The 56,732-nt window shown below is 59.8% G+C and carries 54 protein-coding genes, 2 tRNA genes and 1 pseudogene (2 of these 57 running past the window's edge); 38 read left to right on the top strand and 19 right to left on the bottom strand.

Annotation, left to right across the window (positions count from 1 at the left end; translation table 11 throughout):
- The 7 genes from bufB to ACR3XE_RS12115 all read left to right on the top strand — a co-directional run.
- Positions 1 to 623, top strand: the 3' portion of a protein-coding gene (gene bufB / locus ACR3XE_RS12145; protein WP_486185769.1) for an MNIO family bufferin maturase. Its footprint begins 256 nt before the window's first position; the window shows 623 of its 879 coding nt (coding positions 257-879); its start codon lies off the left edge, out of view; the stop codon is at positions 621 to 623.
- On the top strand, positions 616 to 1,329 hold the full coding sequence (locus ACR3XE_RS12140) for an HvfC/BufC family peptide modification chaperone (protein WP_473699936.1): 714 nt from the start codon (positions 616 to 618) through the stop codon (positions 1,327 to 1,329). Before bufB ends, ACR3XE_RS12140 begins: the two co-directional genes overlap by 8 nt.
- The gene (locus ACR3XE_RS12135; RefSeq protein ID WP_473699937.1) at positions 1,326 to 1,784 is read left to right on the top strand and encodes a DoxX family protein; all 459 of its coding nucleotides are present in this window, start codon (positions 1,326 to 1,328) and stop codon (positions 1,782 to 1,784) included. The genes ACR3XE_RS12140 and ACR3XE_RS12135 overlap by 4 nt, the downstream gene beginning before the upstream one ends.
- On the top strand, positions 1,781 to 2,302 hold the full coding sequence (locus ACR3XE_RS12130; RefSeq protein ID WP_486185768.1) for a sigma-70 family RNA polymerase sigma factor: 522 nt from the start codon (positions 1,781 to 1,783) through the stop codon (positions 2,300 to 2,302). Before ACR3XE_RS12135 ends, ACR3XE_RS12130 begins: the two co-directional genes overlap by 4 nt.
- A 1-nt stretch (position 2,303) precedes the next feature.
- Positions 2,304 to 2,951, top strand: a complete 648-nt coding sequence (locus ACR3XE_RS12125) for an NrsF family protein (protein WP_473699939.1) — start codon at positions 2,304 to 2,306, stop codon at positions 2,949 to 2,951.
- A 75-nt stretch (positions 2,952 to 3,026) separates the two neighbouring features.
- Positions 3,027 to 3,761, top strand: a complete 735-nt coding sequence (locus ACR3XE_RS12120) for a head GIN domain-containing protein (RefSeq protein WP_473699940.1) — start codon at positions 3,027 to 3,029, stop codon at positions 3,759 to 3,761.
- A gap of 48 nt (positions 3,762 to 3,809) precedes the next feature.
- Positions 3,810 to 4,514: a head GIN domain-containing protein gene (locus tag ACR3XE_RS12115; RefSeq protein WP_473699941.1), complete on the top strand. Its 705-nt coding sequence runs from the start codon at positions 3,810 to 3,812 to the stop codon at positions 4,512 to 4,514.
- Positions 4,515 to 4,554: 40 nt separating this feature from the next.
- On the opposite strand, the gene ACR3XE_RS12110 is transcribed toward ACR3XE_RS12115, so the two are convergent.
- Positions 4,555 to 5,346, bottom strand: a complete 792-nt coding sequence (locus ACR3XE_RS12110) for an SDR family oxidoreductase (RefSeq protein WP_473699942.1) — start codon at positions 5,344 to 5,346, stop codon at positions 4,555 to 4,557.
- Between the two features lie 212 nt (positions 5,347 to 5,558).
- Between ACR3XE_RS12110 and ACR3XE_RS12105 the strand changes: the two genes are divergently transcribed.
- From ACR3XE_RS12105 to ACR3XE_RS12070, 8 genes are all read left to right on the top strand, one after another.
- Entirely contained in the window at positions 5,559 to 5,969 is a 411-nt protein-coding gene (locus tag ACR3XE_RS12105; protein ID WP_473699943.1) for a hypothetical protein, read from the top strand.
- 28 nt (positions 5,970 to 5,997) lie between these two features.
- Positions 5,998 to 7,020, top strand: a complete 1,023-nt coding sequence (locus ACR3XE_RS12100; protein WP_486185767.1) for an energy transducer TonB — start codon at positions 5,998 to 6,000, stop codon at positions 7,018 to 7,020.
- Positions 7,021 to 7,116: 96 nt separating this feature from the next.
- A complete protein-coding gene (locus ACR3XE_RS12095; protein WP_473699945.1) occupies positions 7,117 to 7,383 on the top strand; it encodes a hypothetical protein in 267 nt (88 codons plus the stop codon).
- A gap of 104 nt (positions 7,384 to 7,487) precedes the next feature.
- On the top strand, positions 7,488 to 10,229 hold the full coding sequence (gene secA, locus ACR3XE_RS12090) for a preprotein translocase subunit SecA (protein ID WP_473699946.1): 2,742 nt from the start codon (positions 7,488 to 7,490) through the stop codon (positions 10,227 to 10,229).
- Between the two features lie 190 nt (positions 10,230 to 10,419).
- Positions 10,420 to 11,817, top strand: coding sequence for a circularly permuted type 2 ATP-grasp protein (locus tag ACR3XE_RS12085; protein ID WP_473699947.1), 1,398 nt, complete (start codon positions 10,420 to 10,422; stop codon positions 11,815 to 11,817).
- Positions 11,817 to 12,758, top strand: a complete 942-nt coding sequence (locus ACR3XE_RS12080; RefSeq protein WP_473699948.1) for an alpha-E domain-containing protein — start codon at positions 11,817 to 11,819, stop codon at positions 12,756 to 12,758. Before ACR3XE_RS12085 ends, ACR3XE_RS12080 begins: the two co-directional genes overlap by 1 nt.
- Positions 12,755 to 13,561, top strand: coding sequence for a transglutaminase family protein (locus tag ACR3XE_RS12075; RefSeq protein WP_473699949.1), 807 nt, complete (start codon positions 12,755 to 12,757; stop codon positions 13,559 to 13,561). The genes ACR3XE_RS12080 and ACR3XE_RS12075 overlap by 4 nt, the downstream gene beginning before the upstream one ends.
- Positions 13,562 to 13,596: 35 nt before the next feature.
- Entirely contained in the window at positions 13,597 to 14,328 is a 732-nt protein-coding gene (locus ACR3XE_RS12070) for a proteasome-type protease (RefSeq protein ID WP_473699950.1), read from the top strand.
- A gap of 83 nt (positions 14,329 to 14,411) precedes the next feature.
- On the opposite strand, the gene acs is transcribed toward ACR3XE_RS12070, so the two are convergent.
- Entirely contained in the window at positions 14,412 to 16,379 is a 1,968-nt protein-coding gene (acs, locus tag ACR3XE_RS12065) for an acetate--CoA ligase (RefSeq protein ID WP_473699951.1), read from the bottom strand.
- Positions 16,380 to 16,488: 109 nt separating this feature from the next.
- Between acs and amaB the strand changes: the two genes are divergently transcribed.
- Positions 16,489 to 18,009: an L-piperidine-6-carboxylate dehydrogenase gene (gene amaB / locus ACR3XE_RS12060; RefSeq protein WP_473699952.1), complete on the top strand. Its 1,521-nt coding sequence runs from the start codon at positions 16,489 to 16,491 to the stop codon at positions 18,007 to 18,009.
- On the opposite strand, the gene ACR3XE_RS12055 is transcribed toward amaB, so the two are convergent.
- Both ACR3XE_RS12055 and ACR3XE_RS12050 read right to left on the bottom strand, forming a co-directional pair.
- Positions 18,006 to 19,511 (bottom strand): acetyl-CoA acetyltransferase, encoded by a 1,506-nt coding sequence (locus ACR3XE_RS12055; RefSeq protein ID WP_473699953.1) that lies wholly within the window; start codon positions 19,509 to 19,511, stop codon positions 18,006 to 18,008. The two genes, amaB and ACR3XE_RS12055, sit on opposite strands and share 4 nt — an antisense overlap.
- Before the next feature lie 3 nt (positions 19,512 to 19,514).
- Positions 19,515 to 20,318 (bottom strand): crotonase/enoyl-CoA hydratase family protein, encoded by an 804-nt coding sequence (locus tag ACR3XE_RS12050; protein WP_473699954.1) that lies wholly within the window; start codon positions 20,316 to 20,318, stop codon positions 19,515 to 19,517.
- Positions 20,319 to 20,493: 175 nt separating this feature from the next.
- On the opposite strand from ACR3XE_RS12050, the gene ACR3XE_RS12045 reads away from it, so the two are divergent.
- Entirely contained in the window at positions 20,494 to 21,357 is an 864-nt protein-coding gene (locus ACR3XE_RS12045) for an acyl-CoA dehydrogenase family protein (protein WP_473699955.1), read from the top strand.
- Entirely contained in the window at positions 21,354 to 21,614 is a 261-nt protein-coding gene (locus tag ACR3XE_RS12040) for an acyl-CoA dehydrogenase family protein (protein WP_473699956.1), read from the top strand. Before ACR3XE_RS12045 ends, ACR3XE_RS12040 begins: the two co-directional genes overlap by 4 nt.
- A 16-nt stretch (positions 21,615 to 21,630) precedes the next feature.
- Here ACR3XE_RS12040 and fsa read toward each other — a convergent pair whose 3' ends face one another.
- Positions 21,631 to 22,284 carry a fructose-6-phosphate aldolase gene (gene fsa / locus ACR3XE_RS12035; RefSeq protein WP_473699957.1) on the bottom strand — a complete coding sequence of 218 codons (654 nt, stop codon included), beginning with the start codon at positions 22,282 to 22,284 and terminating at the stop codon, positions 21,631 to 21,633.
- Positions 22,285 to 22,436: 152 nt separating this feature from the next.
- Here fsa and radA point away from each other — a divergent pair, with 152 nt between their 5' ends.
- Genes radA through ACR3XE_RS12015 form a run of 4 tightly spaced genes read left to right on the top strand, consistent with a single transcriptional unit; the run spans position 22,437 to position 26,644 of the window.
- Positions 22,437 to 23,801, top strand: coding sequence for a DNA repair protein RadA (gene radA / locus ACR3XE_RS12030; RefSeq protein WP_473699958.1), 1,365 nt, complete (start codon positions 22,437 to 22,439; stop codon positions 23,799 to 23,801).
- A gap of 10 nt (positions 23,802 to 23,811) precedes the next feature.
- Complete coding sequence (locus tag ACR3XE_RS12025) at positions 23,812 to 24,372, top strand: CvpA family protein (protein ID WP_473699959.1); 561 nt, start codon at positions 23,812 to 23,814, stop codon at positions 24,370 to 24,372.
- Entirely contained in the window at positions 24,369 to 24,803 is a 435-nt protein-coding gene (locus ACR3XE_RS12020; protein WP_473699960.1) for an iron-sulfur cluster assembly scaffold protein, read from the top strand. The genes ACR3XE_RS12025 and ACR3XE_RS12020 overlap by 4 nt, the downstream gene beginning before the upstream one ends.
- On the top strand, positions 24,800 to 26,644 hold the full coding sequence (locus ACR3XE_RS12015; protein ID WP_486185766.1) for a cation:proton antiporter domain-containing protein: 1,845 nt from the start codon (positions 24,800 to 24,802) through the stop codon (positions 26,642 to 26,644). Before ACR3XE_RS12020 ends, ACR3XE_RS12015 begins: the two co-directional genes overlap by 4 nt.
- 20 nt (positions 26,645 to 26,664) lie before the next feature.
- Here ACR3XE_RS12015 and aroB read toward each other — a convergent pair whose 3' ends face one another.
- Both aroB and ACR3XE_RS12005 read right to left on the bottom strand, forming a co-directional pair.
- Positions 26,665 to 27,759, bottom strand: coding sequence for a 3-dehydroquinate synthase (aroB, locus tag ACR3XE_RS12010; RefSeq protein ID WP_486185765.1), 1,095 nt, complete (start codon positions 27,757 to 27,759; stop codon positions 26,665 to 26,667).
- The gene (locus tag ACR3XE_RS12005; protein ID WP_473699961.1) at positions 27,747 to 28,310 is read right to left on the bottom strand and encodes a shikimate kinase; all 564 of its coding nucleotides are present in this window, start codon (positions 28,308 to 28,310) and stop codon (positions 27,747 to 27,749) included. The genes aroB and ACR3XE_RS12005 overlap by 13 nt, the downstream gene beginning before the upstream one ends.
- Positions 28,311 to 28,407: 97 nt before the next feature.
- On the opposite strand from ACR3XE_RS12005, the gene ACR3XE_RS12000 reads away from it, so the two are divergent.
- The 5 genes from ACR3XE_RS12000 to ACR3XE_RS11980 all read left to right on the top strand — a co-directional run bounded on the left by ACR3XE_RS12000 (position 28,408) and on the right by ACR3XE_RS11980 (position 33,944).
- A complete protein-coding gene (locus ACR3XE_RS12000) occupies positions 28,408 to 28,557 on the top strand; it encodes a hypothetical protein (RefSeq protein ID WP_473699962.1) in 150 nt (49 codons plus the stop codon).
- Positions 28,554 to 30,356, top strand: a complete 1,803-nt coding sequence (locus ACR3XE_RS11995) for a hypothetical protein (RefSeq protein ID WP_486185764.1) — start codon at positions 28,554 to 28,556, stop codon at positions 30,354 to 30,356. Before ACR3XE_RS12000 ends, ACR3XE_RS11995 begins: the two co-directional genes overlap by 4 nt.
- 14 nt (positions 30,357 to 30,370) lie before the next feature.
- Positions 30,371 to 31,309 (top strand): tyrosine recombinase, encoded by a 939-nt coding sequence (locus ACR3XE_RS11990; RefSeq protein ID WP_473699965.1) that lies wholly within the window; start codon positions 30,371 to 30,373, stop codon positions 31,307 to 31,309.
- An 11-nt stretch (positions 31,310 to 31,320) separates the two neighbouring features.
- Positions 31,321 to 32,268: an acetyl-CoA carboxylase carboxyltransferase subunit alpha gene (locus tag ACR3XE_RS11985; RefSeq protein ID WP_473699966.1), complete on the top strand. Its 948-nt coding sequence runs from the start codon at positions 31,321 to 31,323 to the stop codon at positions 32,266 to 32,268.
- Positions 32,269 to 32,435: 167 nt separating this feature from the next.
- The gene (locus tag ACR3XE_RS11980; protein WP_473699967.1) at positions 32,436 to 33,944 is read left to right on the top strand and encodes a M48 family metalloprotease; all 1,509 of its coding nucleotides are present in this window, start codon (positions 32,436 to 32,438) and stop codon (positions 33,942 to 33,944) included.
- Positions 33,945 to 34,048: 104 nt separating this feature from the next.
- Here ACR3XE_RS11980 and ACR3XE_RS11975 read toward each other — a convergent pair whose 3' ends face one another.
- Positions 34,049 to 34,207 (bottom strand): Flp family type IVb pilin, encoded by a 159-nt coding sequence (locus tag ACR3XE_RS11975; RefSeq protein WP_473699968.1) that lies wholly within the window; start codon positions 34,205 to 34,207, stop codon positions 34,049 to 34,051.
- 368 nt (positions 34,208 to 34,575) lie between these two features.
- Between ACR3XE_RS11975 and ACR3XE_RS11970 the strand changes: the two genes are divergently transcribed.
- Entirely contained in the window at positions 34,576 to 35,004 is a 429-nt protein-coding gene (locus ACR3XE_RS11970; RefSeq protein ID WP_473699969.1) for a (deoxy)nucleoside triphosphate pyrophosphohydrolase, read from the top strand.
- Here the strand turns inward: ACR3XE_RS11970 and ACR3XE_RS11965 are convergent.
- The gene (locus ACR3XE_RS11965; RefSeq protein WP_473699970.1) at positions 35,001 to 35,873 is read right to left on the bottom strand and encodes a methyltransferase domain-containing protein; all 873 of its coding nucleotides are present in this window, start codon (positions 35,871 to 35,873) and stop codon (positions 35,001 to 35,003) included. The genes ACR3XE_RS11970 and ACR3XE_RS11965 overlap by 4 nt on opposite strands.
- Before the next feature lie 9 nt (positions 35,874 to 35,882).
- Between ACR3XE_RS11965 and ACR3XE_RS11960 the strand changes: the two genes are divergently transcribed.
- From ACR3XE_RS11960 to ACR3XE_RS11945, 4 genes are all read left to right on the top strand, one after another.
- On the top strand, positions 35,883 to 36,785 hold the full coding sequence (locus tag ACR3XE_RS11960; RefSeq protein WP_473699971.1) for a double zinc ribbon domain-containing protein: 903 nt from the start codon (positions 35,883 to 35,885) through the stop codon (positions 36,783 to 36,785).
- Between the two features lie 3 nt (positions 36,786 to 36,788).
- Positions 36,789 to 37,049 carry a glutaredoxin 3 gene (gene grxC, locus ACR3XE_RS11955; protein WP_473699972.1) on the top strand — a complete coding sequence of 87 codons (261 nt, stop codon included), beginning with the start codon at positions 36,789 to 36,791 and terminating at the stop codon, positions 37,047 to 37,049.
- 2 nt (positions 37,050 to 37,051) lie between these two features.
- Positions 37,052 to 37,549, top strand: a complete 498-nt coding sequence (locus tag ACR3XE_RS11950) for a DUF1178 family protein (protein WP_473699973.1) — start codon at positions 37,052 to 37,054, stop codon at positions 37,547 to 37,549.
- 48 nt (positions 37,550 to 37,597) lie between these two features.
- Positions 37,598 to 37,674: transfer RNA gene (locus ACR3XE_RS11945), tRNA-Arg, on the top strand.
- 140 nt (positions 37,675 to 37,814) lie between these two features.
- Here ACR3XE_RS11945 and ACR3XE_RS11940 read toward each other — a convergent pair.
- The 8 genes from ACR3XE_RS11940 to ACR3XE_RS11905 all read right to left on the bottom strand — a co-directional run bounded on the left by ACR3XE_RS11940 (position 37,815) and on the right by ACR3XE_RS11905 (position 47,350).
- Complete coding sequence (locus ACR3XE_RS11940; protein WP_473699974.1) at positions 37,815 to 38,417, bottom strand: CDP-alcohol phosphatidyltransferase family protein; 603 nt, start codon at positions 38,415 to 38,417, stop codon at positions 37,815 to 37,817.
- A 3-nt stretch (positions 38,418 to 38,420) separates the two neighbouring features.
- The gene (locus ACR3XE_RS11935) at positions 38,421 to 39,677 is read right to left on the bottom strand and encodes a NupC/NupG family nucleoside CNT transporter (protein WP_473700296.1); all 1,257 of its coding nucleotides are present in this window, start codon (positions 39,675 to 39,677) and stop codon (positions 38,421 to 38,423) included.
- Positions 39,678 to 39,697: 20 nt separating this feature from the next.
- Positions 39,698 to 42,739, bottom strand: a complete 3,042-nt coding sequence (locus ACR3XE_RS11930) for a TonB-dependent receptor domain-containing protein (protein ID WP_473699975.1) — start codon at positions 42,737 to 42,739, stop codon at positions 39,698 to 39,700.
- Between the two features lie 200 nt (positions 42,740 to 42,939).
- Positions 42,940 to 45,090, bottom strand: a complete 2,151-nt coding sequence (locus tag ACR3XE_RS11925) for an FAD-dependent oxidoreductase (protein WP_473699976.1) — start codon at positions 45,088 to 45,090, stop codon at positions 42,940 to 42,942.
- 114 nt (positions 45,091 to 45,204) lie between these two features.
- Positions 45,205 to 45,465: a nitrate/nitrite transporter NrtS gene (gene nrtS, locus ACR3XE_RS11920; protein WP_473699977.1), complete on the bottom strand. Its 261-nt coding sequence runs from the start codon at positions 45,463 to 45,465 to the stop codon at positions 45,205 to 45,207.
- A gap of 147 nt (positions 45,466 to 45,612) precedes the next feature.
- Positions 45,613 to 46,251 carry a glutathione S-transferase gene (locus ACR3XE_RS11915; RefSeq protein WP_473699978.1) on the bottom strand — a complete coding sequence of 213 codons (639 nt, stop codon included), beginning with the start codon at positions 46,249 to 46,251 and terminating at the stop codon, positions 45,613 to 45,615.
- On the bottom strand, positions 46,248 to 46,628 hold the full coding sequence (locus ACR3XE_RS11910; RefSeq protein WP_473699979.1) for a ribonuclease HI: 381 nt from the start codon (positions 46,626 to 46,628) through the stop codon (positions 46,248 to 46,250). The genes ACR3XE_RS11915 and ACR3XE_RS11910 overlap by 4 nt, the downstream gene beginning before the upstream one ends.
- Positions 46,629 to 46,720: 92 nt before the next feature.
- On the bottom strand, positions 46,721 to 47,350 hold the full coding sequence (locus tag ACR3XE_RS11905; protein WP_473699980.1) for an isochorismatase family protein: 630 nt from the start codon (positions 47,348 to 47,350) through the stop codon (positions 46,721 to 46,723).
- Between the two features lie 241 nt (positions 47,351 to 47,591).
- Between ACR3XE_RS11905 and ACR3XE_RS11900 the strand changes: the two genes are divergently transcribed.
- Positions 47,592 to 47,966: a hypothetical protein gene (locus ACR3XE_RS11900; RefSeq protein ID WP_473699981.1), complete on the top strand. Its 375-nt coding sequence runs from the start codon at positions 47,592 to 47,594 to the stop codon at positions 47,964 to 47,966.
- A gap of 660 nt (positions 47,967 to 48,626) precedes the next feature.
- Here the strand turns inward: ACR3XE_RS11900 and ACR3XE_RS11895 are convergent.
- Positions 48,627 to 49,800: pseudogene (locus tag ACR3XE_RS11895) on the bottom strand (IS3 family transposase).
- A 36-nt stretch (positions 49,801 to 49,836) separates the two neighbouring features.
- Between ACR3XE_RS11895 and ACR3XE_RS11890 the strand changes: the two are divergent.
- Positions 49,837 to 50,271 (top strand): hypothetical protein, encoded by a 435-nt coding sequence (locus ACR3XE_RS11890; protein WP_473699982.1) that lies wholly within the window; start codon positions 49,837 to 49,839, stop codon positions 50,269 to 50,271.
- A gap of 341 nt (positions 50,272 to 50,612) precedes the next feature.
- Here ACR3XE_RS11890 and ACR3XE_RS11885 read toward each other — a convergent pair.
- A tRNA-Leu gene (locus ACR3XE_RS11885) sits at positions 50,613 to 50,699 on the bottom strand.
- Positions 50,700 to 51,009: 310 nt separating this feature from the next.
- On the opposite strand from ACR3XE_RS11885, the gene ACR3XE_RS11880 reads away from it, so the two are divergent.
- The 4 genes from ACR3XE_RS11880 to gspD all read left to right on the top strand — a co-directional run.
- Positions 51,010 to 52,593, top strand: a complete 1,584-nt coding sequence (locus ACR3XE_RS11880; protein WP_486185763.1) for a hypothetical protein — start codon at positions 51,010 to 51,012, stop codon at positions 52,591 to 52,593.
- 83 nt (positions 52,594 to 52,676) lie between these two features.
- Positions 52,677 to 55,355, top strand: coding sequence for a TonB-dependent receptor domain-containing protein (locus ACR3XE_RS11875; RefSeq protein WP_473699983.1), 2,679 nt, complete (start codon positions 52,677 to 52,679; stop codon positions 55,353 to 55,355).
- A 151-nt stretch (positions 55,356 to 55,506) separates the two neighbouring features.
- The gene (locus tag ACR3XE_RS11870; protein ID WP_473699984.1) at positions 55,507 to 56,388 is read left to right on the top strand and encodes a type II secretion system protein N; all 882 of its coding nucleotides are present in this window, start codon (positions 55,507 to 55,509) and stop codon (positions 56,386 to 56,388) included.
- 5 nt (positions 56,389 to 56,393) lie between these two features.
- Positions 56,394 to 56,732, top strand: the 5' portion of a protein-coding gene (gene gspD, locus ACR3XE_RS11865; RefSeq protein WP_473699985.1) for a type II secretion system secretin GspD. It continues 1,845 nt past the right edge of the window; the window shows 339 of its 2,184 coding nt (coding positions 1-339); it begins with the start codon at positions 56,394 to 56,396; its stop codon lies off the right edge, out of view.

The following is a 56,732-nucleotide window of genomic DNA, read 5'->3' as shown; positions in this document are numbered from 1 at the left end:
CCGCGCTATCTACGCTCCATGATCGCTATCAACCGGCAATGGTGTCCGACCATCTGAGTTGGAGTAACAGCGCCGACGATAAATTCCCCGATTTGCTCCCTATTCCCTATTCGCATGTCGCGCTCGACCATTTTGCTGTTCAGCTGGATCGGGTCCAATCGCGACTGGGCCGCCAAATTCTCGTCGAAAATCCGTCACGCTATCTGGCCTATGCCCATGCGGACTGGTCCGAGGTGGATTTTCTGCACGAGCTATGTCGGCGCAGCGGCTGCGGTCTGCTGCTCGACATCAATAACATCGAAGTGTCGGCTCATAATCTGGGCGGTGATGCCGAAGCGTGGCTGGATGGTTTTGATCCGACGCTGGTCGGTGAAGTCCATGTCGCGGGCCATGCGCGCAAGGCCGATGATGACGGGATAGAGATGGCCATCGACGATCATGGGTCGCCGGTGCGGCCAAGCTGCTGGTCCTTGCTGGCGCGTTTTCTGGATCGGGCCGGGCCAAAGCCGGTTCTCGTCGAGTGGGACACCGATATTCCAACTTTTGACATACTCGCCGCCGAAGTGGCGACGGCAGATGCGCTGATCGCCCGGGTGGTCGATGGAGTGCGCCTCGATGCTTGAGCAGGAACAGGAAGCCATCGCCGCCACTTTGCTACACGGCCCCGATCATTTGCCGCCACAGTTGTTTGCGGGCGATGGCGCCGCGCTGCTGCGCGGGATGAAGGTCCACGCCAACACCATATCACACGCGCGGCTGATCGCGCTTGAAGACACATTTCCGCGCACGCGCAACTTCATCGGTGAGGCGCAGTTCAACCAATTGTCGCGCGATTTTCTGGATGCAGGCGGAGCGCAGGGGCGCGCGCACGCGCAAATCGGCGAGGGGTTTCCGGCCTATCTTGCGGATTTGACCGATGATGTTGCAGCCGATGTGGCGGTGGTCGAGTGGGCATGGCTCAAAAGCTATCATGCCGCCGATAGCGCGGTTTTGACGCTCGCCGACCTTGCGGACATGGACGAGGCGACATTGCTTGCCTTGCAGGTGGAGAGCCATCCGGCGGCCATGGTCGTGCAACTGAGCTCCGAGGCGGCTGCGGCTATCGATCCGGCCTTTTCGCGCAATTGTCGCGCCCTGCTGATCACGCGACCCGAAGCCGATGTTCGCATCACTCCCGCCACCCCTGTGGAGACTGATGCGATGGCGTTGGCAAAAAAGTCGACATCCCTCGGTAACCTCATCGCCCTGATCGCCGAACAGCATGAAGAAGGAGCCGCCGCAATCGGGTCCTTCATTGCAACAGGCGCATTGCGGAGGGCAGAGTCTTGAAGAAAATTGTCACATTATATGATCAAGCTGTACGGTTGGTTTCGGGCAAAACTCCCGAAGGACTGGCGCTTTTGCTGACCCGTCTGGCTCTCGCTGGCGTTTTCTGGCGTTCGGGCCAGACCAAGGTCGAGGACGGAACATGGTTTCAGATCAAGGATTTTACCTATGATTTGTTCGCCAATGAATTTTCAGGACTGCCGCTTGATCCGCAAATTGCGGTGCCGGTGACGAATTTTGCCGAACATATTTTCCCGTTGCTGTTGCTGTTCGGACTTGCGACCCGCTTTTCCGCAGGCGCGCTGTTGGTAATGACAATGGTTATCCAGATTTTCGTTTTCCCTGACGCCTGGTGGCCCGTGCATAGCCTGTGGGTTGCGATGGCCGCGATTTTGATTGTGCGTGGCGGCGGACTCTTCTCGGTCGATACGATTATCGCCAAAGTCCGCGCCAAATGAGCATCGACGAATTCTCGCTCTCTCAGTTGATGATGGCGTCACAGGGCGGGGATCGCGATGCATATCGTGCCTTGCTGGGTGACAGCCGCAAATGGCTGGAACGCTATTTCGCGCGCCGCATCGCCCCGCACAGTGTCGATGATCTGGTGCAGGACACATTGGTGTCGCTGCACCGCAAACTGGCGACATGGGACAAGAGCCGCGCCTTTTTGCCGTGGCTTGCGGCCATTGCGCGCTATCGCTGGATCGACATGCTGCGAAAACAGCGTGACGAGGCCGAATTGCAGGACGGTGATGCCTCGGTCGAGGCCGAGGATGAAGCCGTCCATGCGCGGTTGAGTCTTGATCGCATGTTGAACCATCTGCCGCGCGGACAAGCGCAGGCGATTACGCTGGTCAAAATTGAAGGTGCGTCGATCGCCGAAGCCTCGCGCATCTGCGGGCAGAGCGAATCGCTGGTTAAAGTGAATATTCATCGCGGACTGAAAAAGCTCGCGCAATTGGTTGAAAGTGACTGAAATGCGTAACGTTTCCCTCGACAATCTGATCGACGGTTTGGCCGACGAATTGCAACCCGTGAAACCGCGCCGGACCGGTCGCGGGTCGATCTGGGTCGGTCTCGGTTGGCTGGCAGGTGCCGTGGCGCTGATTTCAACATTGGGAATGCGTGCCGATCTGGCGAGTGGCCATGTGCACGCCGTGTCGCTTCTGACCTTCTGGCTGATTGCCGGGGTCGCAATCGCCGCGACATGGAGTGCGGTCCGTATGGGTATGCCCGGGGTCGGGCGTGACTATGGCGGCTGGCGTTGGGCCGGAGTGGTGGCGCTGGCACTGCCTTTGTCCGCCATCGGACTGGCCATGGGTGACAGCCATGTCGCGATGGAAGCGGCTGCCATGGATGCCGGCACACTCTGCCTGACCCAGGGCGTGGGGTCGGGGCTGGGCGTCGGAGCGGCGCTGTTCTTGTGGCTACGTGGCGGAGCGCCGACGTCGGCGACGCACGCGGGGCTGGTCATCGGTATTGCCGCCGGGGCCGCTGGCGCGACGATTGTTGCGTTGCATTGTCCGGTGGACAATATCATCCATATCACGCTGTGGCACGGGCTGTCGGTCGTGGTGTCGGGGATTGTCGGCCGGTTGCTGTTGCCCCCGCTTTTGCGCTGGTAAGGCCCCCGATCAACTTCTCGCTGGACAGAGTCTCTTCGCTGTATTATAGTAATAATACACAAGGGAGTTTGTACGATGCGAAAATTGACATGGGCCATGCTGCCTCTCGCTGCGGTCGCTTTGGCCGGATGTAATGTTGACGGTTTTGAATCGTCTGACAAAAAATCCGATGCAGGGCCTTCGGCAAGCAAAAATTATGCGCTTGAAGGCTTTTCCGGCGTTTCGCTGGCGACAGGCGATGATGTGACCATTCGCCGCGGCGATGTTTTTTCGGTTTCGGCAACCGGTCCGCAAAATTACCTCGATACTCTGGAAATTGATGTCGACGGTACGATGCTGAAAATTCATGCCAAACGTGGCAGCTGGAATTTCGGCCGCCACGAACCCGCGAAGATTTCGGTGACGATGCCGCTTTTGAGTGCGGTCAGACTTTCCGGGTCGGGCGATATTGATGCCGACATGGCCGAAGGCGACGATGTGAAGGCTTCGCTCAGCGGATCGGGAGATCTGAAAATCAGCACGGTAAAGGCCAAGAATCTGGAGCTTAATATCGCGGGGTCGGGTCAGTTGAATGTGACTGGCGGCGATGCGGCGACGGGTGATTATAGCATAGCCGGATCCGGCGACATTGATGCCGAAGGCGTGAAGGTCGGCGATCTGGATGTCTCGGTGACCGGATCGGGTGACGTCGATGCCCATGCCAGCGGCAAAGCCTCTCTCCGCGTCATGGGGTCGGGCGATGTTTCGGTGCGGGGCGGAGCAACATGCACGTCGCGCAAAATGGGATCGGGCGACGTCACCTGTAGTTAACAAGCTGATGCTATAGCGCGGTCTGATGTAATGGATTAGGACCGCGCCATGAAACTGTTTACCCGATCTGTTCCGTTGTTGCTGGCGGTCCTGCTGACCAGCAGTCCTGCCGCCGCAAACGAGAAAAGCTATGGTCTGACCAGCTTTGACCGGATCATGGTGCAGGCGGACTATATCGTCGAAGTGACGACCCGTTCGCCGGTCAGCGCGGTGGCGATTGGCTCTGCCGAAGCGCTGGATCGCGTCGTGGTCGATTCCGACAATGGAACGCTGACGATCCGAAGCCAGCAATTTGCCGGGGATGACAGGCGCGAAAAACCGCTCGGTCCGGTGACGATCCGTGTCAACGCCACCCTGCTCAGCGAAGCGGCTGTGGCGGGTGCTGGCTCGCTGTCAATCGACCGTATGCGGGGCGCCAAGGTGGCGCTTGGCCTGCATGGGCCGGGGCGGTTGACCGTGGGTGACATTAGCGCCGACCGGTTGAGCGTTGCGATGATCGGCAATGGCACAATGACGCTGGGCGGCACCGCAAAACGCGGACAGATGATCCTGTCGGGCGCGGGCAGCCTCGATGCAGGGAAGCTGGTGGTGTCCGACCTCACGACCGATAGCGAGGGATCGGGCGACCATGTTTTCAATGCGACGAAAACGGCGGCTGTGACCACGCGCGGACTGGGCAAAACGGTGGTGCTGGGCAAGCCGAGTTGCACTGTGCGCAATGTCGGTAGCGGCTCGGTGATCTGCGGCCGCTAAAGCCTGGCGGCTCTCCGGCTATCGGGTTGAACGGGCAGAGTCAGCCCAAGCCATCAATCTTTTTGGACTGGCGCACGATCATACCGGGGAACCAGCGCGCCATGCGGGCCAGTCGCTTGGCCATTTTGCCGACGGTGACATGCACTTTGTCGCCATGCACGGCCTCCCACGCTGCTTCGGCGACGCGTTCGACAGGCACGATTTCAAAACCGCTGGCGGCCAATCGGTTGCGCGCGGGTTCGTTGCTGTCGGCGCTGACCTGATCGAGCAGAGGCGTGTCGATAAAGCCGGGCATGAGCGAGCGCACCTTGATGCCATATTTGGCAAATTCGATCTCCAACCCCTCGGTCAGCCCGCGCACCGCGAATTTGGTAGCGGAGTAAATCGCAAGGCCCGCGACGCCATAAAAGCCAGACGCCGATCCGGTGTTGAGGATCGTCGACGCCGGCGTCGCACGGAGCATCGGCAGCGCGGCATAAATGCCGTTGACGACACCGCCGAAGTTGATTGCGATCAGCCGGTCGGCTTCGGCAGGTGACATGTCGGCAAATTGTCCGCCGGTGCCGATGCCGGCATTGTTGAACAGCACATCGAGCCGCCCGCCGCTCTTTTCGGCGAAAGCGTCAAGCGCGCCCTTCCACTGGTCGCGGTCGCGCACGTCCATGACATGGGTTGAGCTTTGTCCAGCGGGGAGCAGGGCCGCGCTTTCGTCGAGCCCCTGTTTGTTGACATCGGCGAGCCCGACAAACCAGCCTTGGCCGGCGAAATGACGGGCCACCGCGCGGCCGATACCCGATCCGCCGCCGGTGATGAAAATTGCTTTGGCCGTCATGTCCTGCTCCCTATATTTGCTTTGTCGCGAGATCAGGCGAAGTTGACGTAAACGTCAAGCATCAATCAACACTTGGCAAGTCGGGGGGCGGCTGGTTAGGACGGGGCATGACATTATTGCGCCCCCTGATCCTCCTCAGTTCCTTGTGTTTTTCCATTGCTTTGGCCCCTTTGGCCCGGGCCGATGTGGTTATCAGTTTTTATAGCCACGATATGGGCGAACAATTTCCGCATGGCTTTGTGACAATGAAAGGCACGATCAACGCGACCGGCCAAACCGTCAACCATGCCTATGGCTTTACGGCCAAATCGGTCTCTCCAGCCATATTGTTCGGGTCAGTCAAAGGCCATGTGAAGGAGCCCGAGCCCAGCTATATTGCCAAGAGTGACCGGCAATTCTCCGTAACCGTCAAAGATGCGGTCTATGCCCGCGTGATGGCGAAGGTGGTTTTCTGGCGCGACCGCCCGCAACCAAGCTATAATCTCGGCAAACGCAACTGCGTTCATTTCATCATGGACATGGCCGAGGCGGTGGGGCTGAAGGTCAATCACAAGAGCAAATATTTCAAAAAGCCCAAGAGCTTTTTGCACGAAGTTGAAGGGCTTAATCCGGGTTTGAAATAGGGGTGGGGTGATGCTGTTACTTGGACCGATGTTGTTGCTGACGCTGGCTGCGCCTACCGAGACGCCGCTCGCAACGGAAAAAACGGATCTTTCTGAACCGATGATGCCCGCCGGTAACCCGGGCAGTTGGGCAACGAATGACGATTATCCGGCAACGGCGATGCGCGATGAAAGGGAAGGGACTTCCGGATTTCTATTGACGATCGATGCCAATGGTTTGCCAAGTGATTGCAAAATCACGTCGAGCAGCGGCTCTGTTGACCTGGACGAAGCCACCTGTCATCTGCTGCTAGCCCGCGCCCGCTTTACGCCGGGCCGCGACAAAGCCGGACGCCCGACTGGCGGAACCTATTCAAACCGCATCCGCTGGCAAATTCCCGAATCTACGGAGAGCGAAGGCTTTCAGTTGGGAAGTATGGATGGCGTATTTCCGCGTCCACCCCTTCCGACCAGCGAAACAATGGCACTCAGCCAGAAAGACAATTATCCTGCGACCGCCTTGACGCATGGCGATGAAGGCATGGTCGGCATGTCCTTGACCATCTCCGATACAGGCTCGGTGTCGGACTGCTCGATTGTCGTAAGTAGCGATTCAGAAGCTCTTGATCAGGCCAGTTGTGACCTGATGCGAAGCAAGGCGACGTTCAAGCCTGCATTGGATAGCAAGGGCGTGGAGACGGCAGGGACAATCGCTGTTAATTTCAACTGGGTATTGCCGGAAGCGCCTCTCGATGGCGACGAAGCCAAGCTGGCCGATGCGCTCGACGACTTACCTGCGCGTCGTCCGGAATTTCCCATGAAAGAGCCAGGGAAAACCGTTCTGTCGCTAACGGTTACGGCAGATGGCACCATCGCCGACTGTCAATTCGATGGCGAGGGCGCCTTTGTTCCGCCGGACAAGACGATGGGGCCATGTATGATGTTCGGTAAAGAAGCCCGTTTCGCGCCCTTTCTTGACAAGAACGGCAAGCCCGAAGCACGACATTTTATCCTGCGCACGGACCTCAGCGTCGATCCTATCGACACCAAAGCTCCGGTCGGGGGAAACTAGTCCTTAACCCTGCCCCTAGACGGAAGCGACCATCCTCCCTATGTGCATTGGTGTGGAGCGGCATGGGGTCGCGCCCGTTGGATCATTGAGCGCGATTTGAGATTTTTCCTCACTTTGCTGGCCTTATTGACCGGTTTCGCTGGCGCTGATCGCGCTGTGGCGGCACCGGCCACCCCGGTTGCGCTCGGTTCGGTCATGGTTATGGCCGAAGCGGCGGCGCAAGCTGGCGATGCCGACAAGGCGAAACATCCCGCCCAAACCACGCCATCACGGCGTGCGAGCGCGCCGTGCCGCAAGCCGATGACCTCCTCGGCTCCGATCCTGCCCGGCATCCTGACCCGCAGCGACCGCGCCCTCGAATAGATTTATCGCGGGCTTCACCGCCTGCCGAACTTCAGTCTTGGCCGCCCCTGCGTGGCCCTGCGGCGCTTTGCCGCACCCCTAATGAAAATCACAGGAATTCTGCCATGTTTGCTGGCCTTGCTAAAACTATATTCGGTTCGTCTAACGACCGCTATGTCACCTCGATCCGCAAGATCGTCGAAAAGATCAACGCATTCGAACCGGCTATCGAGGCGCTCGATGATGCGGCGCTAAAGGCCCAGACGCCGAAATTTAGGGAGCGGTTGGCGGGCGGCGAAACGCTCGACGATCTTTTGCCCGAAGCCTTTGCTACCGTGCGCGAAGCGGCCAAGCGCACGCTCGGCCAGCGCCATTATGATGTGCAGATGGTCGGCGGCATTGTCCTGCATCGCGGCGAGATTGCCGAGATGGCAACGGGCGAAGGTAAGACGCTGGTGGCGACGCTGCCCGTCTATCTCAATGCGCTGGAAAGCAAGGGCGTCCATGTTGTCACCGTCAACGACTATCTGGCGGCGCGCGACTGCGAATGGATGGGTGAGGTCTATCGCTTTCTGGGCCTGACGACCGGCGTGATCGTCCCCAACCTCAGCGAGACAGAGCGGCGCGCGGCCTATGATGCCGATATCACCTATGCGACCAACAACGAGTTGGGGTTTGATTATCTGCGCGACAATATGAAATTTGATCGCGAACAGATGGTCCAGCGCGCCTTTAATTTTGGCGTCGTCGATGAGGTTGATTCCATCCTGATCGACGAAGCCCGCACGCCGCTGATCATTTCGGGGCCGACCGACGACAAGTCGGAAATGTATGTCCGCGTTAATGAGGTGGTGCTGAAGCTCGTCGAAGAAGATTATGAAAAGGATGAGAAAACCAAATCGATCAACCTGACCGAAGAAGGCACCGAGCATGTCGAGCGTCTGCTCGAAGACGCCGGGCTGCTTCAGGGCAGCAATCTTTACGATATCGAAAACACGCAGGTCGTCCATCACGTCAATCAGGCGTTGAAGGCAATCATCATGTTCCGCATCGATACCGATTATATCGTCAAGGACGACAAGGTCGTGATCATCGATGAGTTCACCGGACGCATGATGGACGGTCGGCGCTGGTCCGACGGCCTGCATCAGGCGGTCGAGGCCAAGGAAGGCGTGAAGATCGAGCCGGAGAACCAGACACTGGCATCGATCACCTTTCAGAATTATTTCCGCATGTATCCCAAATTGTCGGGGATGACCGGCACCGCCGCGACCGAGGCCGCGGAATTTTTCGAAATCTATAAAATGAATGTCGTCTCGATCCCGACCAACCGGCCGATTGCCCGGCTGGACGAGGAAGACGAGTTTTACAAGAATATCACCGATAAATTTGGCGCCATCGCCCGCACGATCCGCGAGGCCAGCGAAAAAGGTCAGCCGGTTCTGGTCGGTACCGTGTCGATTGAAAAGTCCGAATTGCTATCGTCCTTTCTTGAGAAAGAGGGCGTCGCACACAGCGTTCTCAACGCGCGCTTCCATGAAAGCGAGGCGCATATCGTCGCGCAGGCGGGCCGCCCCGGTGCGGTGACCATTGCGACCAATATGGCGGGTCGCGGCACCGACATCAAATTGGGTGGCAACGAAGAATTCCGGTTTGAAGAAGAGTTGAAAGACCTTCCCGAAGGTCCAGAACGCGACGCGGCCGAAGCGCGTATTCGTGAAGAAGTGCTGGCCGAACGCGAAGCGGTGAAGGCCGCCGGCGGGCTGTTCGTGCTCGCCACCGAACGCCACGAAAGCCGCCGTATCGATAATCAGTTGCGCGGTCGTTCGGGACGTCAGGGCGATCCGGGGCGGAGCAAATTCTACCTCTGCCTTGACGATGACCTGCTGCGTATCTTTGGCCCCGAGACGCTGTTTTCCAAGATGATGAACAAGAATCTGGAGGATGGTGAGGCCATCGGGTCAAAATGGCTGTCGAAAGCAATCGAGACCGCGCAGAAGAAGGTCGAAGCGCGCAACTATGACATCCGCAAACAGGTCGTCGAATATGATGATGTGATGAACGACCAACGCAAGGTCATCTATGAACAGCGCGGTGACATTATCGACAGCGAAACCGTCGACGATGTGATGACCGATATGCGCGCCGAAACCGTCAACGCGATCATCGCCGATTGCTGCCCGCCGGGCAGCTATCCCGAACAATGGGATATCGAAGGGATGAAGGCGCGTGTCGACGATGTGCTGGACCTCAATCCGCCGATCGACGACTGGGTCGAAGAAGATGCCGTCGACCCCGAGATGTTCGAGCAGCGGATTCAGGATCTGGCCGATGCGACCGCAGCCAAAAAGGCCGCCGAGGTTGATGTGGAGACTTGGCACAGCATCGAAAAATCGGTGCTGCTCCAGACGCTCGACCATCAATGGAAAGAGCATTTGTCGACGCTCGATGCGCTGCGTCAGGTCGTGTTCCTGCGCGCCTATGCCCAGAAACAGCCGATCAATGAATATAAGACGGAGGCTTTTGCCCTGTTCGAGCGCATGTTGACGACGATCCGCGAAAATGTGACGCGGACCATCGCGCGGATCGAGCTTCGGATGGAAGAGCCCGAGCCGATGCCGCTGCCCGACCTGCCCGATTTCCTGACCACCCACATCGACCCCTTTACCGGCGAGGATAATAGCGCCGATATTGATGCTGGGTCGCTGGGCGTCATTGCGAACACCTTGCCGCCGATGCAGCGTGCCAAAGCAGGTGAGGGCGAAGCCGCGGGCGAGAATCCCTATGCCGATCGGGATATCAGCCGCAACGCGACCTGCCCGTGCGGGTCGGGACGCAAATATAAGCATTGCCACGGCGTGCTGTAGCCAAGCGGTCGCAAGGGCCACGCCTTGCGTTCACGCGGGCGCTGGCCTAGCATTGCATCATAAAGGATTTGCCGACCATGTAGTCGGCAGGACTTCGCGCAGAAAGGAATGGCGGGAGTCATGCGATGCCGCATGGCCGTGAGACTGACTTGGCCTCGGAAAGGGTAGCGATATATCCAACTTCGACGAAATGTTGACCGACCAAGGGGCCGTGCGCACTCCCTATAGCGACTATTGCCAGTGGTTTGACGGCGAGCAGGCCGGGCGCATCCAGCGCAAATCCGAACAGGCTGAAGCCTTTTTCCGCACCACCGGTATTACCTTTAATGTTTATGGCGCCGATGGCGGCGACGAGCGGCTGATCCCCTTTGACGTCGTCCCGCGGATTATTTCAGCGGCCGAATGGCGGCGGCTGTCGCGCGGCATCGAACAGCGGGTGCGTGCGCTCAACGCCTTCATTTATGATATTTACCACCGGCAAGAGATATTGCGCGCCGGTCGTGTGCCGGTCGAACTCATCGCGCGCAACGAAGCTTTTCTGCCGCAGATGATCGGGCTCGACCCGCCGGGCGGCATCTATACCCACATCAGCGGGACCGACATCGTCCGCACAGGCCCCGACGAATTTTATGTGCTCGAGGATAATGCGCGGACCCCGTCGGGCGTGTCCTATATGCTCGAAAATCGCGAGACGATGCTGCAGATGTTTCCCGAGCTTTTCTCGCGCATCGCGGTGCGTGAGGTGAGTGACTATCCGATCAACCTGCTACGCTCTTTGAGCGCTTGCGCGCCGCCCGCTTGTAGTCGCCATCCGCGCGTGGCGGTGCTGACCCCGGGCATTCACAACAGCGCCTATTTTGAACATAGCTTTCTTGCCGACCAAATGGGCGGCGAACTGGTCGAAGGCCATGATCTGCGCGTTGTCAATGGCCGCATCGCGATGCGCACCACACAGGGTTATGAACCGATCGACGTCCTGTATCGCCGTGTCGATGATGACTTCCTCGACCCGTTGAACTTTCGACCGGATTCGGTGCTGGGGGTGCCTGGTATTTGGGACGTGTACCGTGCAGGCGGGATTACCATTGCCAATGCGCCGGGGACCGGCATCGCAGACGACAAGGCGCTGTACAGCTATATGCCCGACATCATCCAGTTTTACACCGGCGAGGCAGCGTTGTTGCCCAATGTGCCGACCTGGCGTTGCTCAGAGCCTGACCATTTGAAGGAGGTTCTTGACCGTCTTCCCGAACTGGTCGTCAAGGAAGTGCATGGTTCTGGCGGCTATGGCATGTTGGTCGGACCGACATCGAGCAAGCGCGAGATCGAGGCTTTCCGCGCCAAGTTGGAGGCCAATCCGGGCAATTATATCGCCCAGCCGACGCTGGCGCTGTCGAGTGTGCCGATTTTCACCAAAAAGGGCCTCGCCCCGCGCCATGTCGACTTGCGGCCCTTTGTCCTGATGTCGCCGGACGGCGTCACCATCACGCCTGGCGGCCTGACGCGGGTCGCGATGACCAAGGGGTCGCTGGTGGTGAACAGCAGTCAGGGAGGCGGCACCAAAGATACCTGGGTGCTGGAAGACTGATGCTGGGAAAAACCGCCGGTGGCCTGTTCTGGATGGCGCGTTATCTGGAACGCAGCGAAAATCATGCGCGACTGATCGAAGCCGGGTTCCGTATCGCGCTGACACGATCAAAGACGGCTGAGTCCGAGTGGAATTCGGTACTGAAAGCGGCGGGGTCGGATGTCGCCTATCAGGCGCATTATGACCATTATAAAGCGGCGAGCGTGATCGATTTTCTGCTCCGCGACATGAGCAATCCGTCGAGCATCTTGTCCAACGTCAAACTGGCACGCGACAATGCGCGAACCGTGCGCACCGCACTGACCCGCGAAGTGTGGGAGACCGTCAACAGCAGCTGGATGACCTTGTCGGCGCTCCTCAAACAACCGGTCAGCGATTCGGACTTGCCCGACGTGTTGAGCACAATCCGTCGTCAAAGTGCGCAAATGCGCGGTGCGTTGACAGGCACAATGTTGCGCAACGATGGCTATAATTTCGCGCGGATTGGCACATTCCTTGAACGGAGCGACAACACCGCGCGCATCCTCGACGTCAAATATTTCCTGCTGTTACCCTCGGTTGCGCATATCGGCTCGACGATCGACAATGTGCAGTGGGAAACGATATTGCGATCAGTGTCGGCGCATCGGGCCTATCGCTGGCTTTATGGCACCGAAATCAGTGCGATCAAGATCGCCGAGTTCCTGATCCTTGAGCGTCAATTGCCACGCAGCCTCTCCTTTTGTTGTGGCAAGATGCAGGAAAATTTGGACCATATTCAACGCGGATATGGCGAAGAAAGTGAATCGGGACGACAGGCGCAGCAGATTTGCCAGAAAAGGCTGTCAGGCAATATCTCTGAAATTTTTGAGACTGGTCTGCACGAATTTCTAACCGATTTCCTTGCCGCCAATACCGCGCTCGCGCGCCAGATAGAAACGGATTACCGGTTCCTCGAATGACTATGCACCTCTCTGTCGATCACCTCACCCGTTATCAGTATGACGTGCCGCTAAACTATGCACTGCAACAGTTGCGCGCGACGCCAAAGAGCCGTCCGGGGCAACAGGTTCTCAACTGGACGGTCAGCGTCGAGGGGGGCACGAAGCAGCTTCATTATGTTGATCACCACAGCAATGACGTCGATCTGATTTCGGTTGATCCGGGCTCGCAGGATCTGGTCATTCGCAGTCAGGGCGAGGTTGAAGTGACCAGCCAGGACGGGATTGTCGGCCCGCATCGCGGTGCCATGCCTTTATGGATGTTCCTGCGACCGACCGAGCTCACCGAGGTGGGCGCGCAAGTGCAGGCGCTGGTCAATCAATTGGAAACCGACGACGACAACCAGCTGGCACGCGCCCATGCCCTGTCGGCACTGATAACCGAGAAATTGCCCTATCGCATTGGCGTAACAGGCGCTGAAACGACCGCCGAAGAAGCGCTGGGAGCGACGGGCGGCGTGTGTCAGGACCATGCGCATATTTTTATTGCGGCGATGCGACTCTTGGGTCATCCGGCGCGCTATGTTTCGGGTTATCTGATGATGAATGACCGCGAACAGCAGGATGCGACCCACGCCTGGGCCGAAGTGCATTTCGACCATATCGGCTGGGTCGGGTTCGACGTATCGAACGGCTATTCGCCCGACGAACGCTATATTCGCGTGGCGACGGGTCTAGATTATCACGACGCCGCACCGGTGCGCGGGATGCGATATGGTGCAGCGCAAGAAAATTTGGTTGTTCAATTGCAGGTCCAGCAATAAGCGGGACGTGGATATTTTGGGGGACCGGATTTTTCATGACATATTGTGTGGGCATGCGCCTGAACAAAGGACTGGTGTTTATGTCGGATTCGCGCACCAACGCGGGCGTCGACGACATTGCACAGGTCAAGAAAATGCGCAGCTGGACGGTGCCGGGCGAGCGCGTCATCACATTGATGTCGGCGGGGAATCTGGCAACAACACAGGCGGTTACAAGCCTGCTTGATGAGCGAACCAAGGCTCCGGCCGATCGCGATCCCTCGATCCTCGAGGCGCCATCGATGTTTCAGGTCGCGACCATCATTGGCGAAGTGTTGCGCGATATTGTCAAAAAATATCAGCCATCGGGTCCGGTGGCAGAATCGCTGTTCAGCGCCACATTGATCGTCGGCGGACAGATCAAAGGCTCCGAACCGCGGCTGTTTCTGGTCTATCCCGAAGGCAATTTCATCGAATCGGGTGAGGACAATCCCTTTTTCCAGATTGGCGAGACCAAATATGGGCGGCCGATCATTGTCCGGTCCTATGACCCCGCCATGTCGTTCGAGGATGCGGTCAAGCTGCTCTGCGTGTCATTTGATTCAACGATCCGCGCAAATGCCGGCGTCGATCTACCGATCGACCTCAAAATCCATGAGCGCGGAAATTTCGATACGGTGCTGGAACGACGGTTCGAACGCGGCGATGCCTATTTCCAGAGCGTGGCCGACGGTTGGGCCGAGGCGTTGGGGAATGCGCTTGCCGAATTGCCCGACTTTCAACTTTAGTCTGGCTCCCCCTTGGGGGGGCGTTGCGGACTGATGCGGCGATGCTGTGACCCGCCACAAGGGGGAAGGGTCGTTCGTTACTTTTAACGGTTCATCCGTCCTTCGACCAAGCCATCGACGAGGCTGGGGTCGGCCAGCGTCGATGTGTCACCCAGCGAGCCAAACTCATTTTCGGCGATTTTGCGCAAGATGCGGCGCATGATCTTGCCGCTGCGCGTTTTGGGTAGCGCGGGGGTGAAGTGGATATGGTCGGGGCTGGCGATCGGCCCGATTTCGGTGCGAATTTGCTGGCGCAGCTCGGTGGCGAGCGCATCGCTCGGTTCGATACCGGCGTTCAATGTGACATAGCAATAAATGCCCTGACCCTTGATATCGTGGGGGAAGCCGACGACGGCGGCCTCGGCCACCAAATCGTGTAGCACCAGTGCGCTTTCGACCTCGGCGGTGCCCATGCGGTGGCCAGAGACGTTGATGACATCGTCAACGCGGCCTGTAATCCGCCAATAGCCCTCATCATCGCGGCGGCAGCCGTCGCCAGTGAAATATTTGCCCTTATAGGTGGAGAAATAGGTTTGGGCGAAGCGGTCATGGTCGCCGTAAAGCGTCCGGGCTTGCCCCGGCCAGCTGTGGGTGAGGCACAAATTGCCCTCTGCTGCGCCACCGCTTTGTTCATCGACGAGCACCTCGCCTTCGCCGTCAACCAGTTGCGGACGAACGCCGAAGAAGGGTCGGCCGGCGCTTCCCGGCTGCATCGGGTGCGCTCCGGGCAGGGTGGTGATCATGATGCCGCCGGTTTCGGTCTGCCACCAAGTGTCGATGACAGGCAGACGACCCTTGCCCACCAGATCGTGATACCAGCGCCATGCTTCTGGATTAATCGGTTCGCCGACGCTGCCGATCAGGCGCAGCGAGCCAAGGTCGTGCCGCGTCACATAATCATCGCCTTCGCGCATCAGGGCGCGGATCGCGGTCGGTGCGGTGTAGAAAATATTGACCTTATATTTGTCGATGACACGCCAGAAACGGTCGTGATTGGGGAAGTTCGGGATGCCTTCGAACATCAGGCTGGTCGCGCCATTCATCAACGGACCATAAACGACATAGCTGTGTCCGGTGACCCAGCCGATGTCGGCGCTGCACCAGAAAACCTCTCCGGCGCGATAGTCGAAGCCATAATAGAAGGTGGCGGCGGTCCATACTGCATAGCCGCCGGTGGTGTGGAGAACGCCCTTGGGTTTGCCGGTCGATCCCGAGGTGTAGAGGATGAACAGCGGATCCTCGGCACCCATCGGCTCGCACGGGCAGTCCGACCCGACATCTGCCGACATGGCATCATACCAATGGTCGCGCCCTTCGGTCATTTCGACATCGCCGCCGGTATGCGAGATGACGAGCACCGCCTTGACCGACACTTTCTGAAGCGCTGTATCGACATTGGCTTTGAGCGGGATAGTCTTGCCGCCGCGCAAGCCTTCATCGGCGCAGATGACCCAGTCGCTGGCGCAATCCTCGATACGCCCTGCAATAGCCTCAGGCGAAAATCCGCCAAAGATGACGCTGTGGACAGCTCCGATGCGCGCGCAGGCCAGCATCGCGATCGCGCCTTCGGGAACCATCGGCATATAGATGGTGACGCGGTCTCCCTTTTGGACGCCCATTTTCTTGAGCGTATTGGCCATGCGGATGACGTCTGCGAGCAGTGAGGCGTAGCTGATGGTGCGCGACGGTGCATCGGGGCTGTCGGGTTCAAAGATGATAGCGGTCCGCTCGCCATGACCCGCGGCGACGTGCCGGTCGAGCGCATTGTGGCACAAGTTCAGCTGGCCATCCTCATACCATTTGATCGATACCGGATCGAACGACCAGTTGGCGATGCGGGTCGGCGGCGTGATCCAGTCGATGCGTTTCGCCTGCTCGGCCCAAAAGGCATCGGGGTCTGTGATGCTTTCGGCATAGAGCCGGTCATAGTCGGCGGCGGTGCAATGCGTGTCCGCCGCCGCCACAGGAACCGGAACAAAGGGTTCGGAAGGGTGGGCAGCTGGGTCAGACACGGGAGGTTCTCCTGATTGCGGTTTGTCTTTTGATTGTGGTGCGATAATCGCCCGACAGCAAGGTGCAAAGACCGGTGTGACCGGTGTGACCGGTGTGAAAGGAATTTACATGGCCGATTTGGGCAAAGAACTGGCGCAATTGCTCGATTCACTGGGGGTGAAGCGGAGCGACTGGACCGGTGGCGACAGGGTGTCGAACAGCCCGATAAGCGGCGAAGAGATTGCGCGCACACACAATAGCGATGCTGCCGCTATCAACCAATGCCTGTCCCGCGCGCAGGCGGCGTTTGCCGAATGGCGGCAGGTTCCCGGACCCCAACGCGGCGAGCTGGTGCGGCTATGGGGCGAGGAATTGCGCGCTGCCAAGGATGATCTGGCGCGGCTGGTGACAATAGAGGCCGGTAAAATCCCGTCCGAAGGCGCGGGCGAAGTGCAGGAAATGATCGACATTTGCGACTTTGCCGTCGGGTTGTCGCGTCAGCTTTACGGACTGACGATTGCGACCGAACGGCCGGGGCACCGGATGATGGAAAGCTGGCACCCGCTGGGCGTCATCGGGGTGATTTCGGCGTTCAACTTTCCGGTGGCGGTGTGGGCGTGGAATGCCGCACTGGCGCTGGTATGCGGCAATGCGGTGGTGTGGAAACCATCGGAAAAGACGCCGCTGACGGCAATCGCTGTGCAAGCGGTGTTTGCGCGTGCGGTGGCGCGGTTTGGCGCCGCGCCCGCCGGATTGTCGCAGACGCTGATCGGGGACCGCGCGGTCGGCGAGGCGCTGGTCGATGATACCCGTGTGGCGCTGGTTTCGGCGACCGGATCGACGCGCATGGGTCGCGCCGTGGCGCCGCGACTGGCATCACGCTTTGCCCGCGCGATATTGGAACTGGGCGGCAATAATGGTGCGATTGTCTGCCCGTCCGCCGATCAGGATCTGGCGTTGCGCGCTGTCGCCTTTGGCGCGATGGGAACGGCGGGACAACGGTGCACCTCGACGCGCCGTCTGTTCGTTCATAGCGACATTTACGACGCCTTTGTGCCGCGCCTGAAGGCGGCCTTTGCCAGCGTGTCGGTGGGCAACCCGTTGACCAGTGACGCTCTGGTCGGGCCGTTGATCGACGGTGCGGCGTTCGATGCGATGCAGGCTGCGCTGAAGGTGGCCGCGATGGAAGGCGGGCATGTGCAGGGCGGCGAGCGGGTGACGGGCGACGGCATTGGTGAGGGGGCCTATTATGTGCGCCCGGCGCTGGTCGAAATGCCGACGCAAGTGGGGCCGGTGTTGCAGGAGACGTTTGCGCCGATTCTCTATGTCATGCGCTACACCGATTTCGACGCCGCCATTGCAGAGCATAATGCGGTTGCTGCGGGTCTGTCGTCGGCGATCTTTACCCGCGACCTGCGCGAGGCGGAGCGCTTTCTGGCCGTCAATGGATCCGACTGCGGGATCAGCAACGTCAATATCGGCACATCGGGGGCTGAAATCGGCGGAGCGTTTGGCGGTGAAAAGGAAACCGGCGGCGGGCGCGAGTCAGGCTCCGATGCATGGAAAGCCTATATGCGCCGCGCGACCAATACGATCAATTATTCGGATGCCCTGCCGCTGGCACAGGGGGTGTCGTTCGAGATTGGTTAGGGCGCCCGCCAGCCATAGCCTTCATCCAGCACCACAATCTGTCCCGCTGTGCCCACAGGTTCTACCGCGCCGTCGGTCAGGAAGGCGACCATCACGGCATCGCCCACATCGACATGCGCTAGCGTTCGGGCGCCATCGGGGGTCTGTGCGACAATGACCCCGCCTTTGGGCGCGCCATCGCGGGCATAGAAGATGGTATAGGTTTCGATTGTCGCGGGACCGCTATAATCCTGCACCAGATCCGGCACGGAATCGCGCAGCGCGTCGGCTTCGGCCTGATAGTCGAAATCTTGCGGAAAACTGGCGGCGGCAATTGGCTCGCTCCCCAGGACGATGCAATGATTGTCGGTGGCATAGCCGCCATTCGCGAACAAAAAACCAAAGCGTCCGGAAAAACGCAGCCGGTCGACCATAGAGACGACGGCATGGCTCATATAATTGGCGATCGGTCCGCCGCCAAAGGTTAGCCCGCCAAAGACGGTCGCGGGCTTGTCGACCGGCCAGCCCAGCGTGCGCCGCGCCATTTTTGGAACGCAGGGGAAGCAGCTGTATAGCTCGACCAGATCAAGGTCATCGACTGTCAGGGCGTTGAGGTTCAGCGTTTGTTGGATGCTGGTGTCCATGCTGACGCTGCGGTCAAAGCGGTCGCGGGCGAGGATGCTCGCGGGTTCCTTGGCCGCCGCGCCCATGCCGACATAGATCATCCGCGATTCGGCCACTCCGCGCCGCCGCGCCTCGGCCAGACTGGCGATAATGAAGCCCGCGCCCTGATTGACCGAGCTGTTGGCGACCATCAGCTTGTTATAGGGAAAGGCAATGGCGCGGTTGCGCGGGGAGACCGTCAATATGTCCTTGGGGCTACTGGGACGTCGTATCCACGCCCCGTCATTGGCGGCGGCGACTTCGGAAAATTGCGTCCAGATGGCGGCGCTTTCATCCTGCGCCTCGGTCAGGCTCTGCCCATAGGCGGCGCGACCGGCATTTTCGTATAGCGGATAAATGTCGACCGGCGCCGATAGGCCATGTTGCTTTGCATAGCTGGGGTCGCGGCGCTGTGACACGGCGCGCACTGCGTTATAGCTCTTGTCTTCGCCTGACGCTTGGCGCGCGGCGCGGCCCGCCGCCGTGCGCAGCGCTTCGCCGCCGACCACGGCTGCGAGGCTTATCTCGCCCGCGCCGATGCGGTTCGCAGCTTCGTTGAGCAGGCGGATCGGGGTGTCGCCATGCGGTGCTTCGGACTGGTAATTGACCGATGGACTGGCCCCGATGGCGGCGGCGAGCGGCGCGCATAAATTGCCGAGCGCGCGAAAACTGATCTGGTCGACGATGGCGAGGCTGTCGAGTTCGGTCAGGAGTGGCGTGCCGACGTCGGCCTCTGCAATGAACAGTGCCTCGACCATCAACCCCAGCGAATTGAGGCCTTTGTCCGGATCGTCGGGGCGATCGTTCAACTGTCCGACGCCGATGATAACGGGGACGCGTTCGGGATCTGTCATCGCCATGACTCAGCGTGCCTTCCACACCGGGCTGCGCTTTTCGGCGAAGGCGCGCGGGCCTTCGCGCGCGTCCTCCGATTGCATCAACTGGGTGCGTTCGCGGGTGTTTGCGGCCCAGAAAGTCGCATCGCTGGCGATGGTGCCATCCTCTATCCCCAGTGCCACACGTTTGGATGTCTGCACCGACAGCGGCGCATTGGCCGCGATTTTTTCGGCCAGCGCAAAGGCGGTGTCGAGCAACTGGTCGAGCGGAACCACTGCATTGACTAGTCCCATCTCCGCCGCGCGCTGGGCTGTAAACATTTCGCCGGTCAGCATATATTCCATCGCCAGTTTGCGCGGCAATTGCTGGACAAGACGGAACGCACCGCCTGCTGCGGCGAACAGGCCGACCTTAACCTCTGGCAGGCCAAAGCGGGCGTGATCGGCGGCGACGATCAGGTCGCTCATCAAAGCAATCTCGCATCCTCCGCCCAGGGCAAAGCCGTTGACCGCCGCGATAATCGGTTTTGAAATCGGATGTTGGACCATCCCGCCAAAGCCCCATGCCTGTTGCGTCTTATCGGCGGGCGCGAGCAATTCGCCACGCGACAGCGCCACCAGATCAGCCCCCGCGCAAAAGCTTTTGTCACCCGCACCGGTGATAATCACCACGCGAATTTCGGGGTCGCTCTCGGCCTCCTCCAGCGCGGTGCCCAGCCCCACATGCAGCGCGGCATTGACCGCATTGCGCGCTTCGGGCCGGTTCAGCGTGACGAGCAGGATATGCCCGCGTCGTTCGGTCAGCACGGCGGGCGCGGCGGTTTCGGACATGCATATTCTCCTGAAGACGACCCGCTATTTGCGGTCACACTATCACCGCATCCGCTATCGAACGAAGTTGACGTCCACGTCAACCGGCTTAGGTGAGGAAGGGAAAAGGGGAACGCCCATGGCGAACCAGCATATGCCGCCGCAGCGGACCATTGATGCCGATTAAGAAGTTGCCTTGCTCGACGCGATCCAGAAATGGGTCGACAAAGAAGTGCGCCCGGTCGTCCAAAAATATGACCATGACGATGTCTGGCCCGAAGAGATCGTCCATCAGATGGCCGAGATGGGGTTGTTCGGTGCGACCATTGGTCAGGATTATGGCGGGCTGGGGCTGCCGGCGGTCACTTATGCCAAGATTGTCGCGCTGATTTCTTCGCACTGGGTGGCGATTACCGGCATTCTCAATTCGCACCTGATTATGGCGAGCGCGGTCGAGCGATTTGGCACGGCGGCACAGCGCGACCATTGGCTGCCGCAATTCGCCAACGGCGCCATTCGCGGCGGGCTGGCGCTGACCGAGCCCAATGCCGGAACCGATTTGCAGGCGATCCGCACCACCGCCGCGCGTGACGGTGACGATTATGTCATCAATGGCACCAAAACCTGGATTTCGAACGGTTTGAACGGCAGTTGCTTTGCACTGCTGGTCAAAACCGATGCCAAAGCCGATCCGCGTTATACGGGCATGAGCCTCATGATCGCGCCCAAGGGCGAGGGGTTTACCACCGGCAAGAAGTTCAAGAAACTGGGCTATAATGCCATCGACACAGCCGAGCTGATTTTCGACAATTATCGAATTCCCGCCGACCATCTGATCGGTGAGGTCGAAGGGCAGGGGTTCTTTCAGGCGACCGGCGGGCTGGAACTTGGGCGGATCAATGTTGCGGCGCGCGGGGTTGGAGTCGCCGAGGGCGCGCTGAGGCTGGCGACCGAATATGCGCAAGTGCGCGAAACCATGGGCAAGCCGATTGCCGAGCATCAGGCGATCCAACTGAAGATCGGCGACATGGTGACACGCGCGCGCGCCGCGGGCTTTTGACCTTTGATGCCGCCGCTGCCTATGATCGCGGCGACCGCTGCGATCTGGAAGCCGGAATGGCCAAATATTTCGCATCAGAAGCAGCGGTGAGCAACAGCCAAGAAGCGATGCGGATTTTTGGCGGTTATGGCTATTCGAAGGAATATGACGTCGAACGGCTATACCGCGACGCCATTTTCCTGTGCATCGCCGAAGGCACCAACGAGATGCAACGGATCATCATTTCAAAGCAGTGGGTGAAGGCTCACCTGGCCTAAGCAGGCCGTCAGTGCTTCAGCTGATCGACTGACCGGTCTTGGCCCAATCGGCGAGGAAGCCTTCGATGCCCTTGTCGGTCAATATATGCTTGAACAATCCCTTAATGACGGCGGGCGGCGCGGTCATCACATCTGCGCCGATCTTGGCGGCTTCCAGCACATGCATCCCGTGGCGGACGCTGGCGACGAGGATTTCGGTGCGATAGGCGTAATTGTCATAGATGAGCCGGATGTCGGCGATTAGCTGCATCCCGTCAAACCCATTGTCGTCATGACGCCCGACGAAGGGCGAAACAAATGTCGCGCCGGCCTTGGCCGCGAGCAGCGCCTGGTTCGCCGAGAAGCAGAGCGTGACATTGACCATCGTGCCCTCGCCGGTCAGCGCCTTGCAGGTTTTCAGGCCGTCGATGGTCAGTGGCACCTTGATGCAGACATTGTCGGCGATCTTGCGGAGGACTTCGGCCTCTTTCATCATCGTTGCGTGGTCGAGCGCGACGACTTCGGCCGACACAGGCCCATCGGTCAGCGCGCAGATTTCTTTGGTGACTTCCATGAAATCACGACCCGACTTGGCGATCAGCGACGGGTTGGTGGTGACGCCATCGAGCAGGCCGGTCGCGGCCAATTCCTTGATGTCGGCGATTTCGGCGGTGTCGGCAAAGAATTTCATGGTGGGGTGCGTTCCTTCATTAGGGCGATTCGGGTGCTCCTGACCGCCTTAGAACAATGATAGGAAAAACTACACTATCGGGCCTTGCTTCGTCGTCATGACGGCGTCAGAAACCGCTGGCGTTCCGTATTTGTTCTGAATATAGAAGCCGCATGGCCAAAGCAAAACGTCAATATGTCTGTCAGAATTGCGGGACTGTCGCCTATCGCTGGCAGGGGCAGTGCGACGATTGTGCCGAATGGAACACTTTGGTCGAAGAGGCCGCAGAAACGGTGTTTTCGGCCAAACATAATCTGCGCGCGGGCGGACGGAAAATTGCGTTGGAGACGCTCGATTCCGATGTTCCGCTGCCCGACCGCATGGCGTGCGGCATCGCCGAATTTGATCGCGCGCTGGGTGGCGGCTTTGTGGCGGGGTCGGCGACACTGATCGGCGGCGATCCGGGGATCGGCAAATCGACCTTGCTGTTACAAGCGGCGGGGCGGCTGGCGCTGTCGGGCAAGTCGGTCGTCTATATCAGCGGCGAAGAAGCGGCGGCGCAGGTGCGGCTTCGCGCGCAACGGCTGGGTCTGGGCGCGGCCAAAGTGTTACTCGCCAGCGCGACATCGGTGCGCGACATATTGGCGACGCTCGACGGTGCGGCGACGCCTGACTTTCTGGTCATCGATTCGATCCAGACGATGCACAGCGACCTGATCGAGGGCGCGCCGGGGACGGTGAGTCAGGTGCGAGCCAGCGCGCAAGAGCTTATCCGCTTTGCCAAGGACAGCCATTGTGCGCTGGTGCTGGTCGGCCATGTGACCAAAGATGGCAGCATCGCGGGGCCGCGTGTGCTGGAGCATATGGTCGATACGGTGCTGGCGTTTGAGGGCGAGCGCAGTCATCAGTATCGCATTTTGCGCGCGGTCAAGAACCGTTTTGGCGGCACCGATGAAATCGGCGTCTTCTCGATGGAAGAAAGCGGGCTGAGCGAGGTGGCTAACCCGTCGAGTCTGTTTTTGACCAACCGCAGCCGCGATGTGCCGGGCGCGGTGGTGTTTCCGGCGCTGGAAGGCACGCGACCGGTGCTGGTCGAAGTGCAAGCGTTGACGGTGCGATTGGCGAGCGGGGCGACACCGCGCCGTGCGGTTGTCGGATGGGACAGCGGACGGCTGGCGATGATCTTGGCGGTGCTGGAGGCGCGATGCGGCCTGTCGATGACGTCGGCTGAGGTGTATCTGAATATTGCCGGTGGCTATCGGCTGACCGACCCCGCTGCCGATCTGGCGGTGGCGGCGGCGCTGGTGTCGGCTTTTACCGAGCGACCGGTGCCCGCCGACAGCATCGGTTTTGGCGAGGTATCGCTGTCGGGCGAAGTGCGTCCGGTTGCCCATGCTCCGCTGCGGCTGCGTGAGGCGGCAAAGCTTGGTTTTTCCAAGGCTTGGGGTCCGAAGGGCATGAAATCGGTCGGCGGAATTTCGGTCACGGGTTTCGAGCGGCTTGGCGAACTCGTTGACCTGATGCTCGGTCGCGATTAGCGCAGCCCTTATGGGTAGTTTGACGGCTTTGGATATTGTCGTGCTGACGTTGGTCGGTGGCGGCGCGATATTGGGATTCTCACGCGGGTTGGTGCAGGAAGTGTTGAGCTTGCTCGCCTGGGTGTTGGCGATTGCGGCGGTGCGCTTGTTTCACGCGCCGGTCAGCAATGCGATTACGGGTCGGGTCGGGTCCGAAGGCGGGGCCGCGATGCTCAGCTTTGTTTTGCTGTTCGGGGTGGTGTTCTTCCTCGGGAAATGGATATCGCGCTCGATCGGCGATCGCAGCCGCCGGTCGTTGATCGGCGGGTTCGACCGTGGGCTGGGTGCGGGTTTTGGCGCGATCAAAGGCCTGTTGCTGGCGACGATCGGCTTTATGACGCTGACTTTGCTCTATGATATTGGCTATGGCAAACAGGCGCAGCCGGCCTGGGTGACGGGCAGTCGCACCTATCCGGCGCTCAGCGCGACCAGCGCAGCGGCGAGCGAGATTATTGCCGAGCGGCGCAAAGAAGCGCGCGAGGCTGATGAAGATCCACCAGAAGAAGCAACGCCCGCGAAAAAAGCGTCATGACGGCGCCACTATATAATCGCGACATATTGGCGCTGGCGGTGGCGAGCGCCGACTTTCCGCCACTGAGTGACACGTCGCTATCCGCCGATGTCCGCGCGCCCTTATGCGGCAGCCGCATCCATCTGGATCTCGACCGCGACGCGGCGGGACAGGTGACGCGGGTCGGCATGAAGGTCGAGGCGTGCGCTTTGGGGCAGGCGGCTGCGACATTGTTTGCACGCCATGCGGAGGGACGGTCACTGGCAGAGATTGCCGCCACGCGCGCCGCCATCGCCGATTGGTTTGGCGGCGGCTCCGATGTGCCCGACTGGCCGGGCTTTGCTCTGCTCGCTCCGGCGCGCGACTTTCCGGCGCGGCATGGGGCGATTCTGCTGCCCTTTGACGCGGCGATAAAGGCGCTCGGCGGGCCGCAACCGGCGGTGTCTGCATGAGCTTATTGGTCGCCGCTGTCGCCGCAACGGCCGAAAATCCGACGCAAGTGATGTTGGTCGAAGCTGCGATCCTGTTGGGTGTGGCGACGTTGTTCGTGCTTATTTTTCGCCGTCTCGGCTTGGGCGCGGTGCTGGGCTATTTGATTGCGGGGGCATTGGTCGGGCCGCACGGGCTGGCGCTGGTCGGCGGCGGCGAATCAAAGCTGGCCTTTGCCGAACTGGGCATCGCTTTTCTGTTGTTCCTCGTCGGGCTGGAATTGCACCCGCGTCGTTTGTGGGAATTGCGCCGCGCCATTTTCGGATTGGGCTTGGTACAGGTGGTCGTTACCGGCCTGATTTTGACCGCCCTGATCCTCGCCTTTCTGGGGTTCAGCTGGCAGGCGGCGCTGGCGCTCGGGCTGCCGCTGGCCTTGTCATCGACGGCGCAGGTGTTGCCCGGCATGAAGGCGTCGGGCCGGATCAATTCGCCTTTTGGGGAAAAAGCCTTTTCGATCCTGCTGTTTCAGGATCTGGCCATCGTGCCGATGATTACCATCGTCGCCGCGCTGTCGCGTGCCCCCGCCGACGCCTCGGCCCCGCCGGGCTGGCTGATGGCGATTTATACCGTGGCGGCTATTGCTGGACTGGTGTTGGCGGGGCGCTTCATCCTCAATCCGCTGCTCCGCCTTGTCGGGCGTTATGGCGAGCGCGAATTATTTGTCGTCGTCGGGCTGCTCACCGTATTGGCGAGCGCTGCGTTGATGCACAGCCTGCATTTGTCGACCGCGCTGGGCGCTTTTGTCGCGGGCGTGATGCTGGCCGACTCTCCCTATCGGCACGAGATAGAGGCCGATGTCGAACCCTTCCGCCTCATCCTGCTCGGGTTGTTTTTCCTGGCCGTTGGTATGGTGCTCGACCTTGACGTCGTCATGTCTCGCCCGTTGCTGATCCTCGGGCTGGCATTGGGCTTGGTCGCGGTCAAACTGACGGTGTTGACCGGGGTTGCGCGTCTTTTCGGCATGTCGTGGAAAGCGGCGCTCGGGCTAGGATTGCTGCTCAGTCAGGGCGGTGAATTCGGCTTCCTGTTGTTCACACAAGCGTCCGACGCGCTGCTGATTGCGCCAGAGGCGGCCAGCCTGTTCAGCGCGGTGGTGACGCTGTCGATGGTGACGACGCCGTTCCTGATGCTGTTCGCCCGCAACCTGGAATTTGCCCCCGACCGCGATGGTGCCGAAATGGAAGGCCCCGATTCGGCTCCGCGCGGGTCGGCCATCATTGTCGGGCATGGCCGGTTCGGGCAGATCGTGGCGCAAATGATGCACGCGGTCGACTGTTCGGTGACGCTGATCGATAAAAAGCCCAGCCAGATCGAGCTGTCGGGCCGGTTCGACACCAAAGTCTATTTTGGCGACGGGCTGCGGCTCGACCTGCTGCGCCGCGCGGGGGCCGAAGAAGCGCGGCTCATCATATTTTGCATCGATGACCGGACCATGGATGCCGACGCCTTGCGGCCGGTTGTCGAGGCCTTTCCCGATGCGCGGGTGCTGGCGCGGGTTTATGACCGGCGTCAGTTGCTGGCGGTTGATGGCGCGGGATTGACCGCAACGGTGCGCGAAGCGTTTGAAAGCTCGATTGCGTTGGGTTTGGCGGCCTTGCAACAGCTTGACGTCGACCCCGCCGAAATCGAGGATATAGAAATGGCGCTACGCCAGCTCGACAGCGCGCGCCTCGATGCTCAGATTAGCGAAGGCGATGTCAGCGCGGGCATGGACCATCGTTTCCATCCCGGTGCGGGACGACAGGCCGCCAGTGTCTTGGAATCGCTGCGCGAACGGCGACGCGCCAGCAAGGCCGCACACTAAACCAGCGAGATAGACGGCTATTACCGATCCAGAAAATCGGCCACCAGATCCAACCCGTAAACATCGGTGACAAAGGCTTGCCCGATGCCGCGCGAAAGGATCAACGGCAGTTTGCCGCCGCGAACCTTTTTGTCATGTGCCATATGACCGGCCAGCGTTGCGCCGGTCGCCTGAACTCCGGCGCTCGCCAGATCATGCGGCAGGCCGACAGCGGCAAGATGGGCGACGACACGGCGCGCGTCGGCGGCGACGCACAATCCCTGTTCGGCGGAAAAGCCATAAGCAAGCGCCATGCCCGCCGCGACCGCTTCGCCGTGGAGCAGCTTGTCCGAATAGCCGGTCTCTGCCTCCAGCGCGTGACCAAAGCTGTGACCGAGGTTGAGCAGCGCGCGCACATCTTGCGTTTCGCGTTCGTCGGCGGCGACGATGCGCGCTTTGGCGGTGACGCTGTGGGCGATGGCATGGTGCTGTGCGGCGCGGTCGCCGGCCAGCAAGGCGCTCCCATTTGCCTCGCACCAGCCAAAAAAGTCCGCGTCATCGATCAGGCCATATTTGACGACTTCGGCGTATCCGGCGCGCAGTTCGCGTGCGGGCAGGGTGGACAGGGTGGCGGGGTCGATGACGACCAGCGCCGGTTGGTGGAAAGCCCCGATCAGATTCTTGCCCGCCGCGACGTTGATCGCGGTCTTGCCGCCAACGCTGCTGTCGACCTGCGCCAGTAAAGTCGTCGGCACCTGGATGAAATGACAGCCGCGTTTGACGATGCTGCACGCAAATCCGACCAGATCGCCGATGACGCCGCCGCCAAGCGCGACAACATGGTCGCCGCGTTCCACGCCCTCGGCAATCAGCCATTCTGTGACGCGTGCCAAACCGGTCCAGCTTTTGCTGCTCTCTCCGGGATCGAGCACCAATGTTGAAACGGTAATATCCGCCGCATCCAGTGCTTTTTTCGCGGTCGCGAGGTGATGGTCGGCGACATGGGAATCGGTAATCAGTGCAACTTTGGGCCGATTGAGCAACGGCGCGATCTGCTGGCCCAAATCGCCAATCAGTCCGTTCCCTATGATGATGGGATAGCGGCGCTCGCCAAGCTCGACCGTTATTTTGTGCATGTTGCCAAGGCCTCCAAAATGGCGCGGACGGTATGTTCGTGCGGACTGCTACCGGAACTGACGCGCAAATGAGCCTCGGCATAGATGGGATTGCGAATCGCCGCGAGGTCGCGCAGCACGGTTCCTGCATCGCGGCCCTTGAGCAGCGGGCGGTGGCTGCGACGACCAACGCGCTCGACCAGCGTGTCTATGTCGGCATCGAGCCAGACGCAGATACTGTCACGAAGAATCAGCGCGCGCGTTTCATCGTTGATAAAGGCGCCGCCGCCGGTCGCCAGCACCAATGGCTTGCCCGACAATAGCCGCGCAATGACGCGCCGTTCGCCATCGCGAAAATGTTCTTCGCCGAAACGGTCGAAAATATCGGCAATACTCAGCGCCGCTGCGTGCTCAATCTCGTCGTCGGCATCGGCAAATCGCATCCCGAGACGAGCGGCGAGGCGTCGGCCCACGGTCGATTTGCCCGATCCCATCAATCCGACAAGCACGATCGACCGGTCACGGATTGTTGCCGGCAGGGCGCTGGAATGGCTTTTCGGGTTTCGCGTCATGTCAGGCGGGGCTATACCGCCCGCGCAGCAGGGAACAATGGTTTTGCGTTGCCTTGGATAATCGGCAAAGGCGATTGCTGGAAGGCGGTAAACATAAATGGGACGTTTTTTGGGACGATTGATAACCCTGGCATTGTTGCTGGCCGCAGGCTGGGCCATTTTCGCCTATTTTGGTGGGCCAAAAGAAATGAAAACAATTGAGGTCGATGTGACCCATGATCTTGGAAAGCTGACGCCGCCGCAATGACACAGCGTAAGACATTATTATTCGGCCTGTCTGCGGTCGCTTTGACCGCTGCGCTGGTGCTGCCTGCTTTGGCGCAGGAGTCGCTGCTTCCTGAAGGATTCGGTACGCCAACCCCGTCGCCTGCACCGGCCCCGACGCCGGGGCCAGCTCCGGCGCCGTCGGCCTCACCTGTGCCGACGCCTATGACCCCAAAAGGACCGGAAACGACCGCTGCCACGACCACTGAGGCGTTGCCTGGCGACGAGTCTTCTGACGAGGAAGTGGGCGAAGAGCCACGCACGGTGCGCTATGATTTGCCGCCCGGGGCGCGGCGTTCGCTGTCTCGTGTCGGACCTTTGACGCCGGAAACGGGTGGCTTTGCCCCTGACGCATTGGGGCCGCGCGGTGCCTATGCGGCGGCAATCATGCAGAAAACGCGGGCACCGATTGCCTCACGCTGGGCAGAAATATTGCTGCGACGCGCCATGTTGTCGGCGCTCGATACGCCAAAGACGATCAACGGTGCTGACTTGACCGCAGCGCGTGCGGCGCTGCTACTGCGGATGGGTGAGGCACAGGCGGCGCGGCGTTTGGTCCAGTCGGTGGATTCGGATCGCGCAACCCCGCGTCTGGTTACCGTGGCGCAGCAAGTCTATTTGGCCAATGCTGATCCGGCGGGACTATGCCCTTATGTGCCGGCTGGCCTGAGCCATGGTGACGAGGATAGCTGGCGGCTCGCCGACGGAATTTGCTCGGGACTAACGGGTGAGCCGGGTCCAGCCGGCTCGGCCATTGACAGGGTACGCAACGGTAAGCGGGTGTCCAATTTTGACATGTTGCTCGCCGAACGGGTGTTGGGCGCAAGTCTGAACGGACGCCGTTCGGTGACGATCCAATGGGATGGTATCGACCGGTTGACCAGTTGGCGTTTTGGCCTTGCAACGGCGACATCAACACCGATTCCGGCCAATTTGCGGTCCAGCGCCGCGCCCTATTTCACCGGCTGGACGGTGCTTGCACCGATGACAGATATGTCCGACCGGGTCGCCGCCGCTCCGCAGGCGGCCCTGCGCGGAGTTTTGTCGGGGGAGGCCTATATCTCGCTGATCGGGGCCGCCGAAACCGATGATGGTGCCCCCGCCGCCGTAACCGACGAAGCGCAGCTGTTGCGCCGCGTCTATGGCAGCGCGACCGGGCCAGAGCGTTTCGCCGCGATGGAGGAATATTGGGGTCGCGGTGGAACCAGCGATTCGCGCTATGCCGCCATGGTCGCGACATCGCGCGCAGCAGCGGCGCTGCCTGTCGGTACGGATGTGGGCGACGATGTTCATTGGCTGCTCGGGTCGATGCTGGCTGGCGGTTATGATCGCAACGCACTGGCCTGGGTCCCTACGGTTTCGGTGGGTAGTCGTGGCTGGGGCGTGCTTGCTGTCGGCTTGCCGCGTCCGCTCAAAGCCACGTCGGCTTCTGCGGTGAACAAATTTTCCGAAGCAGATGACAGTCCCGATTATGTGCGGAGCCAGTTTTTGCTGGCCGGTCTGGCCGGTTTGGGCCGTATAGATCCGTCGGACACCGATGCGGCAGCCCGCGAGCTGGAGGTTAATCTGACCAAGCAGACGCGCTGGACGCGCGCCATCGATGCGGCGGCCAAGCAGCGCCAGCCCGCGATGGTGGCTTTGCTGGTGGCGACAGGGATGCAGGGCCGTGACTGGTCAAAATTGCCGCCCTATCACCTCTATCATATCGTTCGGGCGTTGCGCGATGTCGGACTGGCCTCGGAAGCACGGATGATTGCGGCTGAAGCGCTGGTGCGGGTCTGACGACGGCTTTCGATATGCGGGAATCCGACGCCGCACAAATTGATCGGTTCCTAGAAATGATGGCTGCCGAGCGGGGCGCGGCTCGCAATACATTGGCCGCCTATCGCCGCGACCTTGTGCAGGCGGCGGAATGGGTGCCTAGCGGCCTTGGCGCTGCTGATGCGGACAAATTGCGAATGCTTATGGCGGAATATCAAGCTCTTGCGGCCAGCAGCGCGGCACGGAAATTGTCGGCGCTGCGACAGTTTTTCGCTTTTCTGCTCGACGAAGGGGACCGCGAGGACAACCCCGCGCTGGCACTGGCGCGGCCAACGACGCAGCGACCGTTGCCCCGCATTTTAACCCATGACGATGTCGCTCGGCTGTTTGCGATGGCCGAGGAGGAAGCGGCGGGGGAGGCACCGTCGGCTGCTGCGGTGCGTCAGTTGCTGTTGCTTGAGCTGCTCTATGGTTCGGGGCTACGCGCGACCGAGCTGGTGTCGCTGCCGCGCCGGGCAGTTTCGGGCGAACGCGCCTATTTGATTGTGCGGGGAAAGGGCGACAAGGAACGACTGGTCCCGCTGTCCGACCGCGCGCGCGTCGTGCTTGATCGCTGGCTGGCGTTAGGTGACAGCCAATCGCCGTGGCTGTTCCCTTCGGGTAAATCGCATTTATCGCGGGTGCGCTTGTTCCAGATGCTCCGCGCGCTGTCGGCGCGGGCGGGGATCGCGCCCGAGCGGATCAGCCCGCATGTCCTGCGCCACGCCTTTGCGACCCATTTACTGGAAGGCGGCGCCGATTTGCGGGCGCTGCAATTGATGCTGGGGCACGCCGACATTGCGACGACCGAAATCTATACGCATGTCGACAGCCGTCGCTTGGTCGAACTGGTCAATCGTCGTCACCCGTTGGGGCAAATGGATACGACGGCTAATGATTTGCCAGACGTTGACCTTGACGCCCCGACAGCTTAACCGCCTTGGCAATGACAGCCTTTCTGGACTTTGAAAAACAGGTTGCCGCGCTAGACCGGCAAATCGCTGAATTGCGCGAGATGGGCGGCGACCCTACGCTCAATATCGACGCCGAAGTTGCCAAGCTGGAGGCCAAATCGGCCAAAATGCTGAGCGACATTTATACCAAGCTGACGCCGTGGCAGAAAACGCAGGTCGCGCGCCACCCCGATCGTCCGCATTTCAAACATTATGTCGCGGGATTGTTCGACGACTGGATGCCGCTGGCCGGGGATCGCAATTTCGGCGATGATCATGCGATTATTGGCGGACTGGCGCGCTTTCGCGGTCGCCGCGTGATGGTGATCGGCCATGAAAAGGGCGACGATATTCCATCGCGGATGAAGCATAATTTCGGCATGGCCAAGCCAGAGGGCTATCGCAAAGCGATCCGCCTGATGCAGCTGGCCGACCGTTTTGGTCTGCCGGTGGTGACTTTGGTCGACACATCAGGGGCCTTTCCCGGTATCCAAGCCGAAGAACGCGGGCAGGCCGAAGCCATTGCTCGCTCGACCGAACAATGCCTCGCGCTGGGCGTGCCGATGGTCGCCGCGATCGTCGGCGAAGGCGGGTCGGGCGGTGCTATTGCTTTGGCGGCGGCAAACCGTGTGCTGATGTTCCAACATGCCGTTTATTCGGTGATTTCGCCCGAAGGTTGCGCCTCGATCTTGTGGCGCACTGCCGATAAGGCGGCGGACGCAGCGGCAGCGATGAAAATGTCGGCCAAGGACCTAATGGTACTGAAAGTCATTGACCGTATCGTGCCCGAACCGGTCGGCGGTGCCCACCGCGCACCCGACATAGCGATTGCGGCGCTGGGCGATGCGATTGCCGAAGAACTGGATGCGCTCACCAAATTGTCGCGCGATGCGATATTGACCGCGCGCGAAGACAAATTCCTTGCGATGGGGCGCGCATAAATCCCCACTTTCTTGCTGATTTCCGGAACATTACCCGGCTTACCAGCGTTTGCCCCCTAACCGGATCGCCGCAGGGACTAGCCCGTCGCTGCGGGTTTCACTAGAGTTGGGAGCGGAGAAATATGGCAGATATATCAACAGGACATATCAAAACAAAAGGGGTGCCTATGTCACGGATATTCACCACAGGATTGATGGCGGTCGCCGTCGCTGGTTGTGCCGCTAGCGCCGGCGGGATCAATGATCGCGCCGAGGCCAAAACCCAAACCATCAAGACAGCGACAAGCATTTCAGAAGCCGACAGACGGCAGGGCGCAGAAGCCAATCCGCAGCTATTACAGGAATTTGGCGGCGCCTATAAAGGCCCGCAGGCTGCTTATGTCTCTCGCGTTGGGCAGACCATTGCCGTCCAGTCGGGCCTGTCCAATGCGCGCAGCGATTTTACCGTGACTTTGCTCAATTCGCCGGTGAACAATGCTTTCGCGATCCCCGGCGGCTATGTCTATGTGACCCGCCAGTTGATGGCGCTGATGAATGATGAGGCCGAACTGGCTGGCGTATTGGGGCATGAGGTTGGTCATGTCGCCGCGCGTCACAGCAAGAAACGCCAGTCAGCGGCAACGCGCAACAGCATTCTTGGCGTGCTGGGCGCGGTGCTCGGCAGCGCAATTGGCGACAATGGCGGCGTTCTTGGGTCGCTCGGCGGGCTGTTGCAGAATAATGCGATGAAGGTGGCGCAGCTTGCGACACTGGGCTTTTCGCGCAGCCAGGAACTGGAAGCCGACCAGCTGGGCGTCCAATATTTGCGCAGTGCGGGCTATGACCCGATGGCACTGTCGACGATGCTCGCAAGTCTCGCCAATCAGACCAATTTGGACGCGCGGGTTTCCGGGCGCGACGCCGGTTTGCTGCCAGAATGGGCGAGCACTCACCCCGACCCCGCCTCACGCGTGCGTAATGCCCAGACGCTGGCGAGCCGCGCAGGGCGCGGCGGCGTGCGAAACGCCGATGCCTTTTATGCTGCCGTCGATGGCGTGCTCTATGGCGATGATCCCGAACAGGGTGTGGTCGAGGGCAGGGAGTTTCTGCACCCCGATCTGCGACTGAAATTCGAGGTGCCGAGCGGCTATGCGATGCAAAATGGCACAACCGCTGTATCGATCAGCGGCTCTGGCGGGCAGGCGCAATTTTCAACCGCGCCCTACACCGGCAATATGGACAGCTATATCGCGGCGGTTTTCAAGGACGTTGGCGGCAATACGACGCTGTCACCCAGCGCGACGCAGCGCACCACCGTCAATGGGATTCCGGCCTTTTACGCCACTGCGCGCACCAATGGCGAGTCGGGGCAGGTGGATGTCACCGTCTTTGCCTATCAATTTGCCAATGACCGCGCCTATCACTTCGTGACCCTGACCCCAGCGGGCAAGGGCAATGTCTTCAACAGCATGTATGGCAGTTTGCGCCGTATGAGCGCGAACGAGGCGGCGGCCATCAAACCGCGCAGGGTCGATGTTGTGACGGTCGGTCGCAATGACACGGTGGCAAGCCTGTCGCGGCGCATGGCCTATAGCAATTATCAGACCGACCGATTTCAGGTGCTCAACCGTCTGACCGCGAATAGCCGTCTGACCCCGGGACAGAAGGTGAAGTTGGTGGTTTACGCCAGCCAATAGTTCCGGAAATATGTGTCGCGCAGCAAAAAGGGCGATGGAAATTCCACCGCCCTTTTCGTTTTGGTCACCGTCCGGATAACCGGAACGGTGGTTCGTCCTAAGCCTTAGAGCTTGGCCGAAACGTTGTTGAACGTACCAGCAACACCCTTACCAACCGAGGTCATCGCGGTGATACCGGCGACAGCGATCAGAGCAGCAATCAGGCCATATTCAATGGCGGTAGCAGCTTTGGTGTCACGAACGAACTTTTTGATAAACTTCATGTCTGGTCTCCTAAGAACAATCTTCACTTACCCTGTTGACACTCTGGTCGTGGTCAACCCCAACAGGCCTAGGTTCAATTGGTTTTGAATTTCTTAACGGCCTGACATTTCACTGATAGGCCATTGTCCCATTACAGGACGGTGGTAGATTTGGTGGCGACCGTGTTCCACATAATGCCGGTTCTCGTTCCGACGGCCGTGATAGCCACCAAAGCGGTAAGGAAAATCAGGGCTAGAAGTAGCCCATATTCTACGGCGGTTGCGGCCCTGGTCGACCGCAGCAGCCTGGCAATCTTGGTCATTGTCCTGCCCCTGCCAATAGCTATAGTTCCCGAGACAGACAGGACTGACAGAGGAAAGTTAACAATTTGCTCCCCCATACACCGGAGAATACCGTCAAAACCTGGCTGCCCGTTGTTGCTGTAGCGCTTGTTGATCGCGACGGTCGCGTGCTTGTTCAGCAGCGTCCCGAGGGCGGATCGATGCCGGGGCTTTGGGAATTTCCCGGCGGAAAAGTCGAGCCTGGCGAAACGCCAGAGAAGGCGCTGATCCGGGAATTGGATGAAGAATTAGGGATTTGCGTTGAACAGGCCTGTCTGGCGCCCGCCTGTTTTGCCAGCGAGCCCTTGGGGGAACGGCACCTGTTACTGCTCGTCTATGTATGTCGCAAATGGGACGGGATACCAGAGGCGCGCCATGCCAGTGCGCTGCGTTGGATGCGTCCTCTCGACCTTTATCAAATAAAGATGCCGCCGGCAGATAAGCCGCTCATCGGCCTGCTCGAAGCCTTGATCTAGCGCTTGGCTGGAGGCCCGTCTGGCCGCAACGCATCGGCGAGCGAGGTCTTGCCGCTTCCCCGCCGTGCCGGTTTAGGTTGATCCGGATGCGGTGCCCAACCGCTGAAATGGACCAGCCGAAACGCCTCGCTCACCCGGCCATCATCATCGGCCTGCGCCCGAAAACCGGCGTCGAGGCTGGCGAGTTCGGCGCGCGTCAGCGGTGGGGGTGGCGGATCGAGGCGGCTGGCCAATCCCGCCGCCCGCAAATCACGCACCAGCTTTAGCCAATCGCCATAGCGCACGGTCAGCGCTTCGACATCGACCACCGGCAAGGCAAAGCCAACGCGCTGCAGCAAATTGCCGATCGCGGCGAGGTCGATTTGCGGATGCATCCGCGCGATGCTGCGCAATCCTTCGGCCATGATGGCACGGCGCAAGATGGGCAGGCTGCCGTCGCCTATATAAGTGCCGAGCAGCAAGCCATCGGGCACCAACAGCGCGCGCAAACGGAATAGCGCGCCGGGAACGTCATTGACGCTTTCAAGCCCGCCCGGCCACAGGATGAGATCAAAGCTTGCCGGTGTGAGGTCAATCCGGTCTTCGTCGCATAGCTCTGCGCCGACCGCCGTCGCCAACATTGGACCGGCTTCGACAATCGTCGGCGGTGGGCCCTTTGCGCGAAGTTGGTCCAGCAGGTCAGCGTCATGGCCGCCGATCACCAATATGCGGTCAAAGCGGCGGTCGACCATAGACAATCGGTCGAGCAAGGATTCGGCGATGATCGGTGCCAGAAAATTCGCGTCGGTGGGAAAGGCGCGCAGGCGGTCGCGTTGCGCGCGGTGGCGGCGACGCGAAAAGAGCGTTGGCGGGCTGGTTGGCTCGGTCATGGGGTCCTTGTGCCGATAGCGTTGCTGCTTCACAAGTGGCGCATGGTCACCGGCGCTCCTGATGATGTTTTTTCGCCGGAACCGCAGGTGCGTGGACCAGTTCCCGCGTGGATCAAAGGCGCGGCACGCCAGATTGTCGATTATGCCCTGCCGCCGCGCTGTCCGGGTTGCGGGGCGATTGTCGCGGCGGACCGTCAATTTTGCCTGACCTGCTGGGCCTCACTGGAGTTTCTTGACGGACCAAGCTGCGCCAGTTGTTCGATTCCCTTGCCCGCCGCCTTGCCCGACAGCGCGATGCAATGCGGTGCCTGTATGGCCAACCCGCCGCCCTTTTCGGGCGCGCTTGCGGCGGTGGCCTATGGTCCGGTCGCGCGCACGGTGGCGCTGCGACTCAAATATGGCCGACGCCTGGGCCATGCCCGGTTGATGGCAGGGTTGATGGCGCGACACATTCCTGCGCAGACGGCGGACTGTCCGCAGTTGATTGTTCCGGTGCCGCTGCATCGTTGGCGGATCTGGTCGCGCGGGTTTAATCAGGCGGCGGTGGTCGCTGATCATCTCGCGCGCCTGAGCGGGGTGCCGCATGATCGAGCCCTGCTTGTGCGGCAAAAGGCCACCGCTTCGCTGCGCGGCAAGAGCCGCCGTGAGCGCGAAAAGATAGTCACAGGGGCCTTTGCGCTGGCCACAGGAGGTCGCGAACGACTGTCGGGGCGGCATATAGTGTTGATCGATGATGTGCACGCCAGCGGCGCTACGCTGCGCGCCTGCGCGAAAATATTGCGGCGCGGCGGAGCAGAGAGGGTGACGGCCCTGACCTGGGCGCGCGTCGTGCCCGAAGCCATGTCGAGCGGCAATAAATTTGACTTTGCCGCGCTCGATTCTGATATGATGACTGCAGATTTAACAGGATAAGTTATGGCCAAGGTCGATATCTATACCAAATTCCTCTGCCCCTATTGCTCGCGCGCCAAGGCGCTGCTCGACCGTAAGGGCACCGATTATCATGAAATTGACGTCACCATGGATCGGGAGGGCTTTGCCGCAATGGTTCAGCGCGCAGGCGGAAAGCGCACCGTGCCACAGATTTTTATCGATGATCAGCATGTCGGGGGCAGTGATGAACTGGCCGAGCTGGACCGGCGCGGCGGGCTCGATCCGCTATTGGGCAACGCCTGACCATGATCGTTTTCGACCTGTGTTGCGCGGTCGGCGCGCATCGGTTTGAGGCTTGGTTCGCCAGCTCTGACAGCTATGCTGATCAATTGGCGCGCGGTCTGATTGCTTGTCCTATTTGCGGCGATACCGATGTGACAAAGGCGGTCATGGCACCGCGCGTCGGCGCCAAGTCAAACCAGTTGGTGACAAAGTCGGCGTCCGTTAGTCTCGGACAGACGGCACCCGCGCCCGCTCCGACCATGGGCAAAGATGAGCTATCGCCCGAGCTGATCCGGCGCGTCGTCGCCGAAATCGCGGCCAAACAGGCCGAGATGCTGCCCCAATCGCGCTGGGTCGGGCGCGATTTTGCCGATGCGGCGCGCGCGATGCACGAAGGGCGGGCACCCGATGACCTGATCCATGGTCAAGCGTCGCCCGATGAAGCCGAGGCGCTACGCGACGATGGGGTCGCCGCCATGCCGCTTCTCGTCCCGATTGTCCCACCCGATCTCGCCAATTGACGCTGGCAAGGCACGCCCGCTATTGATGCGCCGCCCGAACAGGGCACCGCACCCGTAGCTCAGCAGGATAGAGCATCAGATTCCTAATCTGGGGGCCGCGCGTTCGAATCGCGCCGGGTGCACCATTTTCTGTTGCTTTCAAGCCGATTCAAATTTCTGCACCTCGACGAAGAGCGGGCAGGCTTGCAGGTAAGGGACTGTCTTTAGCAGCGACGGTGCGGATAGCAGACGAGGCAAGGCGTCTGATTCATCAACCCAAGCTAATCTATTTGAACGTGATAAAGGCCGCGATGCTGCGCTGGATGACGGTGATGATGCACAGCGCCGCAAAGATGATAGCGATCACCGCAAAATGGGCGGGGAATAGGCACATCAGGACAAAGGTGACGATGGTCTCGGTACCCTCGGCCAGCCCGGTGTTATAGAAAATGCTCTTTTGTCCATGCGCGCTGGTTTCCAACCCGCGCTTCGCTGCCATGACCGCAAAACTGAGGAAGCTGACGCCGGTCAGCGCAAAGGCGGCGACCAGAACCAGCGCAGAGGGGAGGTTGGCGGGGTTGGCAAAGGCAAAACCCAGCGGCACCGCGACATAGAAGGCAAAGTCGGCGACTATGTCGAGATAACCGCCGAAATCGGTCATGCGTGTCGCGCGGGCGACCGCCCCGTCGAGCCCGTCGAGCAACCGGCTGACCAATATCAGCCCCAGCCCGAGGCTATAAAGTTGCTGTGCGATGGCAAAACCTGCCGCCAGCCCTACCAGCATCCCGATGATCGTCACTTGGTCGGCGCCAATGCCCCAACTGGCAAGGCGGCGACCCATGGCGTTGAGCGGGCGATCAATGAGCGGACGGATCTTGGCGTCAAACATGGGTCAGGCCAGCGTCACAAGGCCGATGACCGCGCCGGTCATGGCAGAGACAAGATTGCCCGCGATCCAGCTTTTCATCCCCAGCGCCGCCACATCTTTGCGCCGCCCCGGTGACAGCGCGCCCACCGTCGACACGAGCAGACCGACGCTGGCCAGATTGGCGACGCCGCTGAGCGCATAGGTGACGATCAACAGGCTGCGCGGGCTGAGCGTTCCGGCGGGCAGGGCGGCGAGGTCCAGATAGGCGACATATTCGTTGAGGATGGATTTGGTGCCCATCAGTGCACCCGCCGCCGGAGCCTGATCCCATGGCACGCCGATGGACCACATCAACGGTGCGAACAACCAGCCAAAACCGCGTTTCAGCGTCAGGGGCTCGCCAGCAACAAAGGGAAGCCACGCCAGCATCTGATCGACCAGATTGACCATGGCAAAAACGACAATGATGATACCGATGACCGCCAGCACCAGGGTCACGCCATCGGCGGTACCGCGAATGATCGCGTCCATGCTGCTTTCATAGCGCAGGTCAGGCTTGGCATCGTCGGCGCTTGCCTTGCCATCACCCGGCACCATCAATCGCGCAAGGAGCACCGCGGCGGGCAGTGAGATGAGCGAGGCGACGATCATATGGCCCACCGCATTAGGCAGAACCTTTGACAAGGTCGTCGCATAAAGCACCAAAATCGCGCCTGATATGGTCGACATGATCAACACCATGATCGTGAATAGCTCGGCTCGTGTCATGCGGTCGAACCAGGCGCGCAGAACCAGCGGTGATTCGACCACGCCCAGAAACATGGTCGCGCCGCCGCCCAGCCCGACCACGCCGCTGACCCCCAATGTCTTGCGCAAGGCCCACGACAGACCGCGCACCATCGCGCGCAACACGCCCCAGTGCCACAGCAGGGCCGACAGGGCCGAAAAAGTGATGATCAACGGTAGAATCTGAAACGCCACGATCACCGGCGAGTCCGCGCCGGGTTTCAACAAAAAGGGGATGGGCGCACCGCCGGTATAGCCGAACATATAGCTCGACCCGACCAGCGTAGCCGATTCAATCGCCGAGAGGGCGCTATTGGCGAGGCCGACAATGGCCCAGACAAAAGGGACGCGCGTCACAATCAGCGCCAGCGCGATCTGGAGCAGCACCGCGCCGCCGATCCAGCGCCAGCCGGGCCGCGCCTTGCGGTCTTCGGACAGACCCCATGCAATGAGCAAGATCAGCGTTATGCCGATCAACCCTTGCGCCTGTTGCATGACGGCCACCCGCACCCCCCTTAAAACTTCCACGCTGCGCCGAATTGGAACTGGCGTGGTGGTCCGGCATTGCGCTGAACAAAGGGAGCATCGCCGCCGAACTGTATCTGATTGGACGTTGTAGCCGCATTCGCAAAGCCCGATTCATTATTGGCGTTGAAAATATTGAAGACATCGGCGGAAATTTCCAACCGGCCGGCGAAGGCGGGAATGGCATAGCGGATCCCGACATCGACCGTTGACGACCAAGGCAGGCGGGCAGAATTGCGCGTCTCGCCGGGATAGCGATCCGAATTGCCGATGAAATTTTCGCCAAAGGATGCGCCGTCGCCGTTCAGATCCTGTGTTCCGAAAATCGCGGCATCGGGCACCAGATTGACTGGCTGTCCCGACTGGAACAGCCCCGCAACGGTGAAGGTCAGTCCGTCGACAGGATAGAGGAAGGCCACCGCAGAGATGACATGGCGCCGATCATTGGCTGACGGTCCTTTGTCTGCCGCAAAGTCATTGGCGTTCGAGGCGCGGAAGTTGATGTCGTCGGTGTCGTTGGTCAGCTTTGACAAGGTATAGGACAGGCGCAGCGCATAATCGCCGCCGCCGCGCACCTTGTTCACTTGCAGGTTGAGCGCGCGATAGGTGGAGGTGCCGTCGGTTTCCGACACGGTAATCTGGGTTGCGCCGCCCGGAACAAGTGGCACCGGACGCGAGGCGTTGGCATCGGCGACAGAGCGGACAAGCCCCAATGTCTGCGCCAGAGCAATGCGCGCTGCATTGTCGGGCTGCGCACGCAGTAGCGCGATGTTGGCGGCGGTCAGATTGGCGGCGTTGGGGATGAAGGAGGACGGGGCGTTCAGGTCACGCAGGCGCAGCAGATTATGCGTGCGGCTGTAAATCACATCGGCGCTCAGGCTGATCGTGCGGGTCGCTTGAAACTGATAACCGGCGCTGAGCTGCAGGCTGTATGGATTTTTATAGCCGTTAGGGTTGAGGATGCGGCCCTCGTTGAGCGTCGCGCTGTCGCGCAGGGCCTGCACGGCAGAGGGGGAGGGGCAGGCGGCAACGGTCGTGCAGGCGGGGGACGCGGTCAGATTTCCGTCGAAGGTCACATCCCCAAGAGTTGTCCCCGCCGGAATCAGGCCAAGCGTCTGTAGCTGACCCAACTGCGCCAGAAAGCCGGGCGAACTGGTGTTGCGCTGAAGCGCGTCGGATATGACCGCATAGGACAGCTTGCCGGTGAACAGACCAGCCGCAAAGCGCAGCGCGCTGCGGGCGTCGGGGCGATAATTGACCGATAGGCGCGGCGCGAAGTTGTTTTTGTCACCGCCTTTGCCGCCCTTGGCGGTCAGGCTGTCATAATCCCAGCGCAACCCTAATGTGGCGGTCAGTTGGTGCGTGAGCTGCCACTCATCCTCGACATACAGGGCAAGTTGGGTCTGGCCGGTGCCAAAACTTTGTGGGCGAAGCTCGACCGCATAGTTGGAGACTGCGGGATTGAGCGCCAGCACATCAGCAGCGTCGAGGGCGAGCCCTCTGCCGCTGTTTGCCAGACTCGTCAGTTGCGCCTGCGTCAGGTCGACGGTGAAATTGCCGTCGGGATTGCCGCCGCCTTGCAAGCTGAAATCGGAATGGATGAGGTCAACGCCGAAACTGATCCGGTGATCGTCCGCGCGTCGTTGCAGACGGTGGGTGGTTTGCCAGCTTTTTTCCAGTTCGTTGAAAACAAAACCGGGATTGCCGACGACACCGACGGCCAGTCCGCTCGGGTCGCGGATGGTGACTTGCGGCCCCGGCGGGCCTTTGGCCTGTCCGTAATTCCAGCGAAAGCGGCTGAACTGCAACGCCCCGTCATAGCTCCAGTCATCGCCGGCATAGCTGACCGTCGCGGCGGCGACGGTCGAGAAACGGTCCTGATCGGAACCGGCGGTTGGAAAGGTCACATTGCCGCCGCCCAGCCCGCCGCCGGGGCGGTCGATGGTGACGCGCCCGATATGGGTGCGCAGCCCGATCGTCCAGTCGTCGGTCAGTCGATGGTCGAGCCGCAAGGAGCCAAGATAAAATTCATTATTGCCGGTGACATTGGCGACGGTCCCCAACTGCGGCGCGTCGACAATCTGGGTGTTGCGGTCGCGGGTCGCTTCGAAATTGGCATAGAAAAAGGTGCGGTCGCGAATGATCGGACCGCCGATGCTGGATCCCGCCTGATAGCGTTCAAAACTCTCGTCCACCGGATTGCCCGACAGGTCGCGGCGGGGAAAGGCCGAGCGGGCATCGAACGGCCGGCCGGGACGAACCAGCGCATAAACTTCGCCATGATAGTCATTGGTGCCCGACGGTGAGGTATAATTGACGATCCCGTTCGGCGTCCGGCCATAAGCAACCGAATAGCTGTTCGCGAGCACGGTCACTTCGCGCGTAAAACCCAACGGAACGGGGAATTTCGGTCCGCCCAGAAAATTCTCGTTATTGTCCAGCCCGTCGATCAGATAATTGGTGTCGAGGCCGTTCGAGCCGTTGATTGATATGCCCGGCGATTCCGGAAAAAACCCCGTCGAAGCCACCACATTGGGCAAGCGAACCAGCGACCCGATGACATCGCGCCCTTCGATAGGCAGCGCCTGTAATTCATCCGCCGACAAGGAGGCTGAAATCTCGCCATTGACGGTGTTGATGCCGGTGACGGCGCGGCTGGCGGTGACGACAATCGCTGCGGCGCCGTTAGCGCTCAGTTGCAAGGTCACGCTGCGTGCAAAGTTGGACCGTAATGTCACCGCTTGCGCTTCCGAGGCCTGATAACCGGCGCTGGCGGGGGCCGATACGACATAAGCACCGCTTGTCGACAAGGCTTCGAGCCGCACCAGACCCTGATCATTGCTGCGCAATTCGCGTTGAAATCCGATGGCCGGATTGCTGATCACCACTGCGGCGTCGGCAACCGGCGCGCCGGTGTCGGCATCGACAATCGCGATCTGCAGGCCCGCTTGCTGTGCGAGTGCGGGTGAGGATAGGGAGATGGCGCAGGCGGTTAGGGTGCTGCCCAGCCAGGTCCGATGGGAAAAAGTCAATGCGTGTCTCCGGTGACGACAATCGATAAGGTGACGAATATGTGGTGGAAGATTGATCGTCAGAGGTCGTAATTCCTTACTTCGCAGCGACAAAATATCGTGCGGGTCCAAATTCCTTCTGCGTTTTGACGTATCTTCGGTGAAAAGCGGGCGTTGGTTACACGCCCCGCGCAGAGGTGCAACGAGCGCACGTGCACTTTCTATCCCCGCCGCCAGTCGTGATAGCGCTCAACCCATTTCAGCAGCCGTTCGGGCGTCTGCTTGCGCTTCCACTCGCCCGCGACATATTTATTGGCCTCTGCCATCGTCGGATAGGTGTGGATGGTGCCGAGGATTTTGTTCAGCCCCAGCCGATGCTTCATGGCGAGGACATATTCGGCCAATAACTCGCCGGCATGATCGCCGACGATAGTGACGCCCAAAATCTTGTCCTTGCCGGGAACGGTCAGCACTTTGACAAAGCCCTTGGTCGCGCTTTCGGCGATGGCGCGGTCGAGCTCGTGCATCGGATAAACGGTCACTTCATGCGCGATGCCCTTTTCGGTCGCTTCGCTTTCGTTCAGCCCGACACGGGCGACCTCCGGGTCGATAAAGGTGGTCCAGGGGATGACGCGATAGTCGGCCTTGAATCGTTTGAACTGCCCGAACAGCGCGTTGACGCTGGCGAACCACGCCTGATGCGACGCGACGTGCGTGAACTGATAGGGACCAGCAACATCGCCCGCGGCAAAGATGTTGGGATAGACGGTGGCGAGATAATCGTCGGTGATCACGGTTCGGTCGGTATCGATTCCCAAATCCTCCAGACCATAACCGGTCAGCCGCGCCTTGCGCCCCACCGCGACGACCAGCGCGTCAAAGGGGACCGCCGTTTCGATGCCGTCCTTTTCGACGATGATCTCCTTGCCCGCCTTTGTCGTTTCGACGCGCACGGCATTGTGATTGGTGAGCAGCGTGACGCCCGATTGTTCCTGCGCGGTGCGCGCGAGGTCGGACACTTCGGGGTCTTCACGCGACAGGATGCGATTCCCGCGTTCGACTTGTGTGACCTTGGCACCCAGGCGGGCAAAGGCTTGGGTTAATTCGCTGCCAATCGGACCACCGCCGAGCACCACGATGCGTTCGGGGATAGTGTCGAGCCGCGCAAATTCTTCCCACAACGTATCGCTGGTGACATAGCCGCTGTCGGCGAGGCCCGGCATGTCGGGTACAACCGGCTCGGCACCCGCCGCGATGACGATGGACCGTGTGGTTAGCCGCTGAATTTCGCCATCATTGCGTTTGATCTCGACCGTCCATGGGTCGATGATGCGGGCATAGCCCTTGACCACATCGACGCCCAATTCGGTATAGCGTTCGACGCTGTCATGCGGTTCGATGGCGGCAATAATATCGTGGACGCGCTGCATCACCGCCTTGAAACTGAACTGCGGCTGGTGGTTGGTCAGCCCGTAAGTGTCGGCGTGACGCATCTGCTGCGCGACCTTGGCGCTTTTGATCAGCGCCTTGCTGGGGACGCAGCCATAATTCAGGCAGTCTCCGCCCATTTTCGACGCTTCGACCAGCGTCACCTTCGCTTTGACGGTTGCGGCGATATAGGATGACACCAGCCCCGCCGCGCCCGCGCCGATGACGACCAGATTGCGGTCATATTTTTTGGGTTTGGTCCAGCCAGCATAGGCGCGTCGGCGTTTGAGGAAGGCCATGATCCATTTTCCAATCCACGGGGTCAGTCCCAGCGCGGCAAAAGACGCCAGCAGCGCGGGTGATGCGATGTCGCCAAGGCTGTCGATGCGCGCGATTTGTGTCCCGGCATTCACATAAACGATGGTGCCCAGAAACATGCCGATCTGGCTGACGATGAAATAGGTGCGGGTTTTGATCGGCGTCAGACCCATCAACAGGTTGACGAGAAAGAAGGGGAAGACCGGCACCAGCCGCAAGGAAAAGAGATAGAAGGCCCCTTCGCGCGCGACCCCTTCGTTCAACGCCTTCAACCGGTCGCCAAAGCGTGACTGAACCCAATCGCGAAACAGGAATCGCGACGCCAGAAAGGCCAATGTTGCCCCGATGGTTGACGCAAACGAGACAATGATCGTCCCGACCACGACCCCGAACAGCGCCCCAGCGGCGAGCGTCAGGATCAGCGCGCCGGGAATCGAAGCCGCCGTAACCGCGACATAGGTCAAGAAAAACAAGGCGATGACCAACAATGGTTGTGCCACATAACGGGCATCGAGCGACGCCTGTTGCTCCTTCAAGGCATCGAGAGTCAGCACATTGCCAAGATCAAAATAGAAAAAGGCAAAGAAGGCCGAAAGGACCAAAATGATAACGGCAAGCTTCTTCACGCAATTGCTCCCAAAAGGACATCTGTTTGTTCTAGGGTCAGGACCGATTAATCGGTCCTGACCCTAGTTCGGCGCGCGCAGTAAAATGTTACATCTGCAGGCGCGTTCGTGCGGCTAGCTTATGTTCAGAATGTCCTCGTCCTGACGCTGCACCTCTTGCGTGGATATGCTTCGACGGGCTTGAGCCGCGCTATAGCTGGCGACGAGATAAGGCACCGCAAAATTGAGCAGGAATTTTCCCCACTCGATCGGTTGATGATACACAATCGCAGGCCCTTGGTTGATGGCATTGAGAATGGTCCCGACAAACAGCGAGACCCGCGTCGCACTGATAACAATCTGCCGTGAACACATGGTGGCGAATAGATTTGGCACAGCGCGCCTCTCTTAATGCATCGTGCTATCAGTGCTGCGATGCCGTTGGTGACTCTGTAGCGACTGGGACATGGCGGCGTCAGCTTCTCCTGCTGTTCAGGCTAGCAGGGTTGAGCGTTGCGGCAAGGTGCCATGGATATTTACGGGCTATGCGTTGACGCTAGACCAGATGATCGGCGCGTCATCGGACACCCAGGGGGCCAACCGCACCATGGCCCGCTCGAACAAAGGTGAGGCAAGGTGGCGGGCGAGCCAGTCTTGCGTGCGGGGAAGGGGCTGGTCATCGAACCATGCGCGATCGACTGCGGCATATTGCCGGACAAAGGGCATGATCGCGATATCGCCGAGCGTGCGGTCGGGTCCGCAAAGATTGGGATGTGTGCTCAGCCTTGCTTCCAAATCATGCAACAGAACCAGTCCCGCGTCGCGATGCTCGATGGGGTCGGCGTTGTGGCGCTCGGCATATTTATAGCGGTCGAGATGGTCTTTGAATTGCGTGTCGAAACGCTGGATGAGCGGGGCATCGTCACCCGCCAGCCAATTTTCGGGATCGTTCTGACGCAAGGCCCAGCGCATGATGTCGATGCTTTCATCGATCACCACCCCATCGGGCAGGCACAGCACTGGCACCGTCGCCTTGGCCGATGCTGCGATCATGGCGGCGGGCTTGTCGCGCAGCACGACCTCGCGGATGGCAAAGTCGGTGCCGCTGATCAACAGCGCCATGCGCGCCCGCATGGCATAGGGGCAGCGCCGGAAACTATAGAGGATGGGTATGGCGGTCATCGGCCGTGCAATCGCGCCAGCGCGATCCCCGCAAGATTCTGCGACCGTTTGATATGGCGAACGGGCGGCGGTTTTGCGCCTGACGTCAGGCTGCGAAACGCCTCAAGATGCTGCACATTGGCGCCGCGACATTTCAGACGGCCATTGGCCTGCCCGACAACGGTCGCACTATCGCCGACCAAGATAATATCGGCTTCGCCCAAACTTTGCGCCAACCGCAGCGCATGGATCAGCGCGAGCCATTCGGCATCCATATTGGACCCATGGCCGAGGTCGCGCGCGATATGCGCGACACCGCGCACAACAACGGCCGTTTCCATCGCACCCGGATTGGGTCGGCACCCGCCATCAAAGAAAAGTTTCAAACGAGAGGACATGATCGCATCAGCCTAGCGCGAACGCGCGCGTATCGAAAGCATGGGACGACCACCGGCCGAGATGTTGCTTCCTTGTGACGCGAGGGATTCCCTCACTTGGTGGCCAGCAATTCCAACACATCGGATTCGCCAATCACTTCGGCATATTTGGCCTGCAGATCAAACAGATTGGCTTCATGGGGTGCATCATGGCGGTCCCCGCAGGCGTCGCGGACGACAAAGGGAGCAAATCCGTTCTGGAGGCTGTCGAGCGCGGTTGCCCGCACGCAGCCAGATGTCGACATGCCCGTAATCACCAAGGTGTCGATATGTTTTTCGCGAAGCAGGGCGGCGAGCGAGGTGCCAAAAAAGGCAGAGGCATATTGTTTGGTCACAACGGTTTCGCCAGCCGCTGGCGACAATGTCGAAGGAAACTTCCCCAACGGTGATCCGGCGTCAAAGCAGCGCAGTACAGGCACCTTCTTGTAAAATAGCCCGCCATCGGCGCCGCCTGGCTGATAAACGACATTGGTGAAAATGACGGGAATTTCGGCGCGCCGCGCCGCCGCTACCAGCCGCTCGTTACTCGCAAGCGCTGCCTCGGGCCTCGCATAAAGCGGAGAGGCGGGGTCAAGATAGGCCATCACGAAATCGACTATCAGCAGCGCCGGTCGGTCGCCAAAACGCAAATGACCGTCAAAAGCACCGCGGTAATTGTCTGCCAGATCGTCGTCGCCTGCCATCAGATGACGCCCGCATCCGTAAAGGCTTTGATCTCGCCTTCCGAGTGTCGTGTCCAACATTGATCGCGTGGACCTATAGGGTGTCGAGCTGAGCACGACCGCCAAGATTGTCGACGGATGGAAAGTCTTTGGTTCGGTCAACCTGACCGACAGCGAGATCAAGAAAAATGCGTCGCGCACCTACACGGTCGGCAATAAATCGCCCTATACCGCCGATTATACGATCAACCTGGGCACCGAGATGCAGGCACCGCTGACCAGCTCGACCGATCTGGTGCTGCGCGCTGACTACCGCATCACCGGGCCGACCTGGTTCCACACTGTGCAAGACCAAAGCCGCCCGACTGTGTTCAGTTCGTTGCTGCCGGCATCGCTGTTCGCCCTGCCGCCCGAGGCTGGCAACGGCGGCTATATCGCCGCGCGGCGCGATGCCTTTGGCGTGCTCAACCTGCGCGCTGGATTGAAAGCTGACAATTGGTCGCTGACGGTCTTCGCCAACAATATGCTCGACCGCAAATATATCAGCGAGGCGATTCCCGCGATTGAGTTCGGCGGCTCCTTCATTTCGCCCGGAGCGCGGCGGCTAGTCGGCGTAGAAGCAGGCTTCAATTTCTGACTATGGCATCGGTGACGGGTGAGGCACAGGCTTGTGCTTGATGGCTTCCTCGTCACCTGAGGAATGAAGTAGCATAGCAGCCTTGCAGTCAAAGAACCTACTTGTTTGCAGGATGCTGATTTCGAACTGAATGAGACCGACCATCCGTAAACTGATCGCACGCCGCGGCCCGCCGCAATGAGCTTTCATCCATCTCGCCACTGAGCCGCTTACGGCACGGATCGCTCGTCTGACTGATTTGGGCAGTCCCGCAGGACTATTTGGTGTGCGACGCAGTCCGGAGCGAACGGGTCTCGGCATAAAATTCCCGATAACAGGGAGGAATGACGGGAATTTCCATCATTTATGCCGTCACTGCGCGGCTGAACCCTGACTATCGTGGCCTTTGAGGCCGCATTCCCCCGCGACGGCCCGAAAAAATAACAGGGAGTATTTGAGAAAAAGCAGGGAGCCCGATCAGGATGAACAGGGAGATTGCTGGCCAGGAACCGGATATCAAATAACCCTTGACCCGTTCTGGCAAAGAGACTTGAAGGCTTGAGCCAAGGAGGGCCCGTTGATCGTCAGCCGGGCCTCTTTGCAATCCCCACTGACGGCCTCGGGCCGGCAAATATGGGGCTCCTTGGACTTGTAACGGATTTGCGCCGGTCACCCATCTCATTATGCCACCTTGGCTTCGAACGCGAGCGGGCTAATGCCGCCCAGATATGAATGGCGGCGGCGTGTGTTGTAGAACCCGTTGATATACTGGAAGATGGCGGTCTCGGCCTCTCGACGTGTTGGCCAGCTTTGCCGCCAGATCAGTTCCGCTTTCAATGATTTGAAGAATGTCTCAACGGACGCATTATCATAGCAATTACCCTTGCCACTCATCGATGGCCGCAGGCCGTAGGCCTGCAGCTTCTTCTGATAGTCATAGGAACAATATTGGCTACCGCGATCCGAATGGACAAGGCAGCCCTCTGGCGGATTGCGCAGCCGGACCGCTATATCGAGTGCCCGGATCGCCAGATCGTTGGCTACGCCGCCCTTCGGGTCTTCATCCTGTCGCTGACGGCCCATCCCACCACGCGACGACTATGCAGGTCGAGGATGACGGCAAGGTAGAGCCAACCCTCATGCGTCCAGATATAGGTGATGTCACCGGCCCATTTACGGTTGGGCGCATCGGCGACAAAATCGCCGTCGAGCCAGTTGGCTGCAACACCCAGGCGATGGTTGCTGTCCGTCGTTACCTTGTGCCTGCGGGTGCGGACCGGCCTGATCCCGTTGATCTTCATCAGCCGTCCAACCCGACGCTCGCCAACATCGAGGCCGACCTCCTTCAACTCCATCGTCATCCTCGGACGACCCCCGGATCAAGTCCGAGGCAGGCTGCGCTGCCGAGGCTCAGGCTATATTGCTCCCGGATGTGAGCCAGCACACCTTCATGTCGGTCCGCGCACGCTGGCTGATCGGCCGCGTGCGCCAGGAACGATAGCCACGAGGACTAACCTGCATCACCCGGCAGATCGTCTCCACCGGCCATATATGGCGCCAGCTCTCCACGAACGCGAGCCTCACGGCCGCTGGCTCGCGAAGAACTGCGTGGCCTTTTTTAGGATATCCCTCTCCTCCTTGAGGATCCGGTTCTCTAGGCGAGGCCGTTCATTCTCGCGGGCCAAATCTGCTTGGCTAGCGCGGCCACCAAATCAGCTGGCCGATACTGCGACACCCACTTGCCCAACGTCGACAGGCCGACACCCAAATCCGGTGCCACACGTCGCCGCGACAACCCGCTGGTCAGCGCAATACGCACCGCTTCTTGCTTGAACTCTTCTGTATGCTTCTTCATCTCGTCGGTCTCCTTGATCGAGTGTTAAACTCTCAAGTGACCGGCGCAAATCCGGTACAAGTCCAAACCGCACTTCGGCTATCGGCGCTGGCTCCAGGGAACGACGGTCTCCACCAGCTGAGTATGCCGGTCGAACGGATCAGGCGAGGGCGGGTCATCAAATTGGTGCTGCCCGGTCCGGAACCCGACTATAAGGATCATGATACGCGGTTGATTGAACTTGTCGCAGAGGCGCATCTGGCCCGCGTATCGATATTGGAAGAAGCCGGTTCACTCGCGCAAATCGCAGCGCGCGACGGAAAATGTCGAGGCCATCTCGCCGACATGATCCGGTTAAGCTGGCTCGCACCTGATATCGTCACCGCCATTGTGGAAGGGCGGCAGCCTGCAACTTTGACGCGGGCAAAACTCATGACCATCAAATTATCACTAGACTGGCGTGAACAGCGTTGCCAGCTCGGGTTCGCCTGAGCCGCGACGACTTCATCATCTACCCAAATTGAAGCCAGCCGGAATCTGCGCTTCCGGTTTTCGTCTTGCGCAATGATGTCGCCGGCGATCACAAAGTGCCACACTCCAAATCCGCAACCTTGGAACGCCCATCGCCAACTGTTACAGTTGCCATGCGCATCGCAACTGCGGTCACTATTTTGGTGCATGGAGACACGGGGAGAATGTTGGCCCCTGTGACGAAGCCGGAGACGGGCTTCGCGTCAGCCGAGTTGCTTGGTGTGCCGCAAACCCCCGGAAAGACGGGGACTAATTACCCTCACCGTAGAAATGAAGTATAATAAAAACAATGACTTAATGACTGGTGCGGTCGAGAAGACTCGAACTTCCACGGCCTTTCGGCCACAACGACCTCAACGTTGCGCGTCTACCAGTTCCGCCACGACCGCACATCATGATGGGGCCGAACGGGTCCGGCACCGGGTAGGAGCGGGCGCTTAGCAAAGCGTTCGGGGCGATGCAAGCGGGGGCTTGCTGCAAAATCCCCTTATTTGATGTGGTTTGAAATCCGCCGCATTGTTGGCCGCCACATATCTGTCGCTTAGTTGTCATCGCACTGTCATCGCTGTGGCGTCAGCCCGTCATCAAACCCGCTTAGTGGCGTCGTCACCGGGGGGCGCGGGGCTGCGAATCATACCTAATCCCGCCGGTGGTTTTTCATCCTGGCGCCGCAGGCGCTTACCGTTGACGGAGATTTTCATGGCGGCATTCGCACGCGTTCATCTGGTCCTGCTTAGCAGCGCGGCCTCTCTTGCTTTGGCTGGCTGTGGTGCCAATGATATTGCCTCACCAGGCACCGGCGGCAATGTCACGATCAATAACCCCACAGCGCCGACCACACCGACGACGCCCACCACGCCAGCCCCGACCGGAGTGACGCCGGCCACAGGCTGCCCGACGATCGCCGATCCCCAGGGTCTGACGGATGCTGGCACAATCACGGGGCCGACCGGCGAATATCGCCGTTGTCAGTTGCCGACGCGGATCAATGCCAGCATCACGTTGCCCAAAGTTGCGGGCTTGCTGTATGAATTGCCGGGCCGCGTCGATGTCGGTACCGATCAGGGCGCAGCCACATCCAACACCGATGTCACATTAAGCATCGAACCGGGTGTTATCATTTATGGCGGCACGGGTATTTCCTGGCTTGCCGTCAATCGTGGCAACAAGATCAAGGCCGTTGGTACCGCCACCGCGCCAATCATCTTTACCAGCCGTGACAATATATTGGGTCTAAACACCGACAGTTCGTCGGGTCAATGGGGCGGTGTCGTACTAATGGGCCGTGCACCGATCACCGATTGCACTGTAGCACCCGCCGCCACACCGGGAAGCGCCCAGTGTGAACGTCAAACCGAGGGCGCAGTTGATCCGGCCATTTATGGCGGGGCCACCCGCACCGACAGCAGCGGGCAGATGAGTTATGTCCAAATCCGCTATTCGGGCTATGTTCTGTCGGCCAATAATGAACTGCAGTCGCTGACCACCGAAGGCATCGGCAGTGGCACCCAGCTTGACCATATCATGTCGTTCAACAGTTCGGATGATGCGGTCGAAATGTTCGGCGGTTCGGTCAACATGAAGCATTTTATCTCGGTGGGGGCCGAAGATGACAATCTGGATACCGACGCCGGCGTGAAGGCCAATATTCAATATGTCATCGCCGTGCAGCGTGCAGGGGTAGGCGACGCGATGATCGAGGCCGATTCGGACAATGCGGCGGATGGCAACACACCGCGCCAGAATACGCACCTTGCCAATTTCACTTTTGTCCAGCGTAACAACACCGGATCAGACAAGACCGCGATGTTGCTGCGTGGTGGGACGGACTATGCGATGGCCAATGGCGTCGTCGTATCGCCGGATTATACCTGCCTGCGGATCAGTCGCACGCAAACTGCGTCGACCACGATTGATGCAACGATCGATGAAGCCGGCGCACCTGTGTTCCAGTCTGTCGCGATGCAGTGCGGTAGCCCCAAATATCTGGGAGCCAACGGGGTCACGGATGCCCAGGTCGCAACGATCTTTGGTACGGGTACCAACAACAACAATGACGGTTTTACGCCTTCGTTAACCAGCCTGTTCATTAATGGAGCCGCCGAAACCGGCGTAACGCCTTTTGCTGCAAGCAGCTTCGACTCCTTCTTTGCCGACGCCGGTTATATCGGCGCGGTCAAGGACGCCAATGATGATTGGTACAAAGGCTGGACCTGCAACAGCACGACGGCCGATTTCGGTAGCGGTAACACGGGTCTTTGCACCTCGCTTCCCGTAGCCTGATTCACTGACTGAGCCAGAGACGAAGCGTGGCCATCGGGCGACGCTTCGTCTCGCCATACCAAGAAAACCAAGGGGTCCCGACCATGTCGAAGCCGTTAGCTTTTGCCAGCCTGCTGCTTGTTACAACTGCGCTGGCGGCGCCAATTTCGGCCTGGGCGCAGACAAGTCCCGATGTGGCGGCGTCCTCTGCCGCTCAGCCCCAAGCTCCGGCGACGGCTTCCCCGGACAAAAACGACGCTGATGTCTCTCTGCCTGGCGGCAGTGATCAGGAAATTGTCGTGACGGGCAAATTTATTCCCAACGCCATCCGTGCGACGCCCGAAGTTGTGTCGGTGCTGTCGACCGCCGACATCGCCCGCACCGGCGAAGGCGATATTGCCGGAGCTCTAGGCCGCGTAACTGGCCTAAGCGTGGTCGGCAACGGCTATGTCTATGTTCGTGGTCTTGGTGATCGCTATTCGCTGGCGCTGCTTAACGGGTCGCCTCTTCCTAGCCCGGAGCCGCTGAAGCGCGTCGTCCCGCTCGACCTTTTCCCGACCAATGTCATTGCTTCGTCGCTGGTTCAGAAAAGCTATTCGGTCAATTTTACAGGTGAATTTGGCGGCGGTGTCATCAACCTGACGACCAAGGCGGTGCCAAAGGAAAGCTTCCTCGCTTTGGGCGGCGGCATCGGCTTTGACACCGAAACGACCAACCGGATTGGCTATACTTATTATGGCAGTCGCACCGACTGGACGGGTTTTGATAATGGCACACGTAACACGCCGTCTGCGTTGCAGGATTTCTTTGATAGTGGTGCACGGATCGGCGACGGCACCGTTGATACACAGGCGATCGGCAGCCAGATTGTCACAGCGCGCAATTCGCTGGTGCAGCGTAACCGGCACCTGCCGCCCAATTTTTCCGCCTCGGTTACCGCCGGCACAGCATGGGATATCGGCAGCGATGCGCGATTGGGGCTGATCGCAACAGCAGGGTACAGCAACAAGCTGAAGACTCGCGACACCATTCAGCAAACACCATCGACCGCCGATCTGTCGCAAAAAGAGCTCAATTTCGAACGGGTGATTACCGACGACCGCATCGTGGTAAACGGATTGCTTGGCTTCGGGCTGGAGTTCGGCGAGAACAAGATCCGCTGGACCAATTTCTATGTCCGCGACACGTTGAAACAAACGCGGCTGGGCATGGGGTCGGAAGCGACGACAGGTTTCACCCGTTTGAATCAGGATACGGCATGGTATGAACGCCAACTCATCGATACGCAGTTGGTTGGCGAGTTTAAATTTGGCGATCTTCGCCTTGATCTGCGTGGCGGTTATGCCAATTCACAGCGCGAAGCACCGTTTGAACTGTCATTCGGCTATGTCCGTTCCAACCGCGAGACCGATCCATATGGACAGTTGTTCGTCAATCGCTTGAACAACGGCCAAAATGGCAGCGCGTCTGTCGCCTTTTCCGACCTGAATGAAGATTTATGGTCGGGGGGAGCGGACCTGAGTTATCGTCTGGCTCCGGCAGTGACGCTGTCGGGTGGTTATGCCTATTCGGATACCAGCCGTACTTCTTCTCGGCGCGAATTTCAGTTTATCGCACCAAGCGATTTTCCCATTGCTGTCGGCCTGTTCCGGCCCGACTATTTGCTGCAGCCTTCGGTCATCAAGGCGTTCAAGATCGCCATGGTTGAAACGACCGAAAGCGATCCGGCTTTTGCTGCGGGTCTGACGACCCATGCCGGCTATGGGCAGCTTGAGGCTGAACTGGCGACCGGGCTGAATGTTTCGGCAGGTGTGCGCTATGAAACGGCGAAGCAGACGGTTTCACCGATCCAGTTGTTTACCACTCCCAGCAGTTCGCTTGCGTCGACCAACCTTAACAATAATTATTGGCTGCCAGCAGCCACGTTGACGTGGGAATTTTCTCCGGACATGCAAATCCGGATGAGCGCGTCTAAGACTATCGCCCGACCTCAGTTTCGCGAGCTGATTTTTCAGCAGTATTTTGATCCCGAAACTAACCGCCAATATCGCGGCAATCCGTTGCTGACCGACAGCCGCCTGACCAATGCCGAAGGGCGGTTCGAATGGTATTTCGCCAAAGATCAACGGATAACGGTCGCGGCCTTTTACAAAAAGATCGATAAGCCCATCGAAGCTTTCACAGGCTTTTCGGATAACCAGCCGCAGACGAGCTATGCCAATGCGCCGCGTGCGAATCTTTATGGGGTTGAGTTTGAAGTTCAGAAATATTTCGATCTTTCGGGGCTTGGCGACAGTGATTTCTGGGCACCACGTCGCTTCGTCTTCGTTGCCAATTATACCTACACGCAATCCAAATTGCGGGTGGGCCCCAATGATACGGTTGCGGTGTTCGGCACTGCGGTGCAGCCCGCACTCAATTTTTTCCGTAATGGCTCGCCGCTCACCGGACAGGCCGATCATGTCGGGAATCTGCAAATCGGTATGGAGGATCAGGATCGCCTATCCCAACAGACGTTCCTGTTTACCTATAGCAGTTCACGGGTCACCAGCCGCGGCCCGGTGGGGCAGCCTGATTTGGTTGAAAAGCCGGGGTTGCGGATCGATTTCGTTGCGCGTCAGGGCTTTATGGCCTGGGGTAAAGAGGTCGAATTGAAATTCGAAGCCCGTAATCTGACCGGTCGACGTTATGAAGAGTCCCAGACGCTGGGCACGAATAAAATCTATTATAACCTCTATAGTGTTGGTCGGACGGTCGCGTTGAGTGCCTCTTTGAAGTTCTGATTCTCTCCCCCTAGACCGGTCCGGTCAATGTTGCCGGACGGGTCGCTCTGTTCGCAGTGCCAAAAAGCTGTAATCTTTCTGTCAGGCGAATGTCATTAATCGCGCCTAAGCGATTCGGGGACGGATTTTTTCAGGGGACAGGGACACTTACATGGCAACGCTGCTGACCGGACCGGCCGCTAAAGCATGGCTTCATATACCAGCATGGTTGCGTCTGCGCCCGCTGTTGCCGCGACAAATCGGACCGTTGCTGGTTGCCGTCCTGCTGGGCGCGTTTTTGATCCTGCAATTGGTGCGGTTGATGTGGGCTATTATTGTGCCGCTATCGCCGGTTGGCGCCTGGCAGCCCCAAACGGCGGTCATCGCGTCTCCAGCGGAACGGCGCGCGCTTTTTGCGGGCTTCGATCCCTTTTTTCGCAGCAATGTTCAGGCCGGGGGACAGGCCAGTGTGACCTCGCTGGGGCTGACGCTGTTCGGGGTGAATATCAACGAAGCGACCGGCGGCGGGTCCGCCATCATCGCTGGCGAGGATGATGTGCAGTCAAGCTATGCCGTGGGCGATGAAATTGCGCTGGGCGTGCGGTTGGTTGCGGTGGACTTTGATCATGTGCTGATCGAACATGGCGGCGCGCGTGAAAGCCTTTATCTGGACCAGAGCGGCGCAGCTCCGCTTGCCGTTCCGGGGGCAGCCCCGTCGCTGATGCCGACACCGGAAATAGGCTCTACGCCTGCCACAACCGCCAGCGGCGAACTCACTCCTGCCGCGCTTAAAAGCGGGGTCGGCTTTTCGCCGCGAACCGAGGATGGCCGCGTCACCGGACTGGTGGTCCAGCCGCAAGGCGATGGATCGAGTTTTCGCGCCGCGGGACTGAAACCCGGTGATGTTATACGGTCGGTCAATGGCCGTCCGATCGGTTCGCCGTCCGACGCTGCCGCACTCGCCAATCAATTGACTCCCGGTGCCCGCATCTCGCTTGAGGTCGAACGGGGTGCTAGCGTCGTTCCCGTTGCCCTGTTTTTGTCAAAGTCCTGATTTTTATGCGATTTAGATTATCTCTTTTCCTGGCCGCCGCGCTCGTGTCCGCGACCCCTGCGTCGGCACAATATACGCTGAACGTCCGCGATGCCGACGTTCGCGCCTTCATTCAGGATGCCGCGCGCATCACCGGACGCACCTTTGTCATCGACGGGCGCGTCAACGGCAAAGTGTCGGTTGTCACCGACCGGCCGCTGTCGCGTTCGGAATATTTCGAAATCTTTCTGTCGACCCTGCGTGCCAACGGTCTTGTCGCCATTCCGGGTCAGGACGGCAGCTATCGGGTCCAGCCCATCGACGGCGCGGCGAGCCAGCCAGGACGGATCGGCAGCGATAGCGCG

This window comes from Sphingopyxis sp. 10G20-10, assembly GCF_057365075.1.
Note: the sequence above shows the minus strand (reverse complement) of the source record. Positions and strands in the feature narration are given on the sequence as shown.

Excerpts from the sequence above, each read along its gene's own strand:
- ACR3XE_RS12140 (WP_473699936.1), top strand. The coding sequence starts at position 616 with ATGCTTGAGCAGGAACAGGAAGCCATCGCCGCCACTTTGCTACACGGC.
- ACR3XE_RS12130 (WP_486185768.1), top strand. The coding sequence starts at position 1,781 with ATGAGCATCGACGAATTCTCGCTCTCTCAGTTGATGATGGCGTCACAG.
- ACR3XE_RS12125 (WP_473699939.1), top strand. The coding sequence starts at position 2,304 with ATGCGTAACGTTTCCCTCGACAATCTGATCGACGGTTTGGCCGACGAA.
- ACR3XE_RS12120 (WP_473699940.1), top strand. The coding sequence starts at position 3,027 with ATGCGAAAATTGACATGGGCCATGCTGCCTCTCGCTGCGGTCGCTTTG.
- ACR3XE_RS12115 (WP_473699941.1), top strand. The coding sequence starts at position 3,810 with ATGAAACTGTTTACCCGATCTGTTCCGTTGTTGCTGGCGGTCCTGCTG.
- ACR3XE_RS12110 (WP_473699942.1), bottom strand. The coding sequence starts at position 5,346 with ATGACGGCCAAAGCAATTTTCATCACCGGCGGCGGATCGGGTATCGGC.
- ACR3XE_RS12105 (WP_473699943.1), top strand. The coding sequence starts at position 5,559 with ATGGGCGAACAATTTCCGCATGGCTTTGTGACAATGAAAGGCACGATC.
- ACR3XE_RS12100 (WP_486185767.1), top strand. The coding sequence starts at position 5,998 with ATGTTGTTGCTGACGCTGGCTGCGCCTACCGAGACGCCGCTCGCAACG.
- secA (WP_473699946.1), top strand. The coding sequence starts at position 7,488 with ATGTTTGCTGGCCTTGCTAAAACTATATTCGGTTCGTCTAACGACCGC.
- ACR3XE_RS12085 (WP_473699947.1), top strand. The coding sequence starts at position 10,420 with ATGTTGACCGACCAAGGGGCCGTGCGCACTCCCTATAGCGACTATTGC.
- ACR3XE_RS12080 (WP_473699948.1), top strand. The coding sequence starts at position 11,817 with ATGCTGGGAAAAACCGCCGGTGGCCTGTTCTGGATGGCGCGTTATCTG.
- ACR3XE_RS12075 (WP_473699949.1), top strand. The coding sequence starts at position 12,755 with ATGACTATGCACCTCTCTGTCGATCACCTCACCCGTTATCAGTATGAC.
- ACR3XE_RS12070 (WP_473699950.1), top strand. The coding sequence starts at position 13,597 with ATGACATATTGTGTGGGCATGCGCCTGAACAAAGGACTGGTGTTTATG.
- amaB (WP_473699952.1), top strand. The coding sequence starts at position 16,489 with ATGGCCGATTTGGGCAAAGAACTGGCGCAATTGCTCGATTCACTGGGG.
- ACR3XE_RS12055 (WP_473699953.1), bottom strand. The coding sequence starts at position 19,511 with ATGGCGATGACAGATCCCGAACGCGTCCCCGTTATCATCGGCGTCGGA.
- ACR3XE_RS12050 (WP_473699954.1), bottom strand. The coding sequence starts at position 20,318 with ATGTCCGAAACCGCCGCGCCCGCCGTGCTGACCGAACGACGCGGGCAT.
- fsa (WP_473699957.1), bottom strand. The coding sequence starts at position 22,284 with ATGAAATTCTTTGCCGACACCGCCGAAATCGCCGACATCAAGGAATTG.
- radA (WP_473699958.1), top strand. The coding sequence starts at position 22,437 with ATGGCCAAAGCAAAACGTCAATATGTCTGTCAGAATTGCGGGACTGTC.
- ACR3XE_RS12025 (WP_473699959.1), top strand. The coding sequence starts at position 23,812 with ATGGGTAGTTTGACGGCTTTGGATATTGTCGTGCTGACGTTGGTCGGT.
- ACR3XE_RS12020 (WP_473699960.1), top strand. The coding sequence starts at position 24,369 with ATGACGGCGCCACTATATAATCGCGACATATTGGCGCTGGCGGTGGCG.
- ACR3XE_RS12015 (WP_486185766.1), top strand. The coding sequence starts at position 24,800 with ATGAGCTTATTGGTCGCCGCTGTCGCCGCAACGGCCGAAAATCCGACG.
- aroB (WP_486185765.1), bottom strand. The coding sequence starts at position 27,759 with ATGCACAAAATAACGGTCGAGCTTGGCGAGCGCCGCTATCCCATCATC.
- ACR3XE_RS12005 (WP_473699961.1), bottom strand. The coding sequence starts at position 28,310 with ATGACGCGAAACCCGAAAAGCCATTCCAGCGCCCTGCCGGCAACAATC.
- ACR3XE_RS12000 (WP_473699962.1), top strand. The coding sequence starts at position 28,408 with ATGGGACGTTTTTTGGGACGATTGATAACCCTGGCATTGTTGCTGGCC.
- ACR3XE_RS11995 (WP_486185764.1), top strand. The coding sequence starts at position 28,554 with ATGACACAGCGTAAGACATTATTATTCGGCCTGTCTGCGGTCGCTTTG.
- ACR3XE_RS11990 (WP_473699965.1), top strand. The coding sequence starts at position 30,371 with ATGCGGGAATCCGACGCCGCACAAATTGATCGGTTCCTAGAAATGATG.
- ACR3XE_RS11985 (WP_473699966.1), top strand. The coding sequence starts at position 31,321 with ATGACAGCCTTTCTGGACTTTGAAAAACAGGTTGCCGCGCTAGACCGG.
- ACR3XE_RS11980 (WP_473699967.1), top strand. The coding sequence starts at position 32,436 with ATGTCACGGATATTCACCACAGGATTGATGGCGGTCGCCGTCGCTGGT.
- ACR3XE_RS11975 (WP_473699968.1), bottom strand. The coding sequence starts at position 34,207 with ATGAAGTTTATCAAAAAGTTCGTTCGTGACACCAAAGCTGCTACCGCC.
- ACR3XE_RS11965 (WP_473699970.1), bottom strand. The coding sequence starts at position 35,873 with ATGACCGAGCCAACCAGCCCGCCAACGCTCTTTTCGCGTCGCCGCCAC.
- grxC (WP_473699972.1), top strand. The coding sequence starts at position 36,789 with ATGGCCAAGGTCGATATCTATACCAAATTCCTCTGCCCCTATTGCTCG.
- ACR3XE_RS11950 (WP_473699973.1), top strand. The coding sequence starts at position 37,052 with ATGATCGTTTTCGACCTGTGTTGCGCGGTCGGCGCGCATCGGTTTGAG.
- ACR3XE_RS11940 (WP_473699974.1), bottom strand. The coding sequence starts at position 38,417 with ATGTTTGACGCCAAGATCCGTCCGCTCATTGATCGCCCGCTCAACGCC.
- ACR3XE_RS11935 (WP_473700296.1), bottom strand. The coding sequence starts at position 39,677 with ATGCAACAGGCGCAAGGGTTGATCGGCATAACGCTGATCTTGCTCATT.
- ACR3XE_RS11915 (WP_473699978.1), bottom strand. The coding sequence starts at position 46,251 with ATGACCGCCATACCCATCCTCTATAGTTTCCGGCGCTGCCCCTATGCC.
- ACR3XE_RS11910 (WP_473699979.1), bottom strand. The coding sequence starts at position 46,628 with ATGTCCTCTCGTTTGAAACTTTTCTTTGATGGCGGGTGCCGACCCAAT.
- ACR3XE_RS11905 (WP_473699980.1), bottom strand. The coding sequence starts at position 47,350 with ATGGCAGGCGACGACGATCTGGCAGACAATTACCGCGGTGCTTTTGAC.
- ACR3XE_RS11900 (WP_473699981.1), top strand. The coding sequence starts at position 47,592 with ATGCAGGCACCGCTGACCAGCTCGACCGATCTGGTGCTGCGCGCTGAC.
- ACR3XE_RS11880 (WP_486185763.1), top strand. The coding sequence starts at position 51,010 with ATGGCGGCATTCGCACGCGTTCATCTGGTCCTGCTTAGCAGCGCGGCC.
- ACR3XE_RS11875 (WP_473699983.1), top strand. The coding sequence starts at position 52,677 with ATGTCGAAGCCGTTAGCTTTTGCCAGCCTGCTGCTTGTTACAACTGCG.
- ACR3XE_RS11870 (WP_473699984.1), top strand. The coding sequence starts at position 55,507 with ATGGCAACGCTGCTGACCGGACCGGCCGCTAAAGCATGGCTTCATATA.